The sequence below is a fragment of the Lutimaribacter marinistellae genome, assembly GCF_042648365.1.
Lineage (GTDB): Bacteria > Pseudomonadota > Alphaproteobacteria > Rhodobacterales > Rhodobacteraceae > Lutimaribacter_A > Lutimaribacter_A marinistellae.
Genome location: NZ_JBHRXI010000001.1, coordinates 111,138 through 167,821 on the forward strand (window position 1 = coordinate 111,138; position 56,684 = coordinate 167,821).

At 62.1% G+C, this 56,684-nt stretch carries 51 protein-coding genes (2 of these 51 cut by a window edge); 27 read left to right on the top strand and 24 right to left on the bottom strand.

Features of this window, described 5'->3' with window-relative positions; genetic code table 11:
* From rlmN to ACFORG_RS00555, 3 genes are all read right to left on the bottom strand, one after another.
* Positions 1-662, bottom strand: partial view of a 23S rRNA (adenine(2503)-C(2))-methyltransferase RlmN gene (gene rlmN / locus ACFORG_RS00545; protein ID WP_386733422.1) — the 5' portion only. 529 nt of this gene lie to the left of the window's left edge; the window shows 662 of its 1,191 coding nt (coding positions 1-662); it begins with the start codon at positions 660-662; the stop codon falls past the left edge of the window.
* A gap of 67 nt (positions 663-729) precedes the next feature.
* On the bottom strand, positions 730-2,568 hold the full coding sequence (locus ACFORG_RS00550; RefSeq protein WP_386733423.1) for an adenylate/guanylate cyclase domain-containing protein: 1,839 nt from the start codon (positions 2,566-2,568) through the stop codon (positions 730-732).
* A gap of 106 nt (positions 2,569-2,674) precedes the next feature.
* The gene (locus ACFORG_RS00555; protein WP_386733424.1) at positions 2,675-3,223 is read right to left on the bottom strand and encodes an invasion associated locus B family protein; all 549 of its coding nucleotides are present in this window, start codon (positions 3,221-3,223) and stop codon (positions 2,675-2,677) included.
* Positions 3,224-3,393: 170 nt separating this feature from the next.
* Here ACFORG_RS00555 and ACFORG_RS00560 point away from each other — a divergent pair, with 170 nt between their 5' ends.
* Positions 3,394-4,392 carry an asparaginase gene (locus ACFORG_RS00560; RefSeq protein ID WP_386733425.1) on the top strand — a complete coding sequence of 333 codons (999 nt, stop codon included), beginning with the start codon at positions 3,394-3,396 and terminating at the stop codon, positions 4,390-4,392.
* A gap of 15 nt (positions 4,393-4,407) precedes the next feature.
* On the opposite strand, the gene ACFORG_RS00565 is transcribed toward ACFORG_RS00560, so the two are convergent.
* From ACFORG_RS00565 to serB, 4 genes are read right to left on the bottom strand one after another with little or no spacing between them, the layout of a single operon-like run.
* Positions 4,408-4,722, bottom strand: a complete 315-nt coding sequence (locus ACFORG_RS00565) for a hypothetical protein (RefSeq protein WP_386733426.1) — start codon at positions 4,720-4,722, stop codon at positions 4,408-4,410.
* A 25-nt stretch (positions 4,723-4,747) separates the two neighbouring features.
* Entirely contained in the window at positions 4,748-5,173 is a 426-nt protein-coding gene (locus ACFORG_RS00570) for an SRPBCC family protein (RefSeq protein ID WP_386733427.1), read from the bottom strand.
* On the bottom strand, positions 5,170-5,493 hold the full coding sequence (locus ACFORG_RS00575; RefSeq protein ID WP_386733428.1) for an ArsR/SmtB family transcription factor: 324 nt from the start codon (positions 5,491-5,493) through the stop codon (positions 5,170-5,172). Before ACFORG_RS00575 ends, ACFORG_RS00570 begins: the two co-directional genes overlap by 4 nt.
* A 55-nt stretch (positions 5,494-5,548) precedes the next feature.
* Positions 5,549-6,424 (bottom strand): phosphoserine phosphatase SerB, encoded by an 876-nt coding sequence (gene serB, locus ACFORG_RS00580; protein ID WP_386733429.1) that lies wholly within the window; start codon positions 6,422-6,424, stop codon positions 5,549-5,551.
* A gap of 245 nt (positions 6,425-6,669) precedes the next feature.
* Here serB and ACFORG_RS00585 point away from each other — a divergent pair, with 245 nt between their 5' ends.
* The 3 genes from ACFORG_RS00585 (at position 6,670) to ACFORG_RS00595 (ending at position 10,366) form a co-directional block, all read left to right on the top strand.
* Positions 6,670-7,827 carry a phosphoserine transaminase gene (locus tag ACFORG_RS00585; protein WP_386733430.1) on the top strand — a complete coding sequence of 386 codons (1,158 nt, stop codon included), beginning with the start codon at positions 6,670-6,672 and terminating at the stop codon, positions 7,825-7,827.
* A 98-nt stretch (positions 7,828-7,925) separates the two neighbouring features.
* Positions 7,926-9,521 (top strand): phosphoglycerate dehydrogenase, encoded by a 1,596-nt coding sequence (serA, locus tag ACFORG_RS00590; RefSeq protein WP_386733431.1) that lies wholly within the window; start codon positions 7,926-7,928, stop codon positions 9,519-9,521.
* 107 nt (positions 9,522-9,628) lie between these two features.
* Positions 9,629-10,366 (top strand): metallophosphoesterase family protein, encoded by a 738-nt coding sequence (locus ACFORG_RS00595; RefSeq protein WP_386733432.1) that lies wholly within the window; start codon positions 9,629-9,631, stop codon positions 10,364-10,366.
* Here ACFORG_RS00595 and ACFORG_RS00600 read toward each other — a convergent pair.
* The 4 genes from ACFORG_RS00600 to ACFORG_RS00615 form a co-directional block, all read right to left on the bottom strand.
* Complete coding sequence (locus ACFORG_RS00600) at positions 10,347-11,303, bottom strand: PLP-dependent cysteine synthase family protein (RefSeq protein ID WP_386733433.1); 957 nt, start codon at positions 11,301-11,303, stop codon at positions 10,347-10,349. The two genes, ACFORG_RS00595 and ACFORG_RS00600, sit on opposite strands and share 20 nt — an antisense overlap.
* 69 nt (positions 11,304-11,372) lie before the next feature.
* A complete protein-coding gene (gene tdh, locus ACFORG_RS00605) occupies positions 11,373-12,404 on the bottom strand; it encodes an L-threonine 3-dehydrogenase (RefSeq protein ID WP_386733886.1) in 1,032 nt (343 codons plus the stop codon).
* Between the two features lie 8 nt (positions 12,405-12,412).
* Positions 12,413-13,009, bottom strand: a complete 597-nt coding sequence (locus ACFORG_RS00610; protein ID WP_386733434.1) for a class I SAM-dependent methyltransferase — start codon at positions 13,007-13,009, stop codon at positions 12,413-12,415.
* Positions 13,006-14,193, bottom strand: coding sequence for a glycine C-acetyltransferase (locus tag ACFORG_RS00615; protein WP_386733435.1), 1,188 nt, complete (start codon positions 14,191-14,193; stop codon positions 13,006-13,008). Before ACFORG_RS00615 ends, ACFORG_RS00610 begins: the two co-directional genes overlap by 4 nt.
* A gap of 204 nt (positions 14,194-14,397) precedes the next feature.
* On the opposite strand from ACFORG_RS00615, the gene ACFORG_RS00620 reads away from it, so the two are divergent.
* The 3 genes from ACFORG_RS00620 to ACFORG_RS00630 all read left to right on the top strand — a co-directional run bounded on the left by ACFORG_RS00620 (position 14,398) and on the right by ACFORG_RS00630 (position 17,251).
* On the top strand, positions 14,398-15,099 hold the full coding sequence (locus ACFORG_RS00620) for a polysaccharide deacetylase family protein (RefSeq protein WP_386733436.1): 702 nt from the start codon (positions 14,398-14,400) through the stop codon (positions 15,097-15,099).
* The gene (locus ACFORG_RS00625) at positions 15,096-15,947 is read left to right on the top strand and encodes a glycosyltransferase (protein WP_386733437.1); all 852 of its coding nucleotides are present in this window, start codon (positions 15,096-15,098) and stop codon (positions 15,945-15,947) included. Before ACFORG_RS00620 ends, ACFORG_RS00625 begins: the two co-directional genes overlap by 4 nt.
* Before the next feature lie 128 nt (positions 15,948-16,075).
* The gene (locus ACFORG_RS00630) at positions 16,076-17,251 is read left to right on the top strand and encodes an acetyl-CoA C-acyltransferase family protein (RefSeq protein ID WP_386733438.1); all 1,176 of its coding nucleotides are present in this window, start codon (positions 16,076-16,078) and stop codon (positions 17,249-17,251) included.
* A 96-nt stretch (positions 17,252-17,347) separates the two neighbouring features.
* On the opposite strand, the gene ACFORG_RS00635 is transcribed toward ACFORG_RS00630, so the two are convergent.
* From ACFORG_RS00635 to ubiE, 3 genes are read right to left on the bottom strand one after another with little or no spacing between them, the layout of a single operon-like run.
* Positions 17,348-18,334 (bottom strand): 4Fe-4S dicluster domain-containing protein, encoded by a 987-nt coding sequence (locus ACFORG_RS00635; protein ID WP_386733439.1) that lies wholly within the window; start codon positions 18,332-18,334, stop codon positions 17,348-17,350.
* Between the two features lie 26 nt (positions 18,335-18,360).
* On the bottom strand, positions 18,361-19,890 hold the full coding sequence (gene ubiB / locus ACFORG_RS00640) for a 2-polyprenylphenol 6-hydroxylase (protein WP_386733440.1): 1,530 nt from the start codon (positions 19,888-19,890) through the stop codon (positions 18,361-18,363).
* Positions 19,890-20,651 (bottom strand): bifunctional demethylmenaquinone methyltransferase/2-methoxy-6-polyprenyl-1,4-benzoquinol methylase UbiE, encoded by a 762-nt coding sequence (ubiE, locus tag ACFORG_RS00645; protein ID WP_386733441.1) that lies wholly within the window; start codon positions 20,649-20,651, stop codon positions 19,890-19,892. The genes ubiB and ubiE overlap by 1 nt, the downstream gene beginning before the upstream one ends.
* Before the next feature lie 85 nt (positions 20,652-20,736).
* On the opposite strand from ubiE, the gene mutM reads away from it, so the two are divergent.
* The 6 genes from mutM to ACFORG_RS00675 all read left to right on the top strand — a co-directional run bounded on the left by mutM (position 20,737) and on the right by ACFORG_RS00675 (position 25,754).
* Positions 20,737-21,588, top strand: coding sequence for a bifunctional DNA-formamidopyrimidine glycosylase/DNA-(apurinic or apyrimidinic site) lyase (gene mutM / locus ACFORG_RS00650; protein WP_386733442.1), 852 nt, complete (start codon positions 20,737-20,739; stop codon positions 21,586-21,588).
* A gap of 66 nt (positions 21,589-21,654) precedes the next feature.
* Positions 21,655-22,431, top strand: coding sequence for an enoyl-CoA hydratase (locus ACFORG_RS00655; RefSeq protein ID WP_386733443.1), 777 nt, complete (start codon positions 21,655-21,657; stop codon positions 22,429-22,431).
* Between the two features lie 212 nt (positions 22,432-22,643).
* Positions 22,644-22,907 (top strand): 30S ribosomal protein S20, encoded by a 264-nt coding sequence (gene rpsT, locus ACFORG_RS00660; protein ID WP_386733444.1) that lies wholly within the window; start codon positions 22,644-22,646, stop codon positions 22,905-22,907.
* A 557-nt stretch (positions 22,908-23,464) separates the two neighbouring features.
* Entirely contained in the window at positions 23,465-24,850 is a 1,386-nt protein-coding gene (gene dnaA, locus ACFORG_RS00665) for a chromosomal replication initiator protein DnaA (protein WP_386733445.1), read from the top strand.
* 260 nt (positions 24,851-25,110) lie between these two features.
* A complete protein-coding gene (locus ACFORG_RS00670; RefSeq protein WP_386733446.1) occupies positions 25,111-25,311 on the top strand; it encodes a hypothetical protein in 201 nt (66 codons plus the stop codon).
* Between the two features lie 50 nt (positions 25,312-25,361).
* Complete coding sequence (locus ACFORG_RS00675; RefSeq protein ID WP_386733447.1) at positions 25,362-25,754, top strand: M10 family metallopeptidase C-terminal domain-containing protein; 393 nt, start codon at positions 25,362-25,364, stop codon at positions 25,752-25,754.
* A gap of 60 nt (positions 25,755-25,814) precedes the next feature.
* On the opposite strand, the gene ACFORG_RS00680 is transcribed toward ACFORG_RS00675, so the two are convergent.
* Positions 25,815-26,702, bottom strand: coding sequence for a phytanoyl-CoA dioxygenase family protein (locus tag ACFORG_RS00680; protein WP_386733448.1), 888 nt, complete (start codon positions 26,700-26,702; stop codon positions 25,815-25,817).
* Between the two features lie 208 nt (positions 26,703-26,910).
* Between ACFORG_RS00680 and dnaN the strand changes: the two genes are divergently transcribed.
* The 4 genes from dnaN to gyrB all read left to right on the top strand — a co-directional run bounded on the left by dnaN (position 26,911) and on the right by gyrB (position 32,457).
* Positions 26,911-28,032 carry a DNA polymerase III subunit beta gene (gene dnaN / locus ACFORG_RS00685; protein WP_386733449.1) on the top strand — a complete coding sequence of 374 codons (1,122 nt, stop codon included), beginning with the start codon at positions 26,911-26,913 and terminating at the stop codon, positions 28,030-28,032.
* 58 nt (positions 28,033-28,090) lie between these two features.
* A complete protein-coding gene (gene recF / locus ACFORG_RS00690) occupies positions 28,091-29,191 on the top strand; it encodes a DNA replication/repair protein RecF (RefSeq protein WP_386733450.1) in 1,101 nt (366 codons plus the stop codon).
* Positions 29,188-29,808: a LysE family translocator gene (locus tag ACFORG_RS00695; RefSeq protein ID WP_386733451.1), complete on the top strand. Its 621-nt coding sequence runs from the start codon at positions 29,188-29,190 to the stop codon at positions 29,806-29,808. The genes recF and ACFORG_RS00695 overlap by 4 nt, the downstream gene beginning before the upstream one ends.
* A gap of 231 nt (positions 29,809-30,039) precedes the next feature.
* Complete coding sequence (gene gyrB, locus ACFORG_RS00700; protein ID WP_386733452.1) at positions 30,040-32,457, top strand: DNA topoisomerase (ATP-hydrolyzing) subunit B; 2,418 nt, start codon at positions 30,040-30,042, stop codon at positions 32,455-32,457.
* Between the two features lie 69 nt (positions 32,458-32,526).
* Here gyrB and ACFORG_RS00705 read toward each other — a convergent pair whose 3' ends face one another.
* Entirely contained in the window at positions 32,527-35,034 is a 2,508-nt protein-coding gene (locus tag ACFORG_RS00705; RefSeq protein ID WP_386733453.1) for an arylsulfatase, read from the bottom strand.
* Positions 35,035-35,278: 244 nt separating this feature from the next.
* On the opposite strand from ACFORG_RS00705, the gene ACFORG_RS00710 reads away from it, so the two are divergent.
* Entirely contained in the window at positions 35,279-36,223 is a 945-nt protein-coding gene (locus ACFORG_RS00710; RefSeq protein WP_386733454.1) for an AraC family transcriptional regulator, read from the top strand.
* A 55-nt stretch (positions 36,224-36,278) separates the two neighbouring features.
* Here ACFORG_RS00710 and ACFORG_RS00715 read toward each other — a convergent pair whose 3' ends face one another.
* Entirely contained in the window at positions 36,279-43,991 is a 7,713-nt protein-coding gene (locus ACFORG_RS00715; protein WP_386733455.1) for a hypothetical protein, read from the bottom strand.
* A gap of 541 nt (positions 43,992-44,532) precedes the next feature.
* Between ACFORG_RS00715 and ACFORG_RS00720 the strand changes: the two genes are divergently transcribed.
* Genes ACFORG_RS00720 through ACFORG_RS00740 form a run of 5 tightly spaced genes read left to right on the top strand, consistent with a single transcriptional unit; the run spans position 44,533 to position 47,538 of the window.
* Positions 44,533-44,967 (top strand): hypothetical protein, encoded by a 435-nt coding sequence (locus ACFORG_RS00720; protein ID WP_386733456.1) that lies wholly within the window; start codon positions 44,533-44,535, stop codon positions 44,965-44,967.
* Positions 44,964-45,608 carry a MotA/TolQ/ExbB proton channel family protein gene (locus tag ACFORG_RS00725; RefSeq protein ID WP_386733457.1) on the top strand — a complete coding sequence of 215 codons (645 nt, stop codon included), beginning with the start codon at positions 44,964-44,966 and terminating at the stop codon, positions 45,606-45,608. The genes ACFORG_RS00720 and ACFORG_RS00725 overlap by 4 nt, the downstream gene beginning before the upstream one ends.
* Positions 45,609-45,639: 31 nt before the next feature.
* Positions 45,640-45,966 (top strand): biopolymer transporter ExbD, encoded by a 327-nt coding sequence (locus tag ACFORG_RS00730; protein WP_386733887.1) that lies wholly within the window; start codon positions 45,640-45,642, stop codon positions 45,964-45,966.
* Positions 45,967-45,970: 4 nt separating this feature from the next.
* A complete protein-coding gene (locus ACFORG_RS00735; protein ID WP_386733458.1) occupies positions 45,971-46,348 on the top strand; it encodes an ExbD/TolR family protein in 378 nt (125 codons plus the stop codon).
* Positions 46,345-47,538, top strand: a complete 1,194-nt coding sequence (locus tag ACFORG_RS00740) for a TonB family protein (protein ID WP_386733459.1) — start codon at positions 46,345-46,347, stop codon at positions 47,536-47,538. The genes ACFORG_RS00735 and ACFORG_RS00740 overlap by 4 nt, the downstream gene beginning before the upstream one ends.
* Positions 47,539-47,601: 63 nt before the next feature.
* On the opposite strand, the gene ACFORG_RS00745 is transcribed toward ACFORG_RS00740, so the two are convergent.
* Positions 47,602-48,324, bottom strand: coding sequence for a haloacid dehalogenase type II (locus ACFORG_RS00745; protein ID WP_386733460.1), 723 nt, complete (start codon positions 48,322-48,324; stop codon positions 47,602-47,604).
* A gap of 245 nt (positions 48,325-48,569) precedes the next feature.
* Positions 48,570-49,472, bottom strand: coding sequence for a LysR family transcriptional regulator (locus tag ACFORG_RS00750; protein WP_386733888.1), 903 nt, complete (start codon positions 49,470-49,472; stop codon positions 48,570-48,572).
* A gap of 104 nt (positions 49,473-49,576) precedes the next feature.
* On the opposite strand from ACFORG_RS00750, the gene ACFORG_RS00755 reads away from it, so the two are divergent.
* From ACFORG_RS00755 to ACFORG_RS00765, 3 genes are read left to right on the top strand one after another with little or no spacing between them, the layout of a single operon-like run.
* Positions 49,577-50,458 (top strand): phytanoyl-CoA dioxygenase family protein, encoded by an 882-nt coding sequence (locus tag ACFORG_RS00755; protein ID WP_386733461.1) that lies wholly within the window; start codon positions 49,577-49,579, stop codon positions 50,456-50,458.
* Positions 50,459-50,490: 32 nt separating this feature from the next.
* Positions 50,491-51,066 (top strand): HD domain-containing protein, encoded by a 576-nt coding sequence (locus tag ACFORG_RS00760; protein ID WP_386733889.1) that lies wholly within the window; start codon positions 50,491-50,493, stop codon positions 51,064-51,066.
* 36 nt (positions 51,067-51,102) lie between these two features.
* Positions 51,103-51,480 carry a nuclear transport factor 2 family protein gene (locus tag ACFORG_RS00765; RefSeq protein WP_386733462.1) on the top strand — a complete coding sequence of 126 codons (378 nt, stop codon included), beginning with the start codon at positions 51,103-51,105 and terminating at the stop codon, positions 51,478-51,480.
* Between the two features lie 177 nt (positions 51,481-51,657).
* Here ACFORG_RS00765 and ACFORG_RS00770 read toward each other — a convergent pair whose 3' ends face one another.
* The 4 genes from ACFORG_RS00770 to ACFORG_RS00785 form a co-directional block, all read right to left on the bottom strand.
* Positions 51,658-52,098, bottom strand: coding sequence for a DUF4399 domain-containing protein (locus ACFORG_RS00770; RefSeq protein ID WP_386733463.1), 441 nt, complete (start codon positions 52,096-52,098; stop codon positions 51,658-51,660).
* A gap of 134 nt (positions 52,099-52,232) precedes the next feature.
* Positions 52,233-53,855, bottom strand: a complete 1,623-nt coding sequence (locus ACFORG_RS00775; RefSeq protein WP_386733464.1) for an FAD-dependent oxidoreductase — start codon at positions 53,853-53,855, stop codon at positions 52,233-52,235.
* 155 nt (positions 53,856-54,010) lie between these two features.
* Positions 54,011-54,460, bottom strand: coding sequence for a nuclear transport factor 2 family protein (locus ACFORG_RS00780; protein WP_386733465.1), 450 nt, complete (start codon positions 54,458-54,460; stop codon positions 54,011-54,013).
* 38 nt (positions 54,461-54,498) lie between these two features.
* Positions 54,499-55,404, bottom strand: coding sequence for an alpha/beta hydrolase (locus ACFORG_RS00785; protein WP_386733466.1), 906 nt, complete (start codon positions 55,402-55,404; stop codon positions 54,499-54,501).
* A 129-nt stretch (positions 55,405-55,533) separates the two neighbouring features.
* Here ACFORG_RS00785 and ACFORG_RS00790 point away from each other — a divergent pair, with 129 nt between their 5' ends.
* Entirely contained in the window at positions 55,534-56,439 is a 906-nt protein-coding gene (locus ACFORG_RS00790) for a LysR family transcriptional regulator (RefSeq protein ID WP_386733467.1), read from the top strand.
* Between the two features lie 64 nt (positions 56,440-56,503).
* Here ACFORG_RS00790 and ACFORG_RS00795 read toward each other — a convergent pair whose 3' ends face one another.
* Positions 56,504-56,684, bottom strand: partial view of an intradiol ring-cleavage dioxygenase gene (locus tag ACFORG_RS00795; protein ID WP_386733468.1) — the final stretch only. Its footprint extends 659 nt past the window's final position; only the last 181 of its 840 coding nucleotides appear in the window; its start codon lies off the right edge, out of view; the stop codon is at positions 56,504-56,506.

The following is a 56,684-nucleotide window of genomic DNA, read 5'->3' on the forward strand; positions in this document are numbered from 1 at the left end:
CGCGAGAGCGAGATGCCCTCGGGGTCCATCGCGATCTTCATCGCGTCGCGGACATTGTCAAAATTGTAAAGCGGCTCTCCCATGCCCATGAGCACGATGTTGGACAGCAGGCGGGTTTCGTCCTTGGGCGCGCCGGGCGTCGGCCATTCGTCGAGATCGTCGCGGGCCATCATGATCTGGCCGACGATTTCACCCGCCGTCAGGTTGCGCACCAGTTTCTGCGTGCCGGTGTGGCAGAAGGAACAGGTCAGGGTGCAGCCCACCTGGGAGGAGACGCAGAGCGTGCCGCGATCCTCTTCGGGGATGTACACCACCTCGACCTCGTGCCCGCCGGCGATGCGGACGAGATATTTGCGGGTGCCGTCGGTCGAGATCTGGCGCGAGACCATCTCGGGGATCTCGATGGTGAAATGATCGGCCAGTTGCGCGCGGTATGCCTTGGCAAGGTTCGTCATCTCGGCAAAGTCGCGGCGACCCCACTGGTAGATCCATTGCCAGATCTGGTTGACCCGCATCTTGGCCTGTTTCTCGGGCGTGCCCATGTCGATCAGCGCCGTGCGCATCGCGTCGCGGGTCAGGCCCACGAGGTTCGTCTTGCCGCCCTCGGGCAGTTTCCGGGGGAGGGTCAGGACATCCTGGGTGATTGGCGCATCTGCGGACATGGCGGGCGACTCGCGGTTCTGGGTGAATGCGGCTCTATATAGGAAAGCGGCGCGGGATCAAAAGGGTTTATGGATCGGCGCCCGGAACGCCTGCCTTGCGCAGCCCGTCGAGGAAGTGGTCGCGATAGGCATTGTCCTGAAACCGCTGGAAGGCGCTGAAGGTCTCGAATGTGGGCTCGAACCCCAATGTGCGCAGTTCCTCCATCTCCCACTCGGCATCGTCCGTTCGACCGAGATGGCCATAGGTCGAAACCACGTAGATGTGGTTGGGGCGCCAGCGGGAATTACGCTTTATGGATTTCAGGAAGCTTTCCTCGGCGGCTTCGTAGCGGGTCAGGTGGAATTGGTTCGCGCCCAGGGCATAGAAGTACCAGAAGGGGAAATGCGGGTTGAGCCGCATCGCGGTTTCGATATGGGCGAGCCCCTCTTCGGCGCGGCCCATGAGGTGCAGCGTGTTGGCCAGCATGGCGTGACCGTCAGCATAGTTGGGGTCGATGGCGATGGCCTGCCGGAGGCTGTCGAGTGCCTCCTCGCCATCGAAGAATTCCTTGCGGGTGTAGACGCGGGCCAGCGCCCAGTAGGCTAGCGGCAGGTTCCGGTCCTTGGCGATCGCCTCGCGGGCGAGACTGCGTGCCAGTTCGAGGGCGGTTGTCGGCTCCTCGGTCCAGCCGGATTCGACCGCCATGGTATAGGCGGTGGCCAGCCGGGCCTTGGCGGTGACGAAATCGGGATCATGTTCGAGGGCCTCGTGATAGAGGCGGATCGCGGCGCGGGTGGAGTCGCGGGTAAAGAAGCTTTCCTGCTGTCGGGCGCGCAGATAGGCGTCGTAGGCTTCGGTGTTCTCGGTCATGGTGCGCGAGAGTTTCTCGGCCTCTTCGGGGGTCAGCTCGACCTTGAGCGCGGCGGTGATGCGGCTGCGGACATCGTCCTGAAGCTCGAAGATGTCGGCGACCTTGCGGTCGTAGCGTTCCGCCCAGACATGCGCGCCGGTATCGGTATCCACGAGCTGGGCGTTGATGCGGATACGGTCGCCGGCGCGGCGTAGACTGCCGGTGACGATGTAGCGGACACCCAGCTGCGTGGCGACGGTCGACAGATCGATGGCATTGTCGCGGTAGGCAAAGCTCGACTCGCGGGCGATGACCAGCAGGCCGGAGACCTTGGCCAGATCGGTGATGAGGTCGTCTGTGATGCCGTCGGCGAGGTAGTCTTCTTCACCGGAAGCCGAGAGGGAATCGAAGGGAAGAACGGCGAGCGAGGGAAGCAGCGCCGCTTGCCTTACCGCTGGTTCGGGCGCGGTCGGCGAGGCGCGCCAGGGTTGCCAGAGGATTGCGGCCAGTCCGACGCAGAGCACCGCCAGCGATGCCGCGATCAACCTTTTGGGCGCGGGGCGCGGTGGCGCAGCGCCACTGGCCTGCGGTTCGGCGCGAAGAACATGCACCGGGCGGGATATGTTCTTGACCTGTTGCGCGCCCATGTCGCGCCAGCCAATGCCGAGGCGCGGCTCGACATGGTCGTGGACCTGTTTCGAGACGAGGACGGCGCCAGGTTCGGCCAGGGATTCGAGGCGTGCGGCAATGTTCACACCGTCGCCGTGGAGGTCATCGCCCTCGGCGATCACGTCCCCGAGATGGATGCCGATGCGCAGGGCGATCGGGTGGTGCCGGGCCATGTCGGACTGGATCTTGAGCGCACAGGACACGGCATCGACAACGCTGGGAAACTCGGCCAGCAGGCCATCGCCCATGAGCTTGAAGACGCGGCCGCCACTTTCACCGATGCGGGGCATGACGGTTTCGGACAATAGAACCTGCAGGGCATCGTATGTGCCCTGTTCGTCAGCTTCCATCAGGCGGCTGTATCCCGCGACATCCGCCGCGAGGATCGTGGTGAGACGCCTTTCCAAAACGTGCGCTCCGGTTCCGCAGGGGTGACCCCTGCGGATCAAATCCTACGGACGGAGCGTTTCGCGGTCCAGATGCTTGCGCGCCCGAGCGGCGCCGCAGGGCGGGTCAGCCGCCGCAGCGTTTCTCGGCGTCCTCGAAGGCGGCGGTGAACCCAAGGAGCGAGAAAGTATCCTTGGTCTGTGTACCGCGCGAAGAGCGTGCCGTGAGCACCGCCTCGGTCCCGCGCTTGAGGGCGGTGATGATCTTGGCGTCGTCCGCCTCGGTCGCGGGCCAGGCCCATTCGCCCTCGGTGAAAAGCTCGAACTCGGTTCCGCCGATATTGAGATTGACGGTCGAGCCTTCGGCGAACGGGTAGCCGCCGGTAAAGGTCACCTGCCCGTCGACGCCCGCGTTGGGCCTGAAGAACACGAAGAGCAGGATGTCGCCGCGCCGCACCGCGACGACGCGCCCGCCGCGCGTGTTGACCGTTTCCTTGGGCGAGGAGACGCTCCAGCATTCGGTTGGGTCATCCTCGACGAAAACGCTCCAATCGGTCTTGGCCGCGACCCGGTTGGTGCTCTCTGCTTCTTGCGCATGTGCGTTTGGTGTGACTGTTACGGCGGCCATCGCGGCCATGCACAGGCCCGCGACGCCGCAGGCGAGCTTCGATCCCATTTGTCCAGCCTCCTAGACCGACCTTAACCTCAATTGTTCCGGGACGTGCGGCGCTTTGCTGCCCGTCTGACTTGTACGTCCCTTCGTTTGCCGACATACACCTACTATCGCAGGTTTCGCCATGAACGAAAGGCCGATTGGCAAGTTTTCGCGCAGGAAAGGAATGCAGCATGACCGACCCCGTGACAATGACCGAACTGTGGCGCGGCGAGCTGCTGGAAAGCCTGCATCGCGGTCATGCCGTGATCTGCGACGAGACGGGGCAGGTGGTTCAGGCCTGGGGTGATCCGGGCGCGGTGATCTATCCACGCTCGTCATGCAAGATGATCCAGGCGCTGCCGCTGATCACCTCGGGCGCGGCGGCCAAGTGGCAGCTGGGGCCGGAGCAGCTTGCGCTGGCCTGCGCGTCGCATAACGGAGCGGCGATCCATACCGACCGGGTCCGTGCCTGGGCCGAGATGCTGGGGCTGGGCGAGGCGGATTTCCGATGTGGCCCGCAGGACCCCGACGATCGCGATGCGCACGAGGCGTTGATCCGCGCGCATGAGCAGCCGTGCCAGATCCACAACAACTGTTCGGGCAAGCATGCCGGGTTCCTGACGCTGTCGCAGCACATGGGCGCCGGGCCGGAGTATATCGAGATCGACCATCCTGTGCAGCAGGCGGTGCGCGCAGCCTTTGAAGAGGTGACGGGTGAGACAAGCCCGGGTTACGGCATCGACGGATGCTCTGCACCGAATTTCGCCACGACGGTCGAGGGGCTTGCACGTGCCATGGCGTGGTTTGCCAGCGCGGGCGGGCGCAGCGACAGGCAGAGCGCGGCCGCGGTCGACCTGGTCGATGCGATGACGCGCCATCCCGAGTTGGTGGCCGGAGAGGGACGGGCCTGCACCGAACTGATGCGCGCGATGGGCGGGCGCGTTGCCATCAAGACCGGCGCGGAAGCGGTGTTCGTCGCGATTATCCCCGAGAAGAAGCTGGGCGTAGCGGTCAAGATCGTGGATGGCGCGACGCGGGCCAGCGAATGCGCCATCGCGGCGATCCTGTCCCATCTGGGTGTGCTGGATGCGGACCACCCCGCGGCCCGCACCTTTCTGAACCCCGAGATCAAGAGCCGGCGCGGTATCCATGCCGGCGAGATCCGCCCGGCCGGGGGGTTCCCGGCCTAACGGTGCCTCGAGGATCTACATTTCCATGATCTCGGCCACCTCGACCGACCCGGTTCCATCGGCGACCATCGGGCAGCCCTTGGCGAGATCGCAGGCAGCCTGATGCGTGTCGGCACGTATGACGGTAAAGCCCGAGACCGGGTTGGCGCCGCCATCGCCCGCCATGCCTTGCGCACTGACTGTCATGGACTGGCCCACCGGGTTGCCGGGCACGACGATCGCGTCGCCCATGTTCTGAAACCATGCGCCCCATTCGGCCATGGCCTTTTCGCCCTCTTCCGGCGTCTGCGGTTTCTTGCCGCCGTGATAGGCGAAGAGATATTGCGGCATTGGTCTTTCCTCCCTTTTTTGGCGCTCAGGTGTCGAGCAGTGCGGTGAGCTTGTTGAGCGTCGATGTCCATCCGGCCTCGTGCTCGGCCGTGTCCGCGGCAAGATCGCGATGATCTATAGTCAGTTGCGCGCCTTCGGGCGCGGCGGTGACGGTCAGGGTAACATGGCTTTCGTCGCCGCGGCGGTCCGACTCGTCATGCCAGGCCCAAGTGAACCCGACCGAGCGCGGGGGATCGACATGGGTGACGTGGCCCGACACCTTGAACCGCTGGCCTTCGGCATTCGCCATGACCGACGACCAAGGCCCGGTGCGGGTAAAGTCGATATCGCTTTCGGGCACTGTCATGCCTTCGGGCCCCCACCATTTCAGGATGCGTTCGGGTCGGGTCACCCATTCGAACAGGCGTTCGGGCGGAACAGGAAAGCGGCGCGACAGGGTCAGGTCGGTCATGGTGCCTCCTCGTCGAGAATGGCGGCTTCGAGCCGGTCGAGGCTTCCCTCCCAGAAGTCACGCTTGGAGATCGTCCAGTCGGCGATGAGGCGGAGCCCATCGGGGCGGATGGAGTAGAGCCGTTGCGCCCCGACGCTGCGTTGCGTCACCAGCCCGGCCTCGCGCAATATCTTCAGGTGACGCGAGATCGCCGCGCCCGAAATGCCCCGCCCTTCGACAAGGTGGCCTGCGGGGCGTTCGCCATCGGCCATCAATTGCTCGACGATCCCGAAACGGACCGGATCGGAGAGCGCGGAGAAGGTATCGAGCAGCTTTGTCATGACCTTCATTTAACACAAATGTTAAATGAAGTCGAGCGGCTTTTCGGAAGTACGTTCAGCCTGCGAATTCGCTGCGAGAATAGCCTTGCAGGTACAAAAGCGCGGTCAGGTCACCGTGATTGATACGGATATCGCACGTTGCCGCGACCGCCGGTTTCGCATGAAGCGCAACCCCCATTCCGGCGCGATGCAACATGCCCAGATCATTGGCCCCGTCGCCAACGGCGAGGACATCGTCCTCGGTCACGCCGAGCCGGGTGCTGATGCGTTCGAGCGCCGAGACCTTGGCTTCGCGCCCCAGGATCGGTCGCCTGACGTCGCCGGTAAGCTTGCCATTCTCGACCAGCAGGTCGTTGGCGTGGTTCTCGTCAAAGCCCAGCATGGATGCCACCCGGTCGGTGAATGCGGTGAACCCGCCCGAGACCAGCGCCGAGTAGCCGCCATTTGCCCGCATCGTGGCCAGCAAGGTCTGCGCGCCGGGCATCGGTTCGATACGTGTTTCGATGACATGGGGGATGACCGATTCGTCGAGACCGCGCAGCAATGCGACCCGTTCCAGCAGCGATCCGTCGAAATCGAGCTCTCCGCGCATGGCACGGGCGGTAATCTCGCGCACGCGGTCGCCTACACCGGCCTCTTCGGCGAGCTCGTCAATGCATTCCTGCCTGATCATCGTGCTGTCCATGTCGGCGAGCAGTATCTTCTTGCGGCGATTCGCAGCCGGGTGCACGACGAGATCGGCGCCCATTCCCTGCAGATCGGCCCAGACATCCCAGCGGTTACCGGGCATGTCCGGCAAGGCGAACTCGGCCGCCTCGTCAGGGGCGAGCCACTGAACCGCGCCACCGCCCCATGCGTTGCGCAGCGACTCGACAAGGGCGGGGTCGAGAGTGGGCGCAGCGGGATCGGTCAGGAGCGTGGCAATGTACATCGGGCATGTTCCTTTGGACGGGTCGCCCCCTTCTTTGCCCTGTGCAGCGCAGTGTCAATGCGGTGAGAAGGGCGCCACCACGCTTCGGAGCGCAATGGCGCGGATCGGAAACTTTTGCGATGGCCATGCCGCGACATTCCGCATCGCGTCGCATTTTGAAGTTGCAGTGCCGCATTCCACCGCTTATTGCGGTCCGTGGGACACCCCTCCCCAACGAGGGGCGTATATCTGGAAGGGTAACACCTATGGCTATCGACCAACCGGCAACGCGGCCGGCTAATCCGCGTTTCTCTTCGGGCCCCTGTGCCAAACCTCCTGCATTCGATCTGAACAAGCTCTCCGGCGCCGCGCTCGGCCGGTCTCACCGCGCTGCGGTGGGCAAGGACAAGCTGAAAGCCGCGATCGAGGAGACGCGAGAGATCCTCGGCGTTCCGGCGGATTACAAGATCGGCATCGTACCCGCTTCGGACACCGGCGCGGTCGAAATGGCCATGTGGAGCATGCTGGGCGCACGTGGCGTCGAGATGCTGGCCTGGGAAAGCTTTGGCGCGGGCTGGGTCACCGACGTGGTCAAGCAACTGAAACTGGACAACGCGATCGTGAAAACCGCCGAGTATGGCGAGATCGTCGACCTGGCCTCGGTCGATTTTGCCAACGACGTCGTGTTCACATGGAACGGCACGACCAGCGGCGTGCGTGTGCCCAATGGCGACTGGATCGCGGATGACCGCGAAGGCCTGACGATCTGCGACGCGACAAGCGCGGCCTTTGCCCAGTCCCTGCCGTGGGACAAGCTGGATGTAACGACCTTCTCGTGGCAGAAGGTTCTGGGCGGCGAGGCGGCACACGGGATGCTGATCCTGTCCCCGCGCGCGGTGGAGCGGCTGGAAAGCTATACGCCCGCGTGGCCCATGCCCAAGATCTTTCGCCTGACAAAGGGCGGCAAGCTGATCGAAGGTATCTTCAAGGGCGAGACGATCAACACGCCCTCGATGCTGGCGGTCGAGGATTACCTGCTGGCGCTGGACTGGGCGCGCTCGGTCGGCGGGCTGGAGGGTCTGATCCACCGCGCCGACGCCAACACCAAGGCGGTGGCCGATTTCGTCGAGATGCGCGACTGGATCGATTTCCTTGCGCATGATCCGGCGACCCTGTCGAACACCAGTGTCTGCCTGAAGTTCACCGATGCGCGGATCAAGGATGGTGCAGGTTTCGCCAAGGCGGTGGCCAAGCGGCTGGCCGACGAGGGAGTCGCATATGACATCGGCGCCTATCGCGATGCCCCTCCGGGCCTGCGGATCTGGTGCGGCGGCACGGTTGAAACTTCGGATATCCAGGCGATGCTGCATTGGCTGGACTGGGCATTCGAAGCCGAAATCGCCGCGCAAACCGAAACCGCCTGATCGACTGACCGCTCGACGCTCCCTTGCGGATGCTCTTCGATTGAAGAGTCCGCGAGGGCATGCGGGGCGCACCCTATTCCAGACAAGGACCTGAGAACATGGCCCCTAAAGTACTCGTATCCGACAAGCTGAGCGAAACCGCCGTACAGATCTTCCGTGACCGCGGGATCGAGGTGGATTTCATGCCCGACCTGGGCAAGGACAAGGACAAGCTGGCCGAGGTGATCGGCAATTACGACGGCCTGGCAATCCGCTCGGCCACCAAGGTCACGCCGACCATCCTTGAAAACGCCAATCGGCTGAAGGTTGTCGGCCGCGCCGGGATCGGCACCGACAATGTCGACAAGGAAGCCGCGTCCAAGAAGGGCGTGATCGTGATGAACACGCCCTTTGGCAACATGATCACCACGGCCGAGCATGCCATCGCGATGATGTTCGCCGTGGCGCGCCAGATCCCCGAAGCCAGCGCATCGACCCATGCGGGCAAGTGGGAAAAGTCGAAATTCATGGGTGTCGAACTGACCGGCAAGACGCTGGGCGTGATCGGCGCGGGCAATATCGGCGGGATCGTCTGTGACCGTGCGCGTGGCCTCAAGATGAAGGTCATCGCCTATGATCCCTACCTGGGCGAGGAGAAGGCCAACAAGATGGGCGTCGAGAAGGTCGAACTGGACGATCTGCTGGCGCGGGCCGATTTCATCACGCTGCACGTGCCGCTGACCGATGGCACCCGCAACATCCTGTCCAAGGAAAACCTGGCCAAGACCAAGAAAGGCGTGCGAATCATCAACTGCGCCCGTGGCGGTCTGGTCGACGAAGAGGCGCTGGCCGAGTTGCTGAAATCCGGGCACGTGGCAGGCGCAGCCTTTGACGTGTTTGCCGAGGAACCGGCCAAGGAAAACCCGCTGTTCAACCTGCCCAACGTGGTCTGCACCCCGCATCTTGGCGCGGCGACGACCGAAGCGCAGGAGAACGTGGCGCTGCAGGTGGCCGAACAGATGTCGGATTACCTGCTGACGGGTGCGGTGACCAACGCGCTGAACATGCCGTCGGTCACGGCCGAAGAGGCAAAGGTCATGGGTCCGTGGATCAAGCTGAGCGACCATCTGGGCAGCTTCATCGGCCAGATGACGGATGAGCCGGTCAAAGCGATCAACATCCTCTATGACGGTGTCGCGGCCGAGATGAATCTGGAGGCGCTGAACTGCGCCGTAGTGGCGGGCATCATGAAGCGGGTGAACCCCGACGTGAACATGGTCTCGGCCCCGGTCGTGGCCAAGGAACGCGGCATCAAGATCTCGACCACGAACCAGGACCAGTCGGGCGCCTTCGAAGGCTACATCAAGGTGACAGTGGTCACCGAGAAGCGCGAACGCTCGGTCGGTGGCACGGTATTCAGCGACGGCAAGCCGCGCTTCATCCAGATCAAGGGCATCAACATCGATGCCGAGATCGGGCAGCACATGCTTTACACAACCAACGAGGACGTACCCGGCATCATCGGTGCGCTGGGTCGCACCCTGGGCGATAATGGCGTCAACATCGCGAACTTCACCCTTGGCCGGAAAGAGGCCGGCGGCGAGGCGATCGCCCTTCTTTACGTGGACGACCAGGTTCCTGCCGAGGTACGCGCCAAGCTGGCCGAAACCGGGCTGTTCAACCAGATCAAGCCGCTTGAATTCGACGTGGCCTGATCGGGCATCCAGACATGTGAAAGGGCGGTCCGGCGGGCCGCCCTTTCCGTTTGCGGAACCGGCGCGACGGGTGCAGTGTCGCCGCGCCAGTGTTTGAGGAGATATCCATGACCCGACCGATCTATGCCGTCGGAGACATTCACGGACAGGCCGAGATGCTCGATACCGCGCTTGGCCGGATCGAGGCGGATGGCGGCAGGGATGCGCGGGTGGTGTTCCTGGGCGACTACACCGATCGCGGACCCGACAGCCGGGGTGTTCTGGATCGCCTGATCGCCGGACAGGCAGAGGGGTGCGACTGGATCACGCTCAAGGGTAATCACGACCGGATGTTCGCGATGTTCATGCGCGACGTGCCCACACCGGACGACCGGTTGCTGGTCGGGTACCACTGGCTGCACGAGCGGATCGGCGGGGTCGAAACGCTTGCCTCTTACGGGGTCGAAGTACCCGATGGCGCCCGCACCTACCAGGTGCACGAGGAGGCAAAGGCCGCCGTGCCGCAGGCGCATGTCGAGTTTCTCAACGGTCTGCCGAATTACCACGAAGAGGGGGGCCTTCTGTTCGTGCATGCCGGGATTCGCCCCGGTGTCGCACTGGCGGAGCAGAGCGAGCATGACCTGATCTGGATCCGGCACGAATTCCTCGACGATCCCCGTCCGCATCCGTGGCTGGTGGTGCATGGGCACACACCGCTCAAGGCGCCGCGGCACCACGGCAACCATGTAAACCTCGACAGTGGCGCGGGGTATGGCCGTCCCCTGACGGCGGCCGTGTTCGAGAACGACAGGGCCTGGCTGCTGACCGAGCGGGGGCGCGAACCGCTTACCCCCACAGGTCGGTAGACAGGTATTTCAGCCCGCTGTCGCAGATAATCACCGCGACCGCGCCGCCCCGTTCGGGCCCCTCCAGAAGGCGCAGCGCGGCGGCGACGTTCGCGCCGGCAGAAAAGCCACCGAAAATTCCCTCTTCGCGGGCGAGGGCGCGGGATGTTTCGCGCGCCTCTTCCCCGGTGATCTGAAGGTGACCGTCAGCTGCGACGCCCTGCAATGCGGCCAGGTCGGGCATGGCGTATCCCCCGCCCTGGATCGGGTGGCCCGGTCGGGTGATGGGCTGGCCAGCCAGCACGGCCGCGCCTTCGGGTTCTACGAGATAACCGCGCAAGCCGGGCGCGCGGGTCCGCAACCCCCGCATCACGCCGCCGAACGTGCCGCCGCTGCCTGCGAAATCGACGAACGCCGTCAACATTCCCTCACCCTCTTTCCAGAGTTCGGCCGCGGTGCCGGCCTCATGCGCGGCGGCGTTGCCCGGGTGGTTGAACTGGTCGGCGCGGAATGCGCCCCGGTCGGTGCAGATGCGCTGCGCCTCCTGCTCCACCAGGGCCAGATCGGCGCCCGACACCTCTCCGGGGACCGATCCGGGGGCCTGGTCCACCAGCACGACTTCGGCCCCGAGCGCGGTCATCATCCGGGCCCGTTCCGCCGAGTTGCCCCGGCTCATCACCGCGACGAACGGATAACCCTTGATCCCGCACACGATGGCGAGGCCGGTGCCCATGTTGCCCGAGGTCAGCTCTACCACCACCTGCCCCGGTTTGAGCGACCCGTCCCGCTCGGCGGCCTCGATGATGCCCAGCGCCGCGCGATCCTTCTTGGAGAAACCGGGGTTGAGATAGTCGAGCTTGGCCAGAACGCGGCCCTCAAGACCGCGCGTGGCCACCATCCGGTCGAGCCAGACCGCGGGTGTCCGGCCGATTGCCTCGACGATGGAATTCAGCGCCATGCCATGTCCTTTTGTTACGGTGAATGTTCCGGCGGGTGGGATAGTTCGCGCCGGGCGGGGGGATGCCCCCTACCCCGTCCAGTCCAGCACGACCTTGCCCGACCGGCCCGATTTCATCGCCTCGAATCCCTGTCGGAACTCGGACACGGGGAAGCGGTGGGTGATGACGCGGCTTACGTCGAGACCGTTCTGAAGCATCGCGATCATCTTGTACCAGGTCTCGAACATCTCGCGGCCGTAGACGCCCTTGATGGTGATCGCCTTGAAGACGATGCGGCTCCAATCGACGGGGGATTTGCCGGGCGGTATACCCAGAAGGGCGATCTTGCCGCCCATCACCAGCGCCTCGACCATCTGGTCGAGCGCGGCCTGGCTGCCCGACATCTCGAGCCCGACATCGAAGCCCTGCTTCATCTTTAGCGCGCTGATGACATCGCGCAGATCCTCTTGCCCGACATTGACAGGCCGGACGGCCGGCACGACATGCGCCGCCAGTTTCAGCCTGTCCGGATTGATGTCGGTGATCACCACGTGCCGCGCGCCAGCATGTTTCGCGACCGCCGCAGCCATGATGCCGATCGGCCCGGCGCCGGTGATCAGCACGTCCTCGCCCAGCAGGTCGAAACTGAGCGCGGTATGTACGGCATTTCCCAGCGGATCGAGAATCGCGCCGATCTCGTCGGGGATGTCGTCGGGCAGCGGAACCACGTTGAAGGCGGGAATACGCAGGTATTGCGCGAACGCGCCTTGCACGTTGACGCCGATGCCGCGCGTGCCGGGGTCGAGGTGGAACTTTCCCGCGCGGCTCTGGCGGCTTTCGGTGCCGATCAAATGCCCCTCGCCCGAGCAGCGCTGCCCGATCTCCAGCCCGGTCACATCGCGCCCGATCTCGACGATCTCGCCTGCGAATTCATGACCCGTGATGAGCGGAACCGGCACCGTGTGCGCCGCCCATTCGTCCCAGTTCCAGATATGGATGTCGGTGCCGCAGATGCCGGTCTTGTTGATGCGGATCAGCACGTCATCGGGGCCGATCTCGGGCACGGGTGCCTCGACCATCCAGAGCCCCTCCTCGGGTTTCGATTTCTCGAGGGCCTTCATCTGGTTGGTCATGTCGTGTCTCCGGTGGTGAGGCAAAGCCAGGTCCAGTGCACGCCCAGCGCGATATTGTGCGGCTGGATCGAGCCGGTGTCGTGCCGCGCCACGAGGTGCAACCCGGACCGTTTCGCACGGGCCAGTTCATGCTGCGTGTCGAGTGTGTCCAACGCGGCGACGCCCGGCAAGGGTCCATGCCGCAGCGACAGGATCAGGCGCCCGGCGGGTTCCAGCAATGATGCGATCCGCGTCCACGCGGCGTCGCGGTCGTCGGCGGCCAGGTGGTGCCAGACGCCGGAGGTGAGGATCAGGTCAAATCGCTCGGCCTTCAGACTTGCAAGCCGGGGCAAGGCGTCTTTCCACCAGCGGATCGTCTTGTCGGACGGCGGAGCAAATACAGGGTCAATTGCGGTGACTTCGTGACCGGCGGCGGACAGCCACCGCGCGTCGCGCCCGCTGCCAGCGCCGACATCAAGCGCCCGGCACGGCGTTGACGGCAGGTGATTCAGCATCGGACCAAGGATCGCCTCGGTCGAGAGCGCGTCGTAGCGCAGGCGCAGTTCGGCCTCGGCCCCGCGATAGATCGCAAGAGGGTCCTGATGCAGGGTCACGAGAGCACGCCGGTCTTTCGGCCAGCTGCCTCGAAGGCCGCCAATGCGCGGTCAAGCTCGTCCCGGGTCAGCGCGGCATTCATCTGCGTGCGGATTCGCGCCTTGCCGCGCGGAACGACCGGGAAGAAGAAGCCCGACACGTAGACGCCTTCCTGAAACAGGTGGTTGGCCATATCCTGCGCCAGTTGCGCCTCACCCAGCATCACGGGGATGATCGGGTGATCGCCGGGCAAAAGGTCGAATCCCAGCCGTGTGAGTCCCTCGCGCCAGTAGGTCGCGTTTTCGAAAAGCTGCGCGCGAAGAGCGTCCCCTTCTTCGATCAGCCGGATCGCCTCGATCCCTGCGGCGGCGATCGCGGGCGGCAGGGAGTTCGAGAAGAGGTAGGGCCGCGCGCGTTGACGCAGCAGGTCGATGACCGGCTGCGGTCCGGCGATATAGCCGCCGATCGCCCCGCCCAGCGCCTTGCCGAGCGTGCCGGTGAGAATGTCGACATCGAGACCGAAATGATCCGGCGTACCGGCCCCGCGCGGCCCCATGAAGCCGGTCGCGTGGCAATCATCGACCATGACGACCGCATCATGCGCCTTTGCCAGTCGCGTGATCTCGGGCAGGTTTGCAAGGTAGCCATCCATCGAGAAGACACCGTCGGTGGCGATCATGATGTGCCGCGCGCCATCGGTGCAGGCCTGCTTCAACTGGGCCTCGAGGTCCGCCATGTCGTTATTGGCGTAACGGTAGCGTTTCGCCTTGCACAGGCGGATGCCGTCGATGATCGAGGCATGGTTGAGCGCGTCCGAGATCACCGCGTCCTCGGGGCCGAGAAGCGGCTCGAACAGGCCGCCATTTGCGTCAAAGCAGGCGGCGAACAAGATCGAATCGTCCTTGCCCAGAAAGGATGCCAGCCGCTGCTCCAGCGCGCGATGCAGGTCCTGCGTCCCGCAGATGAAACGGACGCTGGCCATTCCAAAGCCTTTTTCATCCATCGCGTGTTTCGCCGACGCGATCAGGTCGGGATGATCGGCAAGGCCAAGATAGTTGTTCGCGCAAAGGTTGATGACCTCGCGCCCGCCGACACTGATCTCACCGCCTTGCGGCGAGGTGATGAGGCGTTCGCGCTTGGTCAGCCCCTCGGCCTCGATCTCGGCCAGGGTGTCGGTGACATGGGACAGAAATGCCTCACTCATGCGGGTCTCCTTTTTGGTGACCATTCTCTAGCATGGCGCGCATCCAGCCGATACAGCGAGCGACCTTGCAAGGCGCTTGCATGTCGGAAACAGGATGTCGCGCCCCGGATTGCGCCATGACCGCAGAAATGCCGGGTTGTCGCCATGACCCGTCCTTGCCTTTATTGCTATAGCTCGGCGAGGCATTGGAGACGGGTCGGTTACATGCAGTCGGATTCTGCGCACAGCTATGCATCGATCATCTTTCACGGTGTGGGGAAACCCGACCGCGTATTGGAGGATGGCGAGGCGCAATACTGGCTGTCGCGCGACAAGTTCTGCCGCATCCTCGACCGTATCGTCGGGATGGGCAAGGATGCGCCCCAGATCACCTTTGACGACGGCAATGCCTCGGATTTCGAGATCGCCTTGCCCGAGTTGAAACAACGCGGTCTGACGGCAGTTTTTTTCGTCCTGACCGCGCGGCTGGGCGAACGAGGCTCGCTTACCGAAGCGGATGTGCAGGAGCTTTCCGGCGCCGGGCATATCATCGGCAGCCATGGCCATCGCCACCGCGACTGGCGTCGCCTTGATGCGGCGGGCCGGATCGAGGAGTTCGAAACGGCCCGAACGCGCCTGTCCGCGTTGGCCGGCACCGAAATAACCGATGCCGCCGCTCCATTCGGCCTTTATGATCGCGAGGTTGCCGGCGAGTTGCGCCAGCGCGGCTACCGGGCGATCCACACCAGCGATTGGGGCCGCGCCACGCGGTCCCGGTTCATCCGGCCACGGAATTGCCTGGACGATACTATGACGCACGAGCAGATCGAGCGCGCGCTGACGGGGCGGATATCGCTGGCGCGTCATCCCCGCCGGTGGCTGGGCCTTGCGCGCAAGCGGTTGTTGCCTGCGAGGAAACCGGCATGATTTCCGTCGTCATACCCGCCCATAACGAAGAGGGCTTCATCGGCGAGTGCCTCGAACACATCCTTGCCTCGAATTGGCCGGTCGGGTCTGCGGCGTCGTCCGAAGCAGCGGTGCAGGTAGTCGTCGCCGCGAATGGCTGTTCGGATGAGACGGTGGCAGAGGCGGAAACCATGCGCCCGGCCGTCGAAAGGAAGGGTTGGCAGCTCGACATTCTCGACCTTGAAAAAGGCAGCAAGGTGGGCGCCCTGAACGCCGCCGACGCGATCCGGACCCATGAAAAGGTTGTCTATCTGGATGCGGATGTCCATGTCTCTGCGGGTCTGCTGGCCGCGCTGGCCGAGGTGCTGAAGCAGTCGGGCCCGGTCTATGCCAGTGGATGCCCCAAGATCCGAAAGGCGGAGAGCTTCTTTTCGGAACGATATGCGCGGTTCTGGGAGACGCTGCCCTTCATGGCGAGTGGCGTTCCGGGTTGCGGGCTTTACGCGGTGAACGCGGCGGGCCGGGCGCGCTGGACCGAGTTTCCCGACGTGACGGCCGATGACATATTCGTACGGTATCAGTTCGAACCGTCCGAGATGCACAGGGTTCCGCATAGCTATTCATGGCCGATCGCCGAAGGGTTCGCCAACCTGGTGCGCGTCAGGCGGCGGCAGGATCGCGGGCTGGAAGAAATCCGTCAGAAGCTGCCCGATCTCGCAACGCGCTCGGGGCGCACGGCGCCGACGTCGCGGCAGGTTCGCAACCTTGTTCGGCGCGATCCGGTGGGTTTCCTTGCCTATGCCGCCATTGCGCTGGCCGTGCGTACGCCGGCCTGGCAGAATCGCGGCCATTGGGACCGGTTCCGGTAACCACCGGCCTGCCGGTCACCGAGCCCTGCCACGACAACCATCCACCGAAATGCATTTTGACCCGACGTCAGAAAGACAGGTCTTTGCTGCACATGCATACTGCGCAGAAATTTCGAGAGGAGACGGCAATGACCGACATCGTGATTCTTGACGGCGCGCGTACCGCGATCGGTACCTTTGGCGGGGCGCTGGCATCCACCGCACCCATCGACCTTGCCACGGTCGCAACCGAGGCCGCGCTGGAACGCGCGGGCGTCGAGGCCGGGCAGATCGGGCATGTCGTGTTCGGCCATGTCATCAACACCGAGCCCCGCGACATGTACCTGAGCCGGGTCGCCGCGATGCAAGCGGGGATCCCCGAAGGCACCCCGGCGATGAACGTCAACCGCCTTTGCGGTTCGGGCGCGCAGGCCATCGTTTCGGCCACCCAGTCGCTGATGCTGGGTGACGCGGATTTCGCCCTTGCAGGTGGTGCCGAGAGCATGTCGCGCAGCCCCTACATCCTGCAGCAGGCACGGTTCGGCGCCAAGATGGGCGATATCAAGTCGCTCGACATGATGCTGGGCGCGCTGAACTGCCCGTTCGGCACCGGCCACATGGGCGTGACCGCCGAGAACGTCGCGGACGAGCACCAGATTACCCGCGAGCAGATGGACGATTTCGCCCTGACCAGCCAGACGCGCGCCGCTGCTGCCATCGAGGCCGGGCTGTTCGAGAGCCAGATCGCGCCGGTGCAGGTCAAGGTCAAGCGCGACATGGTCGATTTCAAGGTCGACGAACATCCCAAGGCGACCTCGGCCGAAGCGCTTGCCGGGCTGCGCGCGGTGTTCAAGAAAGACGGCCGCGTGACCGCCGGGAACGCGTCGGGCATCAATGACGGCGCGGCAGCGCTGGTTCTGGCCCGGGCCGAGGCGGCCGAAAAGGCCGGGCTGAAGCCCCGCGCCCGGATCCTTGGCTATGCCCATGCAGGCGTGCGCCCCGAGGTAATGGGTATCGGCCCGATTCCGGCAGTGCGCAAGCTGATGGAAAAGACCGGCCTGTCGGCCAGCGATTTCGACGTGATCGAGTCGAACGAGGCCTTCGCCTCGCAGGCGCTGGCGGTGAACAAGGAACTCGGCCTCGACCCGGCGCGGGTGAACCCCAATGGCGGCGCGATCGCATTGGGCCACCCGGTCGGCGCGACCGGCGCCATCATCACGGTCAAGGCGCTTTACGAGCTGGAACGGACCGGCGGATCCAAGGCGCTGATCACGATGTGCATCGGCGGCGGCCAGGGCATCGCGATTGCCCTCGAACGGCTCTGACATCTTCGGTGCCGGGGGGCTGTCGGCCCCCTCTTGAGCCTTCGGCTCAATTCACCCCCCGAGGATATTTTGGGCAAGAGGAAAGCAGGGGCGCGGTCATTCGGCCGCGTCCCTTTCACGTTTGCGGGCAAGTTTCGCGGCAAGATTGAAACCCACGCCCGGACGGGACCACGGGCATTGCGCGATGCAGATGGCGCAGCCATGGGTTTCGTTGAAAAACGGCAGGCAGCGGTCGAAATCGACATACCATTTCGTGACGCCGCGCACGGTGTTTTTGCGGGGGGACAGTGCCCGGGGCGGGCAGGCATCCTCGCAGATGCGACAATTGCTGCAGAAGGAATCGATGCCAAAATCCCGCGGTGGCGTAGGCGCGAAGGGTGCGTCGGTGAGCACGGCGGAGAGGCGGAACGAGGCACCGAACTCCGGGTTGATGATCGAGCCGTGCTTGCCCAATTCGCCGAAACCGCAGGCGATCGCAGGCGGGATCATCGCCAGCGCACCGGTCATCGGACCGGTGACAGGTTCTGCTGGCCATCCCTGTTCGCGCAGCCAGCCCGCGACGGTCTTGGCTGCGAGCGCGGCGCGGGCATATTGCGCCATGACCTCGAGCCCGGCGGTCGGTTCCGGCGCGGTGGCGATCCGCTCGTACTCGTGCTGCACGCCAAGCATGATGACGCGGGTCTGCGGAATTTCGAAACCTTCGAACACCCATTCCGGGCGCATCTCGGCCACTCCGGTCATTTCGCACAGCCCCTCATGCGGGAAGCGGGACAGCGCATCTGTCCACTCCTGGGGGCTGCGTTGGACCTTGGAGCTCGTAACCTCGGGCAGCGGCGCGTCGAGAATCGTCTGCCGCGCGGCGCGGGCGGTGGCAAATTCGGGAACCTTGGCCGATTGCGCGTAGAAATAGCGTTGCAAGGGGCCGTGCGGAATCGTGTCGGGATCGGGAGCCCAGTAGACCATGCGCGGGCGGCGAAAACGCGTCTCTCCCAACCCGTTCACGGCATTGCCGCTTTGCGTTGGAAAATGCGCCGTCTGGGCCGGGTCGGGCGTGAAGGGGCGGTGGGGATTCGGTCGTGCCATGCCCGGGAGCCTAGCACGGTCGTGGTTCAGAGAAGCAATTCGATGATCGCGACGAGTCCACCGCCGGCAAGCGCGCCAAGGGAGGCGGGACAGATCCACCTCGTCCATCCCTGCGGGTCCGGCTCTTTTCGGGTTGCCTGAGCGATCAGCGCCCTTTCCACCAGTCCCGGCAGGCGTGGACCGAAGCGCGCCAGCACGCGCGCCGTCCTGGCCAGGTCGCTTCCTACCGCGCGGGGGCCGATGGATTTCTTGATGTAATCCTCGACCACGGGGCGCGCGACTTCCCAGATGTTGATATGTGGATCAAGAGAGCGGGCGACGCCTTCGACAACAACCATGGTCCGTTGCAGCAGGATCAGTTCGGTCCGGGTTTCCATGCCGAAACGCTCGGTCACTTCGAAGAGGTAATTGAGCAGGCGCCCCATGGATATATGGGAGGCGTCCATGCCAAAGATCGGCTCACCCACGGCACGCAGCGCGCGCGCGAACTCGTCGACATCCTGATCGGCGGGAACATATCCGGCCTCGAAATGCACTTCGGCTACGCGCTTGTAGTCGCGCCGGATAAAGCCGAACAGAATCTCGGCATAGACCCTGCGGGTGTACTCGTCGATATGGCCCATGATGCCGAAATCATAGGCAATGATGTCACCGTCGGGCGCGACCTTGAGGTTGCCCTGATGCATGTCGGCATGGAAGTAGCCGTCGCGCAGCGCATGCATGAGAAACAGGCGAAGTACCCGCGCAGCCAGAGCGGGCCGGTCGTGGCCCGCCGCGTCGATTGCAGCGTTGTCGCCCAGCGGCACGCCATCGGCCCAGCCCAGCGTCATCACGCGCCGTGCCGAGAGCGACCAGATCACTGGCGGCAGGCGAAATCCCTCGTCCCCGGCGGTGTTGTCAGCGAATTCGGACGCGGCAGAGCTTTCGAGGCGCAGGTCCAGTTCGCCGCGCACGACACCGTCGAAATGCGTGATGACGTCCATCGGGCGCAACCGCCTGGCCCCCGGGGCAAGACGTTCGATGATCCACGCCGCGAAATAGAAGGCATCCACATCCTTGCGGAAGGCTTTCTCGATTCCCGGCCGCAGCACCTTGACCGCGACGTCGCGCCCGGTACCCACAAGCCGCGCCTTGTGGACCTGAGCAATCGAAGCGGCGGCGATAGGCTGGCTGAAATCGTCGAACATCTCGGCCACGGGCTGGCCCAGTTCCTTTTCGACTTCGGCCAGCGCCACATCGCGGGGAAACGGCGGCAGCTTGTCCTGCAACACGCGCAGCTGGGCGGCCATCTCCTCACCCACGACATCCGGCCTTGTCGACAGGACCTGTCCGAACTTGATGTAGGCCGGACCGAGCGCGGTAAGCGCCCGTGTGGCGGGGGGCATCGCGGGATCGCCCTCGTAGCCGAGCCAGGCAAAGGGCTTGCCGAGCGCGCGCGCAAAAGCCCGCAGTGCCGGCGGCGCCTCGAACGCGTCGAGCACCACGCCCATAGCGCCGGTGCGTTCCAGCGTGGCACCGGTACGGATCAGCCGGATGATGTTGTGCGGCCCGCGCATCAGATCTTCCAGCCGGAATGCAGTGCGGCGATGCCGAGGCTCAGGTTGCGGTACTTTGCGTTTCCGAAGCCCGCGGTACGCACCATACCCAGAAACGTTTCCTGGTCAGGAAACTTGCGAATGGATTCGACGAGGTATTGATAGCTGTCGCGATCACCCGCGATCACCTGCCCCATGCGTGGTATAACGTTAAACGAATAGAGGTCGTAGGCCTTTTGCAACAGATCGTTGGGGATCTGGCTGAATTCCAGGACCATCAGCCTGCCGCCGGGACGCAGCACGCGGAAAGCCTCGTTCAGCGCGTCCTGCGGCCGGGTCACGTTCCGGATGCCGAACGAGATCGTGTAGGTGTCGAACGTGTTGTCGGGAAAGGGCAGTGCCATGGCATCGCCCACCACCCAGTCGAGACTGTCAGCCATGCGCTCGGCTTCGGCCCGCTTGCGCCCCTCGATCAGCATCGATTCGGTCAGATCGAGCACGGTGGCGTGTCCCTGCCCTGCCCGCTTGAGGAAGCGGAAGGCGATATCGCCGGTCCCGCCGGCCACATCGAGCAGGCGCTGACCCGGGCGCGGGGCGAGCCAGTCCATCATCGCGTCCTTCCAGACGCGGTGGATACCCGCGCTCATCACGTCGTTCATGATGTCGTATTTCGAGGCGACAGACGTGAAGACGCCCTGCACCCGTCCGGCCTTGTCGGATTCGGGGACAGTTTCATTGCCGAAGTGGGTGGTTTTGCCGGTCTTGTCGTTTGGGTCGGACATGCGCCTTGCCGTTCGTTGAATTCGCCCTTGTTATAGGGCGCTGTGATCCGGGCACAATGCGGCCCGTGGAAAGGGGAGCGGCGGAATGCCCGAATTGCCCGAGGTCGAGACAGTAAGACGCGGCCTGGCCCCCGCGATGGAGGGTGCGGTCATCCTGAGCGCCGAGGTGAATCGTCCCGACCTGCGCTGGCCATTCCCCCAAGGCATGGCCGAAAGACTCACCGGGGCGCGGGTCGAACGGCTGCGTCGGCGGTCGAAATACATCCTTGCCGATCTCGACAGGGGTGAGACGCTGCTGATCCACCTCGGCATGTCGGGGCGGATGACTGTTTCCGGAGACCCGCTTGGGCAGTTCGTGCACGAGCATCCTGCGGCGCAAAAACATGACCATGTCGTGCTGCACATGGATAACGGGGCGCGCATCACCTTTAATGATCCCCGCCGATTTGGCGCGATGGACCTGATGCCGACCAACACCGCCGAGGCGCACAAGCTGCTCTCGGTTCTGGGACCGGAACCTTTGGGCAACGCGTTTCACGAAGCCTACCTGGTCGCTCGCTTCAGAGGGCGGAATACCCCGGTCAAGGCGGCGCTTCTGGATCAGGGAATCGTCGCAGGGCTGGGCAACATCTATGTCTGCGAAGCGCTTTACCGGGCGCGGATCTCACCGCGCCGCAAGGCGGGCCGAATTTCGGCCGCGCGGGTCGCTGCATTGGTGCCGATCATCCGGCAGGTGTTGCGGGATGCGATCGAAGCGGGCGGTTCCAGCCTGCGGGATTTCCGGCAAGCCGATGGCGAACTTGGATATTTCCAGCACCGCTTTGACGTGTACGGGCGCGAGGGACAACCCTGCCGGACAGAAGGGTGCGACGGCGTCGTGACCCGGATCGTGCAATCCGGGCGATCCTCCTTCTACTGCCCGCGCTGTCAAAGATAGCTTGAACCACAGGCCTCGCATGGTAAGGAGTCGTGCTTAACGGAACCAACCGAAAGCTTTTTTGCCATGGCCTTTGAGACGATCACCGTCGACATCGAGGACCACGTAGCCCTCATCAAGCTGAATCGCCCTGATGCGCTCAACGCCCTGAACTCGCAACTTCTGGGTGAATTGTGCAGCGCGCTCGAGGATGCGGATACCAATGACAAGGTGCGTTGCATCATCGTGACCGGGTCGGAAAAGGCATTCGCGGCCGGTGCGGACATCAAGGAAATGTCGACGATGAGCTTCGTCGACGTGTATACGCGCAACCTGTTTGCCGATGCCAACGACCGCATCACCGCGATTCGCAAGCCGATCATCGCGGCGGTCAGCGGTTATGCCCTGGGCGGCGGCTGCGAACTGGCGATGATGTGCGACTTCATCATCGCGGGCGACAATGCCAAGTTCGGCCAGCCCGAGATCAACCTTGGCGTCATTGCCGGGATGGGCGGCAGCCAGCGACTGACCCGCTTTGTCGGCAAGTCCAAGGCGATGGACATGAACCTGACCGGCCGTTTCATGGATGCCGAGGAAGCCGAACGTTCGGGCCTGGTCAGCCGCGTGGTACCGGCCAAGAAACTGCTGGAAGAGGCGATGGCCGCGGCCCAGAAAATTGCCGAGAAATCGCTGCTGACGGCGATGGCCGCGAAGGAAGCGGTGAACCGCAGCTACGAAGTACCGCTGGCCGAAGGGATGCTGTTCGAACGCCGGCTGTTCCATTCCATGTTCGCGACCGAAGACCAGAAGGAAGGCATGGCGGCCTTTCTAGAGAAACGGCAATCGCAGTTCCGCGACAAGTAACATCGCGCCACGACGCATGAACCGGGGCGGGCCATCAAGCCCGCCCTTTTTCATCCGGTAGCGAGGGCTTGGCAAAGCATGCGAATCCCGCTAAGGACCGCCGCTATACATGCGCGTGAGGCCCGCCTGGCCCGATTCACATTCGTGATCCCCGACCCGGGGCGGTTTCCACGTCGCGCTATCGAACAACCGAACCAGAGGTCACAGATCACATGGCAAATACGCCCCAGTCCAAGAAACGCGCCCGTCAGAACGAAAAGCGCTTTGCAGTCAACAAAGCCCGCCGTTCGCGCATCCGCACCTACCTGCGCAAGGTCGAAGAAGCCATCGCATCCGGCGACAAGGATGCCGCAACTGCCGCTCTGCGTGCAGCACAGCCCGAACTGATGCGTGGCGTCACAAAGGGTGTATTTCACAAGAACACCGCTTCGCGGAAGATGTCGCGCCTGTCCTCGCGCGTCAAAGCGATGGGCTGAAGCGCCCGCACGATTCGCGCATAAGGCGAGTTAATGGAAGACGTCGCATCACGCGGCGTCTTTTTTTTCGTCCTGTTGCAGCGGTGTCTCTTTGCTGCGGGCGCGAGAGATTCTTTGCGGCTCAAGCCCGAGTCAACTGCATAGTTTCGTTGCCGCTCGCCACCTGGACTTGCTAACCATTGTTTCAGCGATTCACTCGCTGGGGGGACAGGCAGCTCTCGGGGATACCGATGTGATCGGAACGCCTCGGCAGCCAATGCCGTCGGTTGGGGAAACTCGACCTTCGGATCTGCTTTGGGTCGTGGTGTCTGCCACGTTTCAAGCCCTGTCGGTAAATGAGAGTGCACGGGTTCGGGAGTATCTCGATCCATCTTGGGGTGATGGGTCCGGTTTCCTGTTTCCGAATGAGAGGCGCCTTTCAGGCTGTGTCGTCGGCATGTCTTGTCGGCGCATGGAACCTTTTTTGTGAGTGAAACCGCGCCGGGCATGCCCGGCACAAGATGGATGGGCAAAAATGGCCGCAAGGCCAGACAAAAACGGGATGCAAGAGGCGCCAGATGACTCAGGAAAAATGGGGACAATTGCGAAAGAAACTGCTCAAGACAGTCGGGCAAAACAACTTTGCCACCTGGATCGAGCCGCTTGAGTTCCAGGAAGTCGATGATGGCGTCGCCGTATTCTCGGTCCCGACGAATTTCATGGGCAACTACGTGAGCCAGAATTTCGCGGACCTCATCCTCTATGAACTGAACACCGCGGGCGAATCCGTGCAGCGCGTCGCATTCCAGGTGGCTGCCAATTCCACGGCCCGTCCCACCGCACCCACACCGCAGCCCGTTCCCCTCCCTGAGGTCGCACAACCCAAGGGCGAAGCAATTTCTTCTGCCGATGCGCTCGAAGCGCTTCAGGCTGCGCCTCTGGACGCGCGGTTCACCTTTGACAGCTTTGTCGTAGGCAAGCCGAACGAACTGGCCCATGCCGCCGCGCGCCGCGTGGCCGAGGGCGGGCCGGTCACCTTCAACCCGCTGGTTCTTTATGGGGGCGTTGGCCTCGGCAAGACGCACCTTATGCACGCTATCGCGTGGGAATTGCGGTCACGCCATCCCGAGCTGAACGTCCTTTACCTGTCCGCGGAACAGTTCATGTATCGCTTTGTGCAGGCGCTGCGCGAACGGCGCATGATGGATTTCAAGCATCTCTTCCGCTCGGTCGACGTTCTGATGGTCGATGACGTTCAGTTCATCGCGGGCAAGGACAGCACGCAGGAAGAGTTCTTTCACACGTTCAACGCGCTGGTGGACCAGAACAAGCAGATCATCATCTCGGCAGACCGCGCTCCGGGCGAGATCAAGGATCTCGAGGATCGTGTGAAGTCGCGCCTGCAATGCGGGCTGGTGGTCGATCTGCACCCAACGGATTACGAGCTGCGGCTGGGCATCTTGCAGACGAAAGTACAGCAACACCGTGCGACCTATCCGGACGTGCAGATCGCCGACGGCGTTCTGGAGTTCCTGGCCCATCGCATCTCGACCAACGTTCGCGTTCTCGAAGGGGCGCTGACCCGGCTCTTCGCCTTTGCCTCGCTGGTGGGGCGTGAGATCGACATGGACCTGACGCAGGATTGCCTTGCCGACGTGTTGCGCGCGTCGGAACGCAAGATCACGGTCGAGGAAATCCAGCGGAAAGTGTCCGAGTACTATAATATCCGCCTGTCCGACATCATCGGCCCCAAACGCCTGCGGTCATATGCGCGGCCGCGCCAGGTGGCGATGTATCTGTGCAAGCAGTTGACCAGCCGGTCGCTGCCCGAGATCGGACGCCGCTTTGGCGGGCGCGACCACACGACCGTCATGCATGGCGTCAAGCGCATCGAGGAGTTGAAGCTGACGGACGGGCAAATCGCCGAGGATGTCGAAATGCTGCGCCGCGCGCTCGAAGCATAGCAGCCCTCCGGTCACGTCCGGGCCAGCGCCCGGCCCTGTCCTTTGTGACCCAGTTCATATCCAAACCATCGCGAATCCTTCAGATGTCTTTCCACGACAACTGAAGGATTTTTTGCAGGTCGTGCCAGCACCCTGCCCACGACCGGTCCCATGTTTTCAGAATGATCGCCCATTGCAATGACCGGAACGGGAAAACCGATCCGGCCGGAGGTGGAATTGCGTCCACACAGCACCCGGCGTGTTTAGAAAGGAATTTGATCATGAGACGTTTTGGATTGTTCACGACATTCGAGGATTTCTTGGCCCCGCGCAATTCGCCCTGGACGATCGACGAGAACGCGTTCGGCCCCACGCCTGTATTACCGGGTATCGGGACGATCATTCAGCCACCGGGGCTGGTCTGGTATGACTGGTTCAGTGCGGATTACTTCGAGGGTACGGCACTGGCAATGACAGCCTGAGGGGGCGCGATGCGTCCGATACGCTCGAGGGTGGAGACGGCAACGGCTACATGCAGGCCGGGTCGGGCAATGACGTTCTGATCGGTGGCGCGAACGGAACTGGCGATATCGGCGATTACATGATGGGCGGCACAGGATACGACGTATTCTATTTCACATTCGGGGACAGCGGTGGCGCATCACCGGCCGTGGACGTTATCTCGGACTTCGTTTCGGGCGGCGACCTGATTGCAATTCTCGGTTTCGCCGCTGTGTTCCTGGGCGAACAAGCGGGCTTCTCGGACATCGCCGGCGCCGAGGCATATTTCGAGCACACGCAGCGCGATGGTCTGGACGATGTAACGAACATCCATGTTCGCGACGCAATCGGCCTGACCGGTGATTTCGAACTGTCCCTGATCGGGCATATCGATCTGACGGCCAATGACGTCTTTCTGATCTGACGATCCGAACCCTGGTCGTCGAGGGGTTGGGTGGAGGTCCGGCCCCTCGATACACCGGTATCAGGCTGTATCGGCGTACCACTTGTCGTCGACATAGTGAGGTTCAGGCCGCTCATGCAGGGCCTCGTACTTGCAAAGCTGCGGCTCCGGCCCCAGCGGCACTGACTGACCGTCGCGAAACGCCCATTCACCCCTGTCCGAGTTCTCGGCGCGCACATAGCTGGAAATGGCAAAAGCACGATCCTGATGCGAGCTGTTGGGGAGCGAGCCGTGAACGGTCAACAGGCCCCAGAGCGCGATATCGCCCGGCTCCTGCTCAAGCCAGACGATGCGATCAGGGTCGAGGCCCTTTGATCGCAACTCTTGCTCGGCGGTCAGACCCTTCATGATCTGGCCTCCCTCGCTATCGTCGGACAAACCGACATAGCCCAGTTTATGAGAGCCGGGAATGACCTGCAGGCAGCCGTTTTCACGTGTCGATGGGTCGATGGCGAGGCCGGAATTCACCGTGGAGCCGGTGATGTCGCGATACGCGTCGCGCGCCGCGCGAAAGCGCAGGTCCTGGTGGAAACGGTACCCGGTCATGCCAGCCCCCGGCGGTTTCCAATGGATCTGCTGCGCAACCTGTTTGATGCTGTCGCCCAGGATCGGCCTGAGCAGGGTCAGGAAGGCCTGTGACCGGCGAAACCGCTCGAAATACTCGGACATCCACGCCATCCAGTAGGCCTGAATCACGTAGCGGGCACCGAAATCGGCCTCGGGCAGGACCTCGAAGGCGAGGTTGCCATGCCGCCAGGTGGCGTGGTGCTTCATCCCTGCCTCATATATGCGGGCGGTTTCGGCGCGCAGGCGCGCGACCTCGTCCCCGTCAATGAACTGGCGGATCAGGGCATAACCCTCTTCACGGTACTGTTCGGCGGCTTGGCGGGCGACTGTTTCGGTGATCATTGGCGGTCCTCCCTTCTGCGCAGGGTCTCATGGCTGGATCGGTGTGGCAATCGGCAGCAATGCCATAGCTGCGAAACCTCCTGCCTCGACCCCTTGACGTCTTTGGTGCGACAGGGGCAAATCGCTAGAAAAACCTTGTGCCGATGGGGCAAACCGCTAGGTTGCCATTCCCGGCCCCAGTCCAAAACATGTCGAAGGAAACGAGGGTATGAAGATCAGCATCGAACGCGGCACGCTGCTCAAGGCCGTGTCTCAGGCCCAGTCCGTCGTGGAACGCCGAAACACGATCCCGATCCTGGCGAACGTGCTGATCGAGGCCGAAGGCGACCAGGTCCAGTTCCGCGCCACCGATCTCGATGTCGAGGTTGTCGACAAGGCGCCCGCACAGGTCGAGCGGGCGGGCGCAACCACGGTGGCCGCGACGACCCTGCATGAAATCGTGCGCAAGCTGCCCGACGGGGCGCTGGTCACGCTGACCGCGGATAGTGCTGCGGGCCGTCTGACGGTCGAGGCGGGGCGCTCGAACTTTTCGCTGGCCACGCTGCCCAAGGAAGATTTTCCGGTCATGGCCTCGTCGGAATACGATTCGAACTTCACGGCAAATGCCGCGCTCTTGCGCAGGCTCTTCGACAAGTCAAAATTCGCGATTTCGACCGAGGAAACGCGCTATTATCTGAACGGCGTCTACATGCACGTGGCCGACGGCTCCGAAGGTGGCAAGGTGCTGCGCTGCGTGGCGACCGATGGGCACCGGCTGGCCCGGATCGACGCGGACCTGCCCCCGGGTGCCGAGGACATGCCAGGCGTCATCGTGCCCCGCAAGACCGTCGGCGAGCTGCGCAAGCTTCTGGATGATGACGACATGGATATCGCGGTATCGGTGAGCGAGACCAAGATCCGGTTCGCGACGCCTGATATCACGCTGACCTCGAAGGTGATCGACGGGACCTTCCCGGATTATTCGCGCGTGATCCCGCAATCTAACAGTCGCAAGCTGGAGGTTGACGCGGCGGAGTTCGCCAAGGCGGTAGATCGTGTGGCGACCGTGTCTTCGGAGCGTTCGCGCGCCGTCAAGCTGCAACTGGACGAGGACCGGCTGATCCTGTCGGTAAACGCGCCCGACAGCGGCGCCGCCGAAGAGGAGCTGGCCGTGGCCTATGGCGACGAGCGGCTGGAGATCGGGTTCAACGCAAAGTACCTGCTGGAGATCGCGAGCCAGGTGGACCGCGAGAATGCCGTCTTCCTCTTCAACTCCTCGGGCGATCCGACCCTGATGCGCGAAGGCAGCGACCTGAGTGCGGTCTATGTCGTGATGCCGATGCGGGTTTGATCGCGCTTCGCGCGACGCCCCGGGCGGCCGTTCTTTCACCTGTACAAAGGGAGGGGTCATGGCACTGGCCCTGACCGCATTGAACCTGTTCCATTTCCGCTCGCACCGGCGCGCGCGGTTGATGCTGGACGCGCGGCCCGTCGCGATCCACGGGCCGAACGGAGCCGGAAAAACCAACGTCCTCGAAGCGGTGTCGATGTTCTCGCCCGGACGGGGCCTCCGTCGGGCGAGTGCCGCAGAGATGGTCGAGCGACCCCAGGCTCCGGGCTGGAAGCTGACAGCCATGCTCGACGCGCGCGGACGCATGTCGGAAATCGAGACATGGTCCGAGGGCGGCGCGGCACGGCAGGTCCGCATTGACGGGAAACCGGCCAGCCAGGTCGAACTGGGACAACATGTTCGGATGGTCTGGCTGATCCCGTCGATGGATCGGCTGTGGATCGAAGGCGCCGAGGGACGGCGGCGTTTTCTTGACCGGATGGCCCTGAGCTTTGCCCCCGATCACGCCGACGCGGCGCTGACCTATGAAAAGGCGATGCGCGAGCGCAACCGGCTGCTCAAGGACCAGGTTCGCGATCCGCATTGGTACACGGCGCTGGAGGCCCAAATGGCGCAGGCCGGTGCGCGGATCCATGCAGGGCGCATTGCCGCGCTGGACCTTGTTCGCGCGGCGCAAGGACGGGCCGAAACGGGGTTTCCGTCGGCCGAACTGGACCTGCAGCATGCCGAGGGCGATCTGCCGGAGACCGAAGACGGGCTGCGCGCCGCGCTCAGCGACAGCCGCGGTCGTGACCTGATGGCCGGACGGACGTTGATCGGGCCGCACCGGGCCGATCTTTACGCCGTCTACGCTGCCAAGGGCATCCCCGCGCGGGACTGCTCGACCGGAGAGCAGAAGGCCTTGCTGGTGTCTTTGATCCTTTCCAACGCGCGTGCTCTTGCCGATCTGATCGGGGCGCCGCCTATCGTTTTGTTGGACGAGGTTGCCGCCCATCTTGACGCCGGCCGGCGCGCGGCACTTTACGACGAGATTTGCGCCCTGGGTGCGCAAGCCTGGATGACCGGCACGGGACCGGAACTGTTTGCCGAGTTGGGTACGCGGGCGCAGGTGCTGGAAGTCGTGGAGGAAAACGGCATTTCGGAGGTTCGCATTCCATGACGATCACGGCCTGGGACATGACGCTTTACGGGGGCGCGCTTCTTGTCCTGTTCCTGACACCCGGGCCGGTTTGGCTTGCCCTGACGGCCCGGACCATGGCAGGCGGGTTCGGCGCGGCCTGGCCATTGGCGCTGGGTGTTGCGATCGGCGACATGTTCTGGCCCCTCCTCGCCATCCTTGGCGTCGCATGGCTGGTGCAGGAGGTCGAAGGCTTCATGACGATCCTGCGCTGGGTAGCGAGTGCGGTTTTCCTCTTCATGGGTGTCGGCGTGATCCGTCATGCAGACGCGGCCATCGCCGAGGACAAGGCGCTGACGCGCCCGGGCCGATGGGCCGGTTTCGTCGCCGGATTGTTCGTGATCCTCGCCAACCCCAAGGCGATCCTGTTCTACATGGGCGTCCTGCCCGGCTTTTTCGATCTGACCCGGATCACGACCGCCGACATTGCCCTGATCGTGCTCTTGTCCCTGCTTGTGCCGCTTGTCGGCAACCTGACCATGGCCGCCTTCATCCATAGGGTACGCAGGCTGATCCGGTCGCCGGAGGCAACGCGGCGCATCAGGCTCGTTTCAGGCGCCTTGCTGATCGTGGTCGGGCTTATCATCCCATTCACCTGAGCGGTGGCAGCGCCCGGCCGGTGCCCAGCGTTTTCGCTGGTCTTTCACCAAACCGTGCCATGTCGTTTTCGGGTTCCAATGCGTTTGTCCATGAGCTTCGTCTCAAAGCCCTGGACCGGGTGCCCCAAGAGCGGGTCTGAACGGCTCGAAACCGCTTGAATCATGGGCTATCCGCGTGACATTCCCCCCCGGCTTTCGTATAAAATCACGAAAAGACAAAGGAAGTCGCGAATGTCCGATAACGAGCAGCCCCAGGCAGAATATGGTGCGGATTCCATCAAGGTTCTCAAGGGGTTGGAAGCCGTCCGCAAAAGGCCCGGAATGTATATCGGCGATACCGATGACGGATCCGGCCTGCACCACATGGTTTACGAGGTCGTCGACAACGGTATCGACGAAGCGCTTGCGGGTCATGCGGACCATGTTAGCGTCAAAATCCATGCCGACAGCAGCGTGTCGGTCTCGGATAACGGGCGTGGCATCCCGGTCGACATCCACGCCGAAGAAGGTGTATCGGCCGCCGAGGTCATCATGACCCAGCTGCACGCGGGCGGTAAGTTCGACAGCAATTCCTACAAGGTTTCGGGCGGCCTGCACGGCGTGGGCGTCTCGGTCGTCAACGCGCTGTCCGAATGGCTGGAACTGCGCATCTGGCGCGGCGGCAAGGAGCATTACGCGAAATTCGAGCGTGGTGAGACGACCGAACATCTGCGCGTCATTGGCGATGCAGGGGACCGCACCGGAACCGAAGTGCGTTTTCTCGCCTCGACCGAAACGTTCTCGAACCTCGAATACAGCTTTGACACCTTGGAAAAGCGTCTGCGCGAACTGGCCTTTCTCAATTCCGGCGTGCGCATCATCCTCGAAGACGAACGTCCCGCCGAGGCCCTGAGGACCGAGCTGTTCTACGAGGGCGGGGTCAAGGAATTCGTGAAGTATCTCGACCGTTCCAAAAGCCCGGTCATGCCCGAGCCGATCTACATCACCGGCGAACGCGACGATATCGGGGTCGAGATCGCGATGTGGTGGAATGACAGCTATCACGAGACGGTTCTGCCCTTTACCAACAACATCCCCCAGCGCGACGGGGGCACACATGTGGCAGGCTTTCGCGGGGCGCTAACCCGTACGATCAACAACTATGCCCAGTCCAGCGGTATCGCGAAGAAGGAAAAGGTCAACTTTACCGGCGACGATGCTCGTGAGGGGCTGACATGCGTTCTGTCGGTCAAGGTGCCCGATCCGAAATTCTCGTCTCAGACCAAGGACAAGCTTGTCTCCTCCGAGGTGCGGCCTGCAGTCGAAAGCCTGATGAACGAGAAACTGGCCGAATGGTTCGAGGAGAACCCGAACGAGGCCAAGGTGATCGTAGGCAAGATCATCGAGGCGGCCCTCGCCCGCGAGGCCGCACGCAAGGCCCGTGAACTGACCCGCCGCAAGACGGCGATGGACGTGAACTACTTGGCCGGAAAGCTCAAGGACTGCTCGGAAAAGGACGCCTCCAAGACCGAGCTGTTCCTCGTCGAGGGTGATAGCGCCGGTGGATCGGCCCAGACCGGCCGGGACCGCCGTACGCAGGCGATCCTGCCGCTCAAGGGCAAGATCCTGAACGTGGAACGCGCCCGGTTCGACCGCATGCTATCCAGCCAGGAGATCGGCAATTTGGTGATGGCCTTGGGCACCGGGATCGGACGTGATGAGTTCGACATCTCGAAGCTGCGCTACCACAAGATCGTCATCATGACGGATGCCGACGTGGACGGCGCGCATATCCGTACGCTGCTGCTGACTTTCTTTTATCGGCAGATGCCGGAACTGATCGAAGGCGGCTATCTCTACATCGCGCAGCCGCCGCTCTACAAGGTGTCGCGCGGCAAGTCCGAGGTGTACCTCAAGGACCAGGCCGCGATGGACGATTACCTGATTGCACAGGGTGTGGACGGGGCGGTGTTGCGCCTTGGAACAGGCGAAGAGATCACCGGTCAGGACCTGACCCGCGTGGTCGATGAGGCACGGCAGTTGAAGCGTGTTCTGGACGCGTTTCCCACGCATTACCCGCGCCACATCCTGGAACAGGCCGCCGTCGCCGGGGCCTTTGTCCCGGGTGCGGTGGATGCCGACCTGCAGGGCGTGGCCGACAAGGTGGCAGCCCGTCTTGACCTGATCGCGTTGGAGTATGAGCGCGGCTGGCAAGGCCGGATTACGCAGGATCACGGCATTCGCCTTGCCCGCATCCTGCGCGGTGTTGAAGAGGTCCGCACCCTTGACGGCCCGATGCTGCGCTCTGGCGAGGCGCGCAAGACGGGCAGCTTTACCAAGGCGCTGCAGGACGTTTACGCTACGCCAGCCACCCTGGTTCGTCGCGACCGGTCGCAGGTCATCCATGGCCCACTGACGCTGCTTCGGGCCATCCTCGACGAGGGCGAGAAAGGCCTTACGCTGCAGCGCTACAAGGGTCTGGGTGAAATGAACCCCGACCAGCTGTGGGAAACCACCCTCGACCCTGAGGCACGGACCCTGTTGCAGGTGCGCGTGGACGACATGGTCGAAGCGGACGACCTGTTCACCAAGCTGATGGGCGACGTCGTCGAACCGCGCCGCGAGTTCATCCAGCAGAACGCCCTGAGCGTCGAAAACCTGGACTTCTAAGGCGGCTGTTCTCCCCGTGTCTTGATCGGCAGGCAGGGCCGCGGCGAGCGCGGCCCCGACCCGCGCCAATCAATCGCTGGCACGTTGCTGCGCGTCCCTGAGCTTCTGAATGTCGGCCTCGGAGAGCTGTGGCCTGTCAATCCTGAGCGTCAGCTTGTCCAACTTCGCTGTCAACGTGAATGGTGGCTTGTACTCGGCATCATGGATGCCCGTCAGAGTGTCCGATCCGATATCGAAGGCCTCGTCCCATTGCAGGTAGGTGGGGATGGTGTTTTCCATCTTCCTGGTAGCAACGACATTCCCGTCGACCTTGAGGGTTCCTGTGCCGCCCTTGCCGAGACCACTGGGACTGCCATAAACAAGCGTCCCTACTCCAAGACCGTCATATTTGAAATCGAACTCGATTACGTGCTTGCCGGGAGCGAGCGCCTCTTCGCCTTTCCACTGGATCCTCTTTAGGTTCAGCATGTTCCACGTAAAGACCGGCTTGCTGTCCAGTAGATACAAACCATAACCTGCGAACCGTCCGCCGGATGTCACGATCATGCCCTCGGCCCCGCCTTCGGGAACCTCGATCTCGGCCGTGAAAGTGTAGGAAGAGTTCAAGATGTTTGGTGAATCGCCCTGCGGCAGGCCCGTCATTGGGCTGGTGTAAACGAACTCGCTGCGGCCGGCCGCAATACTGGGACGCGGTTGGGCAAGACGGGTAACCACCGTCGCGTCCATCGGGAAGACCTGGTACTTCTTCGCCTCGTTGACGAAGAGATCCTTGAGTTCCGCGACCTTTTCCGGGTGATCCGCTGCGACATCCGTTGTCTGGTTCATGTCCTTTGTCAGGTCGTAAAGTTGTAGCACCTGATTGTTGAGTGGATCGGGATTGGGCGCGCCCGGGGTTTCCCAAGGAAAGCGGTTGACCTCGGTGCTCAGCCACCAACCATCGTGATAAAGCGCCCATTGGCCCATGATTTCGAAATACTGCGTGTTCCGCGGGCTGGGCGCGTCGGAGTTGGCCGCATCGAACAGGTGAGCGAAGCTCGCGCCTTCGATCGGGTGTTGCAGGATACCATCGACCTCCATCGGTGCAGCAATGCCCGCAACATCTAGGATCGTGGGCACCACGTCGATCACGTGCAGGAACTGATCGCGCCGCCCGCCTTTGTCCGTTATGCCATTCGGCCAAGAGACAACCATGTTCTGACGAACACCGCCAAGACGATTGGCGTTCTGCTTGAAGTAGTCGAACGGCGTGTCAAAGGCCCAGGACCAGCCTGCGGACATGTGATTATAGGTCTCTTCGGTACCCCAGGCGTCGAACCACTTCATCTGCAACTCGACAGGCATCTCGGCGATGCCATTGAACCATGCAACCTCGTTCGGAGTACCCACCGGACCGCCCTCGGCCGAGGTACCATTGTCGCCATTGATGTAGATGATCAGCGTGTTGTCCAACTCGCCCAGATTGTCGATGGCATCTATGACCCGGCCGATTTCATGATCGTTGTAAGCGGCATAGGCGGCGAACACTTCGACCTGCCGAACGAAAAGCTTCTTCTCCTGCTCCGTCAACTGGTCCCAGGGTTTGAGCTTGTCCGCGGGCCAGTCGGCCAGTTTGGCGTCTTGCGACACAAGTCCCATCTTCTTCTGGTTTTCGAAGATGGTTTCCCGCAATGCCTGATACCCATCGTCAAAGAGGTTCAATGCCGCGATCTTGTCCACCCATTCCTGTGTCGGGTGATGCGGCGCATGGGTGGCGCCCGGGGCGTATTTCACGAAAAAAGGCTTGTCAGGTGCAATCTGGTGCAGGTTGTTAATGTGTTCGATGGCATCATCGGCCATGCCGGTGACAAGGTTCCAACCGGGTTTGCCTTCGAAAGGGTAAATCGCCGTGGTGTTGCGGAACAGGTTCGGCTGCCATTGGTTCGCATCCCCCCCAACGAAGCCATAGAAATATTCAAAGCCCATGCCAGTAGGCCATTGGTCGAATGGGCCGGCCTGGCTGGCGGCAAAAGAGGGCGTATTGTGGTTCTTTCCGAACCACGCGGTGTTGTAACCGTTGTCGCGCAGGATCCGGCCAACCGTTGCTTTTTCCTTGGGGATAAGCGAGTTGTAGCCCGGAAACCCTGTCGATGCTTCCGAGACCACACCGAAACCCACCGAGTGGTGATTTCGGCCGGTAATAAGCGCCGCTCGCGTTGGAGAACAAAGCGCGGTGGAATGGATATTCGTGAAGCTCAAACCCTCGGCGGCGAGTTCATCCATCGTGTCGGTTGGGATTACACCGCCAAAGGTGCTGGGCACACCAAAACCGGCATCGTCGGTAATAATCAGCAAGACGTTTGGCGCATCTTCCGGCGGCACGACCTGTGGCGGCCACCAGGGTGTGGATTCCAACGCCTGGTCTTCGATCTTGCCACCAAATGCCCGCGGTGGCGGCGGCAATTGCCGTCCGTCGATCGTGGTCGTGGCGGCAGGCGAACCGGGAGCAGGCGCCGCATCCTGCGCTGAAAGCGGTGCAGCCGACAAGGCGGCCAGCACACCAACGGCGGCGACAAGACGCCGCCCATCAATGAAAACCATAACTCAATCCTCCTGGCGTAAAGCGAATAGGCCCGGCAAGCGGGTTCGAAAGCGTTCGTGCTGCCATGGCAGCCTGATTTCGTTCCGGCGAACTTGACGTGGATCAACTCTCCCAATCCAATTTGACTTTACAGGCCATGATGTGACCCTCGTGGAGGCCAAAGCTGTGGCGCATGCCATTCCCCTGATCCGTGCGTCCGTGATCGCGCCCATGCGCCGGTGGGTCATGGAACGGGGCCACGACATGAGACCATTCCTTGCCTCCGCCGATCTGGATTGGGTTCCCGCCGATAACCCCGAGACACCTGTGCCGCTTCGCGCCGTTGTGCGCCTGCTGGTCGAGATCACTCGCGCTGCCGGTCCTGACACACCATACCGGATCATCAATGGGCGCGGCGGGTACGAGATCGGACTGATCAACAACGCGGCCTTTCGCGGGCCAACGGTGCGGGACGGGTTTGCCCGGGTTTCGCGCGCGATGCCTGCGCATTGCACTCATGAGGTCTTGACCGTCGCCGACCTGGCCGACGGCCTGCATATCCGCGACGGGTGGACCTATGATATGGGAGACAACGAGGCCGCCCATTGCGTACAGCAATATGTTGCGGCACTGGTAGATATGATCTGCAGCGTTGCCTGCCCGGACGCGCCACGCGCGGAGAGGGTGGAGATGCTGCCCCATCCCGAGGCCGGGTTGTCGCACCTTCATTCCTGGCTGGGTAATCGTGTCCATTGCGCGCCCCTTCGCGCCCTCGATTTCACCATCCGCGCAGAAGTGGCCGAAGCACGTTTTCCCGATGACGTTCTTGCGCGCGCCAACGCGACGGATGGGTACATCACAGAGCGCCTTGTTCCCGACGGATCGCTGCCCAAGCAGGTGTCCGTTCTGGTCGCCGCTATGCTGTCGAGGACTTCTCCGGACCTTGATCGCGTCGCCGCAGGCGCAGGCATCAGCGGGCGCACATTGCGGCGTGTTCTCCAGTGGCACGGCACCAGTTTTTCCGAATTGGTAGAGCGTACGCGTGCACGGATTGCCTTGGACCGGGTGTCCAAAGATACCGACGCCTCATTGAAATCCATCGCGGCCGATCTTGGATACGCCGACCAGGCAACCTTGTCCCGTGCGATGCGGCGATGGACCGGCGAGACGCCGAGCAACCTACGCGAAAACCGCCTCAGACAAAATTAGGGACAACCGGGCTTCGGGCCTATGTCGGCCGATAGAGACCAAGGGCGCCCTCCTGCTAGAAAGGGATCGCGATCCGAAAACCGACACCATAGGAGTCACTATTGTCGGAGAAAGCCCCGATCGCGTTTACGCTGATCAATGCATCGCCCGATGTGAAAACATCGACGCCCGCAGAGATTTCGACACGCGTTCGATCCACCGCGACCGACCAGTCGAATGGGTTCACTCCATTTGGAGACGAGGCCAAGCTCGCAGAGGCGTTGACGGAATTGTCGCCAATTAGATGCGACACGGCCAAACCAAACTTGGGGCGAACCAACATGCCATTGGCCGTTTCGAGCTGGCCGCCGACCTCGATAGAAGGGCGAATGTAAAACAGTGTATCGCTTGAATCCTCTACCCTTAGTTCGACACCCGTCGAGGTGGTTTCGGTATAGCCCGACTGTTCCAGCCCCAGAACGCCTACTCCCAATCCGGGTTTCAGGAACCAATTGCCTTGATCGATCATGTAGTCGGCGCGAAACTCGGCGCCGTATGTCAAAACCTCCTGCTCACCCTTTGCCGACAGACCAAAGCCGACGTCGCGCGCATTGTCAGACGTTACATGGCCAAGGAACACGCCCGCGCCGAGTTCCCAGTTGCCGGTATAGCGTTTGACCGATGCGCCGGCTTGCCAATGGCTGGCATCGCTTGCCGAGTCCGATCCATCAAAATCGATATCCCGCGCCTCGTAGGAAAGCGAAACGCCATAGACCAAGCCATTATCGGAACGGAGTTGGGTTCCACCCTTGAAACGGTAAGAGCTTTCAGAGAACCCGTTCAGGTCATTTGTTCTGTCGCGGTCGTATCGCAGGACTGACGCATCGAAATAGTAACACTGACCGTCCTCAAAGAACTTCAACACGCCGTCGGAGTCAGCACAGGAAAAAAGACTGTCCACGAACCGCAAGGACGCGTTGATCCCGGACAGCCGGTTGGACGCATCCACGCTTGCACCCAGAACATCAAGCGCCTCGCTGTAAGCCTCGGTATCTTCGCTGCTCAAAAGAACGCCGGTAAGTTCTTCGCCCAGCGCCCCCATCACATAAACGTCGTCCAGGTGTTGGGCCAACGACGCCTGGTTCGGCGATAGCGCGCCCAGACGTGCCGCGTTTGCGAAGTCGATCCCGTAGCTGAGCCGCAAACGGTTGCCTGCCGTTTGGGTCAGACTGTGGAATGCCGTTGGAGATTGCAGGACTTCCAGTCCGTCCCAGTTCAGACCGCCTGTCACGCCCACAATGTCGAAACTGTTGGAGGATTGCGAGCCTGCACCTGAAAGCCGCACTTTGACCGCTCCTTCAAGGTCCGCGGCACCGCCGACGGCAAGGTAGTCGGCGACCGGGTCATCCGTGTCGACATCGACGACGATCAAGCCGTCATCAGTGTTGGTCAACGTCCCTTGAATAAGGGTTTCGCCAACCGAGTTCGCGCCGCCGACGTGCAGAACGCCCGAATTTGTCAGGCTTTGCGTTTCCAGCCTGTCACCGGCTACCAGTGTTCCGGTGTTTTCCAACGTGATGCCGTTTTGCCCCAAGGCTATGGCATCAATGCCAGCCACGGCCAGATTGCCCGTAACGGACCCCGTGATCGTTCCCGCATTCGATACGGTCAAAGCTCCGCCAGCCGAGTGGATTGCGACGCCCGAGACGCCGCCGGTGGCGCCGATGCTGCCCTTGTTCGTCACAAGGCCCGTTGTCGCGGCATTCACGAATACGCCCGTGCTGCCGGTGATTTCGCCGTTTTCACCAACAGTGATGTTGACTTGCCCTGCGCCATGGCCAGCGCTTTGGCCATAGACGCCATAAGCATTGACGCCAGTGGCCTGAACCTGACCATCGACCGTGACCAACGTCGTATCACTTGCCGAACGCGTGGTATCGTTTCCGCCCGCATACTGGGCAAACACACCATGACCGTAGGCCCCTGTGGTCGAGACCGTTGCCCCCTCTGCGACGCTTACGGACACGGTCCCTGCGGCGCCGGATCCTCCGAAACTGCCAACGTAGGCGGCATCTGTTTCGGTCGTGTTGACGCCTCCCTGCACCCCGCCGCCGCCGCCTACGCTTTGCGCAAAGATGCCTATCGAGCCTTTCCCATATGCATCAATGCTGCCAGAGTGGGTGACCGTCACCGAACCACCATCGCCCGTTGCGTTGCCCGACGTTCCAGTCAGGCCAGTGCCCAAACGGTCCGGATTGCTGACCAGCACCGAGCCGCCATAGCCGCCGCCGCCACCAACGGATTGCGCAAAGATACCGTGCGACGCGGTCGTGTAGTCGTTTTCATCGTCCGACGCGTGGTTCTCTCCGGCGCCGATCGCACCTTGCGATGTCACCACCACTTCGCCACCATTGCCACTGGCGGTCCCGGTCGTTGCGCCGCCCACGATGACTGTGCCACTCGCCTGATCGCCACCACCCGAGTGCTGCCCGCCGCCACCGCCTATACTCTGCGCAAAGATTCCCGTCGCCTCGCGCCCAGATGACAGCAGGAAGGAGTCCACTCCTGTCGAAACCTCGACATCGCCGCCTGCCCCGGCGACACCGTCGGATCCACCGATTTGCAGGTTCATGAAATACAGCGAGTCGATGCTAAAATGCGATCCGGCATCGCCGCCGCCGCCACCGACGGATTGAGCAAAGACGGTCTTTGCTCCGTCGCCTTCGGTTGCGGCAATTGCGCCATCACCGACCGAAACCTGAACCTTTCCGCCATCGCCGCCACCGGCACCGCTCCCACCTATGCGAAGGGCATAAGCCGACATTTTCTGGTTGGTCGATCCGCCAGAGCCACCGCCACCACCGACGCTTTGCGCAAAGATCGCATATGCGCCCTTGCCTTTGGTCGCTGCGTTGCCCGTACCGGTCACACTGACGGCATCGCCGTCACCGGCCGCGCCGCCTGAGCCACCGACAAAAACATTCAATGAGCCGCCCGCCCAGAGCTTCTTGGCGGCCGTGCCGATCTGATAGATTTTCTTCGTGATATCGACAATCTGGTTGCCGGTGGTCGAAGAATTGTACGACGAAACAGGACTGGACAGCGTCGAACCACCGGTACCACCACTGCCACCGACCGACTGAACCAAAACAGCGTGGGCGTTTTCGCCGGTGGTTTCGACCAGGCCGCCATTCGTAACCGATGCAGCACCGGCATGGTTCCCCGTTCCACCGCTACCACCAACCGCGACTTTGATAGAAGCCTTGTGGTTCGTGTACTTGGTTTCACCGGTTTGTTCGTCGGTTTCCTGGCACGCCTGTTGCTGGTTGGCATAGTCGATGTTGCAGTAGCCATTGAATGTGAAACCGAAATTCGACGCGGATCCACCGTCGCCACCGTTGCCTCCGACGGATTGCGCAAAAATACCGTAGGACGTGCTGCCCCCGGTCATGACCGTCGCGCCATCGGCATTGGTGACGGAGACGTCGCCGCCCAAGGCTCCGTTACCTCCGGCACCACCGACGGCTACGTCGATCGTATAGGAATGCGTCGTGGTGTTGTTCACGCCTGCCGCTTGCGGCCCGAGGTTGAACAGTGCGTTCCCGCCCGCGCCACCTTTGCCGCCGTGGCCTCCGACGCTTTGTGCATAAAGGCCCGTCGCCTCGGTCCCGGTTGTGGAAACCGTGTTTTCGTTCGAGACGGTGACCGTACCGGCCTGGCCGCCGCCGCCACCTGCTCCACCGATGGTTACGCCCAAGTTGACGCTGGTGGTTCCGCCGGACGCGACATTGGCGAGGATGTTGTAGGAATTGCCACCCGCACCGCCGTTGCCGCCAATGCTCTGAGCAAGAACGCCATCCGCGTTATCCCCGGTCGTCTTGATGCTTCCCGTCGCACTGCTCACGACGCGAACGTCACCCGCGGCCCCGCCGGTACCGCCCCCACCGCCGATCGTCACGCTGGCGTCAATGTTCTTGGCAGCGCCGACATTGGCAGAGCCCGCAATCGACATGCCGCCGGCACCGCCTGAGCCTGCAATCGACTGAGCCGAGATACCGTGGCTATTCAGGTTCGACGTCTGAACCGCACCATCGCTTTCCACGGTCACCGCGCCGGAGGTTCCGCCGTTGCCCCCATCGCCGCCCAAGGTCACCGAAGCGTTGCCCACGGGGTACTCACTGGAAAACGCGAGGTTCAGCCCCGCTTCGACGGCGACACCGCCGACACCGCCATTGCCGCCAAGGCTCTTGGCCCGGATCCCGGCGGAACTCGTGCCGGTGGTCGCCACGGACCCGTCGGCCCCCAGGATGACATGGGACAGTTCTGCTGTGCCCGCATTGCCACCGCCGCCGCCGATCGTGACCTCGGCACTGGCCTGCGAGGCGCCGTCACCCGTGATCGTGGTGCCGCCGCGCCCGCCGTTGCCGCCCTGGCTTGTGGCCGCGATCCCATCTGACAGCGATCCCGTGGTCGAGATGGCGCCGTTTGCAACAATCTGTGTCTGACCAGCGGTACCGCCGGTCCCACCGTCACCGCCCAGTGACACCCCCACTGCCGCGACGCCGATACCCTGACCGGCGAAGCTCAACCCGCCTGCTCCACCGGATCCGCCACTGCTTTGCGCAAGGATACCGGCAGCCTGATCTCCGGTCGTGGTCAGGGATGTGCCGGTGTAATCGACCATCACATCGCCAGCGGCGTGACCGCCCCCACCCTTGCCGCCGATCGCGACATTTGCCGATCCGGCCGTGAGTCCCGTCATGGCCAAGGCCATACCGCCTACGCCGCCGCTGCCCGCTTGGCTGATACCCTGGATGCCTGTCGCGTGATCCCCCGAGGTCGCAACCGTATCGGTAGACACGACCGTAACCTCACCTGCGCCTCCGGATGAACCGCCGGAACCACCTACACTTACGGTGGCACCGACCTGGCTCAAAACATCAACGGAGCCGGACAGGAATGCACTGCCGCCGTTGCCGCCCACGCTCTTGGCGATCAACGCGGGCGATGCCACGCCTTCGGTCGTGATCCCACCGGACGAAAACACCGATACGGCCGCACCGGTTCCGCCACCGCCGCCATCTCCCCCGACCGACACTGTGGCGCCGCTTCCGGCACTTGCCGAAAGCGTCGTTCCCGAATGCCCACCGCCGCCGCCGACGCTCGCCGCATGGACGCCTCCCGCGATATCCCCGGTTGTCGAGACTGTCTCTGCCGGTATCGTACCCTTGTTGCATGCCGCGATGTCGAATGCGCCATCCCCGTATCCGCGGCACACGGTGACTGTTCCACCGTTCCCTCCGCCTGATCCACTTCCGCCGACGCCCACCCCAACGGTGCCAAGCCCGGCTGCGGCATCAATCGTGGTCGCGGCCGATCCACCGGACCCACCGGTCGATGTTGCCATCAGGGCGGTTGCATTTGCGCCCGTGGTTGAAAGGCCACCCAGTGCGTTGACCGATACCGCACCTCCCTGCCCGGCCGAGCCTCCGTCTGCCCCGAGGGCGATCGAAACATCGATCGGGAAGCCAGAGGCCGAGATGGCGTTTCCGGCATGTCCGCCACCGCCACCGGTGCTCGTCGCTACAATACCGCGCGCGTTATCGCCTGAGGTGGATACGGTTCCGACGCTATCGGTGTCCACCGAGACCTCACCGCCATTTCCCCCGGCCCCACCCTGGCCCGAAATTGCAAGCGTGAAAACCGAGCCGGCAGCAACGGTGTTGGAACCATGCCCGCCCGACCCGCCGATACTCTGGGCAAAGAGCGCATCGGCACCATCGCCAGTGGTTTCGACTGCCGCAAATTGCGACACGTCTACCGTTCCGCCGGTTGCACCGTTCGCGGCCGCGCCGCCGAGGGCCACCAGACCGCCTGCCGAGGATGCCGCCCCGCCGCCACCACCGACACTCTGGGCAAGCACCCCAATCGCATCAACACCGGCAGTCGTAACCGAGGCGCTGTTGGTCACGGTGACAGCTCCGCCCGAGCCGCCGGCGGCCCCGGTGCCGCCGATGGAAACGACACCCTTGGCCGATCCGCTGTCGCCACCGGTTCCGCCGATGCTCTGCGCGACGAGGCCGCGGCTGCGTTCGCCTTCGGTGATGAGAGAGCCAGCGCCGAACGACAGGGTCACGTTGGAGCCCGAGCCACCGGCAGCGCCGGAGCCGCTCAAGGATTCGATACCTGATGCCGAAGTGCCCTTGCCGCCGCCACCCCCGATGCTTTGTGCAAAGACAGCGTCCGAGTTGTCGCCACCGGTCTTGATGGCGTCACTGTCTGCGCCTTCAAAGGTGAAATCGATTTCACCACCGCCACCGGCACTTTGATTTCCCGCGCCGTAGGAATAGATGCCGCGCGCGTTGCCTGCATTCCCGCTGAAACCACCGACACTTTGAAGAAATACGGCGTCGGATTCGTCACCCGTCGTGTCAACGGTTCCGCCAAACGACAGTGCAACCCGCGCTGCTGGTCCAGCGCCTCGCGTGCCGCCACCTTCGGCGTTGGCACCATTGGCCGTTCCGCCATCACCACCAGCGCCACCGTGACTGCGCAGGTGAAATCCGGGAGCGCTGTCGCCCGTGGTTTGCACGTTGGTGTCGTTGGTCAGGTCGACTGCGATCACGCCCCCGGCACCACCGATGCCCCCGCCGCCACCAAAGGCCGATCCACCGACAATCGAGGTGCTGGCATTACCACCGCGACCGCCCTTGCCGGCCAGACTTTCGACAAAGATCCCCGGGCCATCAACAACCTTGACGTCGAGGCTTGAGCCGGTTTCGGCCGTGATCGAGACCGCGCCGCCGACACCGCCAGTGCCGCCTTGGCCGCCCCTGGCTGTCTGTGTCAGCGTGTTGTGGCCGCCGCCGCCTTGGCCACCGGCCCCACCTTGAGAGGTCACGGACAGGCCAAAAAGGGCAGCGTCAAAGCTCACGTTCCCCTTGAAGGTCAGAGTTGTTCCACTGCTCCCGGCTCCACCGGTGCCGCCTGACCCTCCTCCGCCAGTATAGTCAGCGGCCTGGCCATAACCGCCCGCCCCGCCAGCGCCGCCTGTTAGGCCAATCGACATCCCACCGTATGGGTTCGGTTGTACTGTGTCCGGAGAAGACGGAAGCCCGGCGATCGACGCGTCGGAAAACGTCATCATGAAATCACCGGTGCTGCCACCATTGCCGCCGCGCCCGCCATAGCCGTCACCGAAGCCGCCTGTCTTGCCTTCTCCACCGGTACCGCCGTTTCCGGCCGTGCCGGTGATCGCGACAGTCGCAGGGAAAGTGTTGTCGGGGGTTCCGCTTGGGATCGACAGCGTGACGCTGTTGATACCTGAATTGAATGTGCCCAGCGAGGCACCGGCGCCACCACTGCCACCGGACTTGTTGCCAGACCCCGTCGAGTTACCGCCATTGCCGCCCGACAAACCGGTTTCCTGAACTTCCAGCACGGAAAGGGGCAGCGACTGTATGGTTAGCCCCTCAAAAGGAGCCGCCTGGTTGATGTAGAAATCCGTCAGGCCCGGCGTGGTTTCGACCGGGCGCGTTATTGCAAAGCTGAAGGCTGGACGCGTGATGTTTGAATTGACGATGTCTGCGGTCAACTGGTCCACCGAGTAAATCGTGGTTAAGTCACCCGCCTGCGCCGCGCCGACGGTGAATGTGTCGGGCGGCGTCACTTCGCCGGTACAGGACCTGACAATGGGGCCGCTTGTAGAGGTTTCACAGCCCGCGAATGCCCACGCGTAATTGGACATCAAGGCGACCACGCTGACCGAAAGCAGTTTGCCAGCCTTCATGCCCCGCCTGAAAACGACATCCGGTTTCGAGCCTTTTATCGTTTGCCCGGCCCTTTGTTTTGAATGGGGTTGATCATCCCGAACCGTCGGTAACAACATGCGGCGTATCGTGCCTGTGTCGCGTTGACTGCCGAACGTGCGCCTCGGTCCCATATCCACCCCTCGAACTGTGCAAAACGTGCGCGGTGCATTGAGTATGCAAGCTCAACGGACGGCATCCATAGCCTCAATTCGGCCCTGTGGGATTTTAGCGGGTCTCTGTTGCACAAACCGGATAATGGACTGCGCCAGACAGTGTTTCCCGCTCTCTGCGTGTCGAGTGCGACCGACACTTCCAGTTCTTTCCGAATAACGGGCAACGAAGTGTCCGAGATGTTGCGATTAACCTATTGATGATCCGCCTCCTACCCGCATCCGGCGAAGGGCGAAACGGCGGCGCTCCGCATAAATCGTTGCAGATGAACTTGGCGCATTGAAATAGGCCTCGGCCGAGGCAATGTCATGCAAATGTGTCTGAAGCAGACGAACCGGGGGACAACCCATGTCATTTCGCCTACCTGCCATCTTCTTTACGCTGTTGAGCGCGATGGCGCTTGCGCAACTGGTTCAGGCAGAAGAGCCGCCATCTCCGGAAATACACCTGGAGCTGAACACCGTGCAGGACACCGGTACCGCTTGCCGGTTGACCTTTGTGGCAAACAACAGCATCGGCGAGGACATTGACAAGGCCGTCTTTGAAACCGTGATATTTGATGCTTCGGGCAGCGTGATGCTTCTGTCGCTTTTTGATTTCAGAGACCTGCCGGCCGGGACGCCCCGCGTACGCCAGTTCGATGTGCCCGGCACGACCTGTGACGCAATCGGCAAGGTGCTGATCAACGGCGCGAATACCTGCTCTGCGGGCGGTTCCGATAGCGATGCCTGCGGGTCCTTGCTGAACGTCGAAAGCAGGATCGAATTGGAGTTGCTCGGATGAACTTTTTCGAAACCCTTGCCGGGCTTTTCGCGCTGGGTGGACCTGTTGTCGCTGTTCTGCTGTTCATGTCCGTCCTCACAATGTCGGTCGTTCTCTACAAGATCTGGCAGTTTTCCGTCTCGGGCGTCGGACGACACCGCGTTCTCGCAGACGCGCTGAAGCTATGGGACGCCGGCGATACGGCGGCGGCAAGCGAGAGACTGCAGGCAAGCCGCAGCTACCTTGCGCCCTTTGTCGGAAAGGCGATGAAGGGTCACGGACGTGCAGGCGTTGACGACCGGCTGGACGCCGAGGTCGGCCAAGCGTTTGCCTTGCTCGAACGTGGCTTTCGACTGCTTGATACCATTGCGCAGATCGCACCGTTGCTCGGGTTATTTGGCACCGTTCTGGGTATGATCGACGCTTTTCGCAGCTTGCAGGGCGCAGGATCGACCGTCGATCCGTCGGTGTTGGCAGGTGGCATTTGGGTTGCACTGTTGACGACGGCAGTCGGTCTTGCCGTGGCAATTCCCACGTCCATGGTTCTGGCGTGGTTTGAAAGCCGCATGGCGAGGGAACGCGTCTTTGCCGACAAGGCGCTGCGAACCGTGCTTGCGCCGGAAAACGACGCAGCCGACCTTTCAATCGCAACCCATGCGTAACGTTGCCCCATTCAAACGACGCCCGGTGTCGTTGACGGCCCTGATCGACGTGGTGTTCCTGCTGCTTCTGTTTTTCATGCTCACATCGACCTTTTCAAGCTTTGGCGAGATCGAACTGAACCGCGCCGGCGGCGCACAGGCCGAGGCGGAACAGCCGGTGCAGCGCGCGTTTGTTCAGCTTGGGGCAGACCAGTTGTCACTCAATGGCACGTCAGTAGAGTTGACAACGATTGCCGAGCAGATTGACGAAGGTCTCGTTCTGGTCAGTTTGCAGGGAGATGTCACGTCTCAGCGCCTTGTGGATCTACTGGCTGCGTTGCGTGGGCGTCCCGATCTGACCGTTCTGGTGCTGGAGTGAGGCAGTGATCCAGTATCCACGAAGGCAAAGCAAGCGCGACCCATCAATTGCCCTGATCAACATTGTCTTTCTGATGTTGATTTTCTTTCTGATCGCCGGAACCATTGCGGCGCCTCTCGACGCTGATCTTCGACTTGTCGAAACCTCTGGGCTAGAAGGTCGCGAGCCCCCCGATGCGCTTGTGCTGAGGGCAGATGGCGGCTTGAGTTTCCGCGGCGCGCCGACCGATGCGCAACAATTCATGGCCGGACACACCCAAGGCCCGGTCCGGATCGTGCCTGATCGGAATTCGAGCGGCCAGCGACTTGTCGAGATCTCGTCCGAGCTGCGCGGCCTCGGTGCCACTTCGGTCATCTTGGTTACCGAGCGGGCGATTCAATGATACGCAGATCGACAGGCTTGGCAGCGGCGGCGCTGATACTGTCGGCAGTCCTTCACTTCGTCAGCATCGGTCTGACATTCGACACCAATACGACGCCGCCGGCCTTGCCGCCCGAGCGCGACACGGTCGCCCTTGGCGACAGCTTTGATGAGATCGCCGATCTGGAGGTGGAACCGGTAGAACCCGAGCCGCCGCAACCGGTTGCCCCCCCGGAGCCCGAAGAACAGCAGCCACCTGAAACGCAAGAGGTTACGACGCCCACCAGTCAGGCATTGGTTGCCTCGCCGGATCCGCAACCGACGCGGACACCGGATATCGGCGTTTCGCAGTCGGCGACCCCCGACGTCAACGGTCCTGTCACGCCGGAGACAAACGAGACGGCGGAACCCGATGCGATCGCGCCATCCGCAGTTGACCAAACCGAAGTTCCGGATGCGCAAGCCAATGCACCGGAAACGCCAGGCTCGGCCGAGGCCACGCCGCCCGAAAGCTTGACCGAAACAACCGAACCGGCCCCACCTGCGACAACCGAAACAGCCCAGGCCCCGGTCGTGCAGCCATCTGGCGAAACAGCTTCTGCCCCGACGCCGGATGACTCACCCGACGTTATCGCGGCGCTTCCACCGGAAACGTTAACTCGCCCTTTGGAGGACACCGAACTTACCACTGGCGTAGAGCAAAATGAGACAGATCAGCCGAACGCAGCCCTGGCCACGTCCCTGCGCCCGCGATCACGGCCCCCGCAGCAGCCCCAAGAACAAACCGGCTTTGCAAGTTTAGACCCAGGGCGTGGTCTACGAAACCCAACCGAGACCATCGAGTCGCCGTTGACGCTCTATCTGAGGGACGGAATAGACCTGTTTGGCGGTCAAAGCGCCGGGAGCCAGTCACAGCGACTCCGTTCGGGCGGCGGAGGCGGCTCCGGCAATGCAGATGTTACGAATTATGCCGGCCAGGTCTTGGTGCATCTCAACCGGACGCTACCCGTGGCGGTATCTTCACGCGGTTGGGCGCGTGTCTCCTTCTGGATCAATCCGGACGGCACGCTGGGGTCGGTTGACATTATCGACGGGTCCGGTTCGGCAGAGATCGATCGAGCCGCCAAGACACAGGTCCGTCGCGGTGTTCCGTTTCCCAGGCCTCCGCAGGGCAAGGGCAGGTTACTGACTTTTGTCTATAGCTTGGATTGACCGACCCGATCTGGGGCCTGTCTTTTCAAAGGTCATTCGCTAAAATGGACTGCCCGGCCTGCCTTACTCGGCCAGTTCTGCCTGATGGGCCTTGACCATGTCCATCATACTGTTGAACCGGAAATCGTAACTTGGCATGTCGCCCGGGTTCATCGTCGCGCCAAAACCCTCCTTGTCGTGACGGCGATAGATCCAGCAGTTCTTCAACCCGTGTCTGTTTGCCGGCTGGTGATCGTGAAACATGCTTTCTGCCGTATGCAGGATTTCATGTTTCTGGATTCCGCGACGCGCAAGGGTCTCCAGCATGTAGTCGAAATTTCGGTCGGCGGGCTTGTAACTGCCAATGTCCTCGGCGGTATAGACGCCGTCGAACGTCACGCCCAGCCGTGCGTTGGAACCCGAGAATGACAGGTTATCGGTATTGGTCAGGACAACCAGCTTGAAGTGCTGTTTCAGATAGGCCAGCGCATCGCGGCTGTCGTCGAAAGCGGGCCATTGGCGAACGGACAGCCCATAGGCGACGCATTCCTCCCACGTGACTTCGACGCCCCATTCCTCGGCCAGTCTGCGGTAGACCACGGCCAGCAACTCATAATACTTCTTGGACGGCGTCCATTTCTGGGTTGTCGACTCGTAGTAGGCGTGCGCCTCGAGGATGTCGTCGCGGCTGAGATGGCGGCTGACCCTGTCGGTCAACGGTTTCAGCCCGGTCACCATGCCGCTTTCCCAATCGATCAGCGTGCCATAAACGTCAAATGTCAGCGCCTTGAAATCGCTCAGCTTCATGGGTTGGCCTTTCATCTGTGCAGGGTTTGGGGCGTTCGGCAGCGCCGTGTTATCGGGATCCTTGGTTCGTCTTGGGGCATAGCATTCACTGGAGCAAGGCCGTTTGCAAAGCGTCCCTTCGCGAAAAATGGTTTGGCGAACGTCGTTTCCTTGGTGTTTGGATCAACCGAACCTCGGGCGCACCTTCGTTTCAACCGTGTTGCACCAATCTACGTGTCGCCGACATCCTAACTGCTCGCGCCGGTTCACGTGTCAGGCTCCAGACCGATTTCAATCAGGAAGTCCCGCAACAACCGTACCGCACGTCTCGGGGACGAAGAGCCGGGTGTGTGAATGTGATAGGCCTCGGTGCCTATCAATCTGGGGGAGCCGGGAACGCGGACCAGACCATAGGCGTCGCGCAGACCGTCGCTTGCCGGGGCACGCTCCAACGCCAGCCCCAGCCCCTCTGCCGCCAGAGCGAAAGCCACTGGCGTGGAATCGACATAGCTCAGAACACTCCCATTCACCTCGCTATCGTTAAGCGCCGCCAGCATCTGCGACCAACCGCTCGCATGCTGCGCAACATCTATCAGCCTGCGCCCGGAAAGGGACACTTGCGGGACGGTTACGTCTGCAATGTCTCTGCGGGCAACGATCGAAAGGTTTTCCGGCAGGAACGGCTTTGCGCCCGGCGTTGCTTCTGCCGTGCCGCCAAAAATGATCTGCAGATCGGGACCACGCCCCGGCAGTATGCGCCGAAAGTCGGCAACCGCATTTCCCGAGGTCAGCGAGACCCGGATGTCCGGGTTTTGAACCTCGAAGGCGGCGATGCGCGACGGCAGCCAACTCAGCGCGAGGAGAGAAACCGCCTGAAGGGTGACAACTTCGGTTCCATCCGATGGAAAAAGCGCCTCGGCAGTTGTTTCCATCGAGTTGAGGGCTTGCCGTACCGGAGGCAAAAACGCGTGACCGGCCTCGGTCAGCTCAACGCTTTTCGCGTGTCGCAGGAACAACGGACTGCCAAGATACTCTTCCAGAGCGCGTATCTGCTGACTGACGGCGGGCGGACTCATCGCAAGCAGTTTGGCCGCCGAAGCAAAGCTTTCGGTGCGCGCCGCTGCTTCGAACACGCGCAGCCAATTGAGCGAAGGAATGCGTCTTACCATGCCCAAGGTTAAGTTCAGCTTTCCCTTAGGGGCAACAGCTACGTCTGGACTGAACCAGAACTCTGTCGGAACCTGACATCAGGATTCCAAGCGGAGCAACGACAATGGCTGGCGGACTGACACATGAGGCGGTTGCACGATACAAACATGATGGTTTTCTGTCGGGCTTGCGCGTGTTTTCAGAAGAGGAAGCCCGAACTATCCGGTCCGAGATAGAAACCCTCGAAGCCATGCATCGAGAGGGCGCGGGGGAACACGAACTGGAACAGTTCTTCCGGGTGAACGGCCAGATCGTAATTCCTCTACTTGCCGATCTGGCCCGGCGGCCGGAAATTCTGGACACTGTCGAGGGCATTCTTGGACCCGATCTGCTTGTCTGGTCGGTCGAATTGTTCATCAAGGAACCGGGAAGCTCCAAAACGGTTTCATGGCACCAGGACATCACCTACTGGGGCATGGGCGAGACCGACGAGGAGGTTACCGCATGGATCGCATTGAGCGATGTGAGCGTCGAGGCAGGCTGCATGCGGTTCATTCCCGGCAGCCATAGAGCTGGCCTTGTTGCACATCATGACACGTTCGACGCTGACAACCTGCTTTCCCGAGGGCAATCGATAGACAAGGTCAACGAGACGCAAGCGGTGTACGGTCCATTGAAACCCGGTCAAATGTCTCTCCACCACGGGCGTTGTTTTCACGCCTCCGGCGAAAACCGTTCGACCGATAGGCGCATTGGCGTGGCGATCCGCTACGTCACGCCCGACGTCCGCCAACCCGGACTGAGACGCGACTATGCCATGCTGGTCCGTGGCGTCGACGCGGGCCAGGGTTGGATCAACCTCGCCGGGCCGCGCGGATTGTTTGCACCGGAAGATCTCGTAATCTACGACCGTGTCCGACACGATCAGAGCGAAGTGCTTGCCGCGGGCGCCGAGGGTGATGTGGCACTGTACGGCAAGACCGGCATGGAGGGGCAGAAGCTATGACCGAGGGCAATACGACTGTGTCGTTCACGCAGATGAAGGATGGCACGAAAGAGGATTACCAGCTTCTCGCCAAGCTAGAGAAACCATATCTCGCGATGACGGCGGACCGGGTCATGGACGAGCTGCGCCGCGCGGGTGAGGACACACTGGATGGCTACAAGATCACCCGCCTGCAGCACGGGCTGCAATCGGGAACCCGTGCGGAACGCGATGGTGCCGATATCGACTGGATCGTCGGCGCGCTTTTGCATGACATCGGCGACGGATTGGCCCCACAGAACCATGACCGGATGTCCGCCGAGGTCATTCGGCCCTTTGTAAGGTGGGATGTATCGTGGGTCGTCGAACACCACGGGATTTTCCAGATGCTGTATTACGGCCGTCATTACGGTTGGGACGAAAACGCCCGTGAACGTTTTCGGGACCATCCGTGTTTCGACGCATGCGCCGAGTTCTGTGAACGCTGGGATCAGTCATCCTTCGATCCGGACTACGACACCTTGCCACTCGAGCATTTTGAACCAATTGTCCGCGAGGTGTTTTCCCGCAAGGCATATGACCCCGCGGTCATACGCGAAGGGGTCGTGTCGTCGCTGACCGGCGCCTGATACCTCTCGCCGACAGAGGGTTCGAACGTGACGAACATGGACAAGGTTGCCCTAGTCAAACGCTATTTCGATTTGCTGACCGCATCTGACATCGACGGCATAGTCAGATTGTTCGAGGTCGATGCGATCGTAACCTCACCATTCCTCGGCAATATGGCGGTGCCGGAATTTTTCCAGAAACTTGCTGACGCGTCGACGGCAAGCAGGCCGACTGTCTTCGACGTTCTACTGGGCGAGGCGGGCCACAGCGCGGCGGCTCACTTCGAGTATGACTGGACTCTGAATAATGGTGAGCGGATCGTGTTTCGGGGCATCGATTATTTCACGTTTGGCGGAAATGACAAATTCGCCTCCATGTCGATCTTTTACGACACTCACCCAATCAGGGAAGGCGTCGGACACAAGTACGCCTGACGCAGTATGGTCACAACGCCAAGGTTGAACCCGCACCGGATGCCGCGCGTCGCCGCCAAGACGGCGCGGATAGAACCGCAATGCCTGTCGTCGTGGTTACGTATTGAGAATGCACAGAAGCGGCTCTTCATACTTGAAAAGGAGCCGCTCCGACATGCGCGATACCGAACCCGCCTTTTAGTTCACCGTGATGGTTATCGGCTCGGACATTACCGGGGGATCATGAGGGACGTGCGACCAATCGCCCAACAACAGCTGGATCGTGTGTGTTCCGGCCGGTAACTCCTTTGTTACCTGCGTCTGACCACCGCCGAAATGCACGATTTGGTCGGTCGCCGGCAGGCCTTGGCTCAGGTCCAGCTCCGACGGGTCGGTATTGATAAGCAGGTGGTGATGGCCGGTGTTGTCGGCCTCCACGCCCGCGGGAGCGACACCCATGCCTTCGAGGCCGAACTGGATCGTCACAGGGTTGCTGACCGTGGCCCCATCGGCAGGCGATATGATGTAAGCACGCGCATCCGTTGGCGCCGGGGTGCGTTCGTCCTGCGCCAAGGTCGGCGTCACAGAGGACAGCAGCAGCCCGGCTGCAAAAAAGGTGGCAAGTTTCATCTGTTTCATGACGGCCTCCTCTACCGTTGGGACGGGTTTTCGTGACCCGTCCAATCACAAACTAGCACACCGTTGCTTTCCTTCGAGCTGAGTGCTGATTGTGACAGCGTCCGCGACATTGCTGTACCGACCTGTCCTGAGCTTCAATGCCCCCCGGTTTCGTTGACGTGGGACCAGACTGCGCTCATGACCACCGAGCCTTCGCCCACCGACGACGCGACACGCTTGACGGATCCGGCCCGAACGTCCCCGACGGCGAAAATGCCGGGAGTTGATGTTTCGAACTGGGTACGACCGCCATGTTCCGGTCCGGTCAGGACAAAGCCCCGTTGGTCGAGCGCAACGCGATCCTGCAACCAACCGGTGTTTGGCGCTGCGCCCACCATGATGAAGACGGCGCGACTATCGAAGTGGCGTGTCGTGTCCGTCGACTTGTCACGCACTGTCGCGCCGCTCAACCGTTTGTCACCTTCGAGCGCCTCGATTTCGGTGTTGAAGTGGATCGAGATTCGCGGATCGGCATCAAGTCGCGAAGACAGGTAACGCGACATCGATGCCGCCAAACTGTCGGAGCGGACAAGCAAATGTACATGATGCGCAATCCTGCTGAGGTACATGGCCGCCTGACCTGCCGAGTTGCCACCGCCGACCACGATTACTTCGGTCTCGCGGCAAAACCTCGCCTCCATCTCGGTCGCGGCGTAATAGATACCTACCCCTTCGAACTCCTCGATCCGATCCAGCGGTAGTCTTCGATACTGCACGCCCGTCGCGACGATGACCGCTTTGGCGCAGACTTCGCGCCCGTCCGACAGGGCGGCGCAGAACAGCCCGTCCCGGCGTTCCAGCGCGTCGACCCGAACCGGCATTGCAAACCGCGTGCCGAACTTCATCGCCTGCACCTCTCCACGCCAGACCAGGTCACCCCCGGAAATGCCGGTTGGAAACCCCATGTAGTTTTCGATCCGGCTTGACGTGCCCGCCTGTCCGCCGATGGCCGTGTCCTCGACGACAACTGCCGACAACCCCTCGGCACCGGCATAAACGCCAGCGGCAACTCCGGCCGGCCCTCCTCCGACAATCAGAACGTCGATCACCTCGTCCTCGCCGAGGGACAATTCCAATCCAAGGGCGCGCGCAACCTTTTCCGGGGTGGGGTCGTGAATGGCCTGCCCCCCGAACAACACACCCGGTGTGCCGTCTTGCAGGTTGCAGGCAGCACGTTCTTCGGCGGCGTCGGGGGCGTCGAGGTCGATCAGCTTTGCGGCGATCCGGTTGCGAGAGGCAAACTGGGCAATCCGCTGGATGTTCGGATCTACGTCTGCGCCGATCAGTTTGAGTTCGGTGTGACCGCGCTCGACATGCCCCCTGCGGCGCGCCGCAAAGACGGTCAGGATAATGTCGCTCATCTCGGGAATCCGCGACATCAGATCGACCAACGCCTTGTTTGAAACGGCGATGACGGTGGTATCTGCACAAGCCCGCAGTTGCGCCATGGACACCGCGCCCGATAGCATGCCGATTTCGCCGGTGAACTGCGATGGCCCCATGGTGGATTCGACCATACGCTCGCCCGTCCACGGGTTCACGACCTCGATCTCGCCGTTTTCAATATAGAGAAACTCATCCATCCGATCTCCCGGACGAATGACGATATCGCCAGCAGCAAGGTTTCGCCGTGTGCCGATCCTTCGCAGCGCCTCGACATGATCAGCGCTCAACGGTGTGCGCTGCATCTGTGCAAGGTCTGCTGCAAATCTTTCCATGGGAACGTCCTCTCCTGCGCTTGGGTGAATATAGTACCTGCAAGGAGCCGGATAACCCCGGGTGACCGTTACGGACCCGCGCCGCCGATAATTCGGGCGGTTCGGGTCATCTTGCAGCTAGAACGGCAACGGGTTCGGACAGAAGATGCTTCCGATCAGCTGCCTACGCGCCTCTGCGCCAGTCCCGGCAGGCTGGCATTCCCCGTGACCAGTCTGAAATTGAAGATGTTCGCACTCAGTCTCCAACTGCCATCTTTGTCCCGCCGGAGTGTGAGGTCGTAATCCCCGTAAACGGTCCAGATCTCGCCACCTTCAGCATCTGCAATGTGATGGGTGGCCGTCACGTACGCTTTCACGATGGCCTTATTTTCGCGCATATCGATCGCAAGCGGACCAAGCTGATGTTGAGTTGCGTCGAAACCCGGAAGCATGGCCTGCCAGCTTGTCAAGACGTCCGCCGGGTCAAGATCTGCTCCGGGGCCCGCCCCAAAGCTCGAATAATCGAGGTGAAAAGGTCTTGTCATAAGCTGTTCGGCCGCTTCCCAGTCTCTTGCATCAACTGCCGCAAAGAACCGCACGACGGCGTTGGTTACTTCTTGGGTCATTTTCGGTATCCCTAGATGAATTACGGTGCCGCGACGTCTCAGGCTTTCAGAAAATCTGAAACGGCGTCTGCGGCAGCGATCACGGCATCCTTGCGATCATAGAAATCGAACTGGGTAACGTCTTCGCCCAACCAGACCTTTTCCAATGGGCCCCTGGTCCTTTCCTCATAGGCTTGGGCACCTGCTGGCAAAGCGATTGAAGGTGAACCGACCATGAGTATCGGCTTGGCCATCCGGTCGGCACTGGCTTGCGCGTCGTAGGTCAGCCAAGGCTTCCACGAAGCCACGGAAAACTTGTTGTCATATGCTTTGATCAGACCGCGGTCTTCCTCTGTATAATATGGCGCATTGAACATGACCGCATTCTCGTCACTGACCGAGGCTGCAAGTAGAACGGTTTCCGCGGCCCCCTCAGCCTCCGAGGCGGCAATCAGGTTCGCGGCCATTTCCGAACCTCCATAGATTCCCTCGGCCATCGCCGGATCGTGCAACCAGGGCGCTACCAGGGCGACTTTTGTCAGACGTTCTTCGTCGGCCACGGCTTCGGCCATGTAACCCGAGGATGCGCAGACGCCGAGGCCCGAGATACGGGTTTGATCGACCTCTTGGAGAGAGGAAAGGAAGGCAGCGGCTGCATGGATATCTGCGGTTTTCACAACAGGGTCTTCGACGTAACGCGGAGAGCCTTCGCTTTCTCCCCAACCGGTAAAGTCGAACGCCAGGGCGGCAAACCCCCGGTCGGCCAATTCACGCGCATAAGTCCCGGCCATCTGTTCCTTGACCGTGGTCCATGCACCGGTGACGATCACGGCCGGAAGCGCCCCATCGGCATTCTCTGGCGTGAAAAGCACCCCTTTCAAGGCGTTACCCTTGCTGTCGAAGGTAACCGCACGTTCCGTAACCCCTTTGGGCAACGCGGTATTTTGCAGGTTGGTGATGGTCATGAGGATACTCCTACGGATTGCATGCTACAGTGATGGGCAAAGCATAAATTCGGAGTTATCCTGCGTTAATTACCCCTTTTGGCACTTCTTTACTGCAGAAAATCAATCAATCAGCTTTTTTGAGGTGTCATGCGCCTTCCACTTTCCATGCTCGAAGTCTTCGCTGCAATCGCGCGCCACGGCAGCTTGCGCGCCGCGGCCGACGCCCTTGGCCTCAAACCCTCAACGGTGAGCCATCAATTGAAATCTCTCGAAGACCATTTGGACACCGCGCTCTTCATCCGTACGACCCGCTCGATCAGCCTGACAGAAGCCGGACGTGCCTTGATACGTGGAGCGGGTCCCGCCTTTGATCAGCTGGCAGAAGCCGTGGAAAGCGCACGCACCACAGGTCACGCAGCGCGAGGCACCCTTCGGCTGGCCATGCCGGAATTCGTCTATCACTTGTTTGTTGCCCCGGCTCTCACGGGCTTTTGCGCCAAGTATCCCGAAATCGAACTGGAGCTTTCGCTTACCGATGCTCTATCCGATATCCTAGGCGAGGAACTTCACGCCGGGTTCCGCTTGGGCGACCGTATCGCGCAGGACATGGTGGCGGTGCGACTGACCCCGCCGCTGGCCTTGGCCGTCGCGGCAAGTCCAGACTACCTCGCAAAGCACGGTGCACCGCACACACCGCGCGACCTTCTGCAGCATAACTGCATCCGGTACCGGTTTCAGTCATCCGGTCGCATTGCCCCTTGGGTTTTCGAGGCGGCCGGCGATCCATTCACCGTAGACGTTCAGGGAGGTCTTGTGACGAACACCATCCCTGCTTCAATCGATCTGGCCAAGCGGGGACTTGGAAAGATCTATACGTTTCGTTACTGTATTTCCGACGAACTTTTCAACGGGACACTGGTGTCGGTGCTCGAGGAGCATCTTGGGACCACACCCGGCATATTCCTGTATTTCCCCCGAGAGTATCGCTCGATGATGGCACTGAAACTGTTCCGAGAGCACCTCGGTCACTGCCAAACCGAGATACGGCCCTGATCAATCAAAGGCCCGAAACCAGTTGGGCGTGGGCCGCACTATGTGCGCTGGCCCACGATCTGTGCTAGTGTGGTTTCAGGACGAAATCGAACTCCGACTTCCACGACGTATCGCCAGCTTCGTTTTCGAGGAACGGAACGATAAGCGACTCCTTCACTCCGAACACCGCATCACTTTCGAGGTAGGAGTCACCCGCCACGAACGTGTGGGTCGTGATCGGCTCAAACCCTTCTGCAGTCACCAGA

What these genes read in the sequence shown, in the direction of transcription:
- ACFORG_RS00680 (WP_386733448.1), bottom strand. Translation starts at nt 26,702, where the DNA reads ATGATCACCGAAACAGTCGCCCGCCAAGCCGCCGAACAGTACCGTGAA.
- rpsT (WP_386733444.1), top strand. Translation starts at nt 22,644, where the DNA reads ATGGCAAATACGCCCCAGTCCAAGAAACGCGCCCGTCAGAACGAAAAG.
- ACFORG_RS00750 (WP_386733888.1), bottom strand. Translation starts at nt 49,472, where the DNA reads ATGGTAAGACGCATTCCTTCGCTCAATTGGCTGCGCGTGTTCGAAGCA.
- ACFORG_RS00625 (WP_386733437.1), top strand. Translation starts at nt 15,096, where the DNA reads ATGATTTCCGTCGTCATACCCGCCCATAACGAAGAGGGCTTCATCGGC.
- ACFORG_RS00775 (WP_386733464.1), bottom strand. Translation starts at nt 53,855, where the DNA reads ATGGAAAGATTTGCAGCAGACCTTGCACAGATGCAGCGCACACCGTTG.
- ACFORG_RS00780 (WP_386733465.1), bottom strand. Translation starts at nt 54,460, where the DNA reads ATGACCCAAGAAGTAACCAACGCCGTCGTGCGGTTCTTTGCGGCAGTT.
- ACFORG_RS00785 (WP_386733466.1), bottom strand. Translation starts at nt 55,404, where the DNA reads ATGACCATCACCAACCTGCAAAATACCGCGTTGCCCAAAGGGGTTACG.
- ACFORG_RS00715 (WP_386733455.1), bottom strand. Translation starts at nt 43,991, where the DNA reads ATGAAGGCTGGCAAACTGCTTTCGGTCAGCGTGGTCGCCTTGATGTCC.
- ACFORG_RS00790 (WP_386733467.1), top strand. Translation starts at nt 55,534, where the DNA reads ATGCGCCTTCCACTTTCCATGCTCGAAGTCTTCGCTGCAATCGCGCGC.
- dnaA (WP_386733445.1), top strand. Translation starts at nt 23,465, where the DNA reads ATGACTCAGGAAAAATGGGGACAATTGCGAAAGAAACTGCTCAAGACA.
- ACFORG_RS00565 (WP_386733426.1), bottom strand. Translation starts at nt 4,722, where the DNA reads ATGCCGCAATATCTCTTCGCCTATCACGGCGGCAAGAAACCGCAGACG.
- recF (WP_386733450.1), top strand. Translation starts at nt 28,091, where the DNA reads ATGGCACTGGCCCTGACCGCATTGAACCTGTTCCATTTCCGCTCGCAC.
- ACFORG_RS00770 (WP_386733463.1), bottom strand. Translation starts at nt 52,098, where the DNA reads ATGAAACAGATGAAACTTGCCACCTTTTTTGCAGCCGGGCTGCTGCTG.
- ACFORG_RS00585 (WP_386733430.1), top strand. Translation starts at nt 6,670, where the DNA reads ATGGCTATCGACCAACCGGCAACGCGGCCGGCTAATCCGCGTTTCTCT.
- ACFORG_RS00760 (WP_386733889.1), top strand. Translation starts at nt 50,491, where the DNA reads ATGAAGGATGGCACGAAAGAGGATTACCAGCTTCTCGCCAAGCTAGAG.
- ACFORG_RS00675 (WP_386733447.1), top strand. Translation starts at nt 25,362, where the DNA reads ATGCAGGCCGGGTCGGGCAATGACGTTCTGATCGGTGGCGCGAACGGA.
- ACFORG_RS00620 (WP_386733436.1), top strand. Translation starts at nt 14,398, where the DNA reads ATGCAGTCGGATTCTGCGCACAGCTATGCATCGATCATCTTTCACGGT.
- ACFORG_RS00595 (WP_386733432.1), top strand. Translation starts at nt 9,629, where the DNA reads ATGACCCGACCGATCTATGCCGTCGGAGACATTCACGGACAGGCCGAG.
- ACFORG_RS00695 (WP_386733451.1), top strand. Translation starts at nt 29,188, where the DNA reads ATGACGATCACGGCCTGGGACATGACGCTTTACGGGGGCGCGCTTCTT.
- dnaN (WP_386733449.1), top strand. Translation starts at nt 26,911, where the DNA reads ATGAAGATCAGCATCGAACGCGGCACGCTGCTCAAGGCCGTGTCTCAG.
- ACFORG_RS00745 (WP_386733460.1), bottom strand. Translation starts at nt 48,324, where the DNA reads ATGAAGCTGAGCGATTTCAAGGCGCTGACATTTGACGTTTATGGCACG.
- ACFORG_RS00575 (WP_386733428.1), bottom strand. Translation starts at nt 5,493, where the DNA reads ATGACAAAGCTGCTCGATACCTTCTCCGCGCTCTCCGATCCGGTCCGT.
- tdh (WP_386733886.1), bottom strand. Translation starts at nt 12,404, where the DNA reads ATGAAGGCCCTCGAGAAATCGAAACCCGAGGAGGGGCTCTGGATGGTC.
- ACFORG_RS00725 (WP_386733457.1), top strand. Translation starts at nt 44,964, where the DNA reads ATGAACTTTTTCGAAACCCTTGCCGGGCTTTTCGCGCTGGGTGGACCT.
- gyrB (WP_386733452.1), top strand. Translation starts at nt 30,040, where the DNA reads ATGTCCGATAACGAGCAGCCCCAGGCAGAATATGGTGCGGATTCCATC.
- ACFORG_RS00615 (WP_386733435.1), bottom strand. Translation starts at nt 14,193, where the DNA reads ATGAGTGAGGCATTTCTGTCCCATGTCACCGACACCCTGGCCGAGATC.
- ubiB (WP_386733440.1), bottom strand. Translation starts at nt 19,890, where the DNA reads ATGCGCGGGCCGCACAACATCATCCGGCTGATCCGTACCGGTGCCACG.
- serB (WP_386733429.1), bottom strand. Translation starts at nt 6,424, where the DNA reads ATGTACATTGCCACGCTCCTGACCGATCCCGCTGCGCCCACTCTCGAC.
- ACFORG_RS00560 (WP_386733425.1), top strand. Translation starts at nt 3,394, where the DNA reads ATGACCGACCCCGTGACAATGACCGAACTGTGGCGCGGCGAGCTGCTG.
- ACFORG_RS00570 (WP_386733427.1), bottom strand. Translation starts at nt 5,173, where the DNA reads ATGACCGACCTGACCCTGTCGCGCCGCTTTCCTGTTCCGCCCGAACGC.
- ACFORG_RS00765 (WP_386733462.1), top strand. Translation starts at nt 51,103, where the DNA reads ATGGACAAGGTTGCCCTAGTCAAACGCTATTTCGATTTGCTGACCGCA.
- ACFORG_RS00740 (WP_386733459.1), top strand. Translation starts at nt 46,345, where the DNA reads ATGATACGCAGATCGACAGGCTTGGCAGCGGCGGCGCTGATACTGTCG.
- serA (WP_386733431.1), top strand. Translation starts at nt 7,926, where the DNA reads ATGGCCCCTAAAGTACTCGTATCCGACAAGCTGAGCGAAACCGCCGTA.
- ACFORG_RS00705 (WP_386733453.1), bottom strand. Translation starts at nt 35,034, where the DNA reads ATGGTTTTCATTGATGGGCGGCGTCTTGTCGCCGCCGTTGGTGTGCTG.
- ACFORG_RS00630 (WP_386733438.1), top strand. Translation starts at nt 16,076, where the DNA reads ATGACCGACATCGTGATTCTTGACGGCGCGCGTACCGCGATCGGTACC.
- mutM (WP_386733442.1), top strand. Translation starts at nt 20,737, where the DNA reads ATGCCCGAATTGCCCGAGGTCGAGACAGTAAGACGCGGCCTGGCCCCC.
- ACFORG_RS00600 (WP_386733433.1), bottom strand. Translation starts at nt 11,303, where the DNA reads ATGGCGCTGAATTCCATCGTCGAGGCAATCGGCCGGACACCCGCGGTC.
- ACFORG_RS00655 (WP_386733443.1), top strand. Translation starts at nt 21,655, where the DNA reads ATGGCCTTTGAGACGATCACCGTCGACATCGAGGACCACGTAGCCCTC.
- ACFORG_RS00670 (WP_386733446.1), top strand. Translation starts at nt 25,111, where the DNA reads ATGAGACGTTTTGGATTGTTCACGACATTCGAGGATTTCTTGGCCCCG.
- ACFORG_RS00755 (WP_386733461.1), top strand. Translation starts at nt 49,577, where the DNA reads ATGGCTGGCGGACTGACACATGAGGCGGTTGCACGATACAAACATGAT.
- ACFORG_RS00720 (WP_386733456.1), top strand. Translation starts at nt 44,533, where the DNA reads ATGTCATTTCGCCTACCTGCCATCTTCTTTACGCTGTTGAGCGCGATG.
- ACFORG_RS00710 (WP_386733454.1), top strand. Translation starts at nt 35,279, where the DNA reads ATGAGACCATTCCTTGCCTCCGCCGATCTGGATTGGGTTCCCGCCGAT.
- ACFORG_RS00635 (WP_386733439.1), bottom strand. Translation starts at nt 18,334, where the DNA reads ATGGCACGACCGAATCCCCACCGCCCCTTCACGCCCGACCCGGCCCAG.
- ubiE (WP_386733441.1), bottom strand. Translation starts at nt 20,651, where the DNA reads ATGTCCGACCCAAACGACAAGACCGGCAAAACCACCCACTTCGGCAAT.
- ACFORG_RS00555 (WP_386733424.1), bottom strand. Translation starts at nt 3,223, where the DNA reads ATGGGATCGAAGCTCGCCTGCGGCGTCGCGGGCCTGTGCATGGCCGCG.